Annotated in this window: 54 protein-coding genes and 1 riboswitch (2 of these 55 running past the window's edge); of the genes, 21 read left to right on the top strand and 33 right to left on the bottom strand. The window is 63.2% G+C overall.

Annotated features, from left to right (window positions below):
* On the bottom strand, nt 1-1,140 hold the 5' portion of the coding sequence (locus O7A60_RS00805) for an aromatic ring-hydroxylating oxygenase subunit alpha (protein ID WP_337104583.1). The gene continues 108 nt to the left of window position 1, outside the view; only the first 1,140 of its 1,248 coding nucleotides appear in the window; the start codon lies at nt 1,138-1,140; its stop codon lies off the left edge, out of view.
* Between the two features lie 115 nt (nt 1,141-1,255).
* Nucleotides 1,256-1,457: riboswitch (cobalamin riboswitch) on the bottom strand.
* A gap of 491 nt (nt 1,458-1,948) precedes the next feature.
* Here O7A60_RS00805 and O7A60_RS00800 point away from each other — a divergent pair.
* The 3 genes from O7A60_RS00800 to O7A60_RS00790 all read left to right on the top strand — a co-directional run bounded on the left by O7A60_RS00800 (nt 1,949) and on the right by O7A60_RS00790 (nt 2,737).
* Nucleotides 1,949-2,155 carry a DUF680 domain-containing protein gene (locus tag O7A60_RS00800; protein ID WP_337104582.1) on the top strand — a complete coding sequence of 69 codons (207 nt, stop codon included), beginning with the start codon at nt 1,949-1,951 and terminating at the stop codon, nt 2,153-2,155.
* Nucleotides 2,156-2,227: 72 nt separating this feature from the next.
* Nucleotides 2,228-2,431 (top strand): DUF680 domain-containing protein, encoded by a 204-nt coding sequence (locus O7A60_RS00795; protein WP_140716316.1) that lies wholly within the window; start codon nt 2,228-2,230, stop codon nt 2,429-2,431.
* Between the two features lie 66 nt (nt 2,432-2,497).
* Nucleotides 2,498-2,737: a DUF680 domain-containing protein gene (locus O7A60_RS00790; RefSeq protein WP_337104580.1), complete on the top strand. Its 240-nt coding sequence runs from the start codon at nt 2,498-2,500 to the stop codon at nt 2,735-2,737.
* 79 nt (nt 2,738-2,816) lie between these two features.
* Here the strand turns inward: O7A60_RS00790 and O7A60_RS00785 are convergent, their stop codons facing one another.
* The 5 genes from O7A60_RS00785 to O7A60_RS00765 all read right to left on the bottom strand — a co-directional run bounded on the left by O7A60_RS00785 (nt 2,817) and on the right by O7A60_RS00765 (nt 9,326).
* Nucleotides 2,817-3,929, bottom strand: coding sequence for an ABC transporter ATP-binding protein (locus O7A60_RS00785; RefSeq protein WP_337104579.1), 1,113 nt, complete (start codon nt 3,927-3,929; stop codon nt 2,817-2,819).
* Nucleotides 3,930-3,958: 29 nt separating this feature from the next.
* Nucleotides 3,959-5,623 (bottom strand): beta-galactosidase BglA, encoded by a 1,665-nt coding sequence (gene bglA / locus O7A60_RS00780; RefSeq protein ID WP_337104577.1) that lies wholly within the window; start codon nt 5,621-5,623, stop codon nt 3,959-3,961.
* Between the two features lie 4 nt (nt 5,624-5,627).
* Nucleotides 5,628-6,782, bottom strand: coding sequence for a carbohydrate ABC transporter permease (locus tag O7A60_RS00775; RefSeq protein ID WP_337104575.1), 1,155 nt, complete (start codon nt 6,780-6,782; stop codon nt 5,628-5,630).
* 1 nt (nt 6,783) lies between these two features.
* Nucleotides 6,784-7,797 carry a carbohydrate ABC transporter permease gene (locus tag O7A60_RS00770; RefSeq protein ID WP_337104574.1) on the bottom strand — a complete coding sequence of 338 codons (1,014 nt, stop codon included), beginning with the start codon at nt 7,795-7,797 and terminating at the stop codon, nt 6,784-6,786.
* A gap of 173 nt (nt 7,798-7,970) precedes the next feature.
* Nucleotides 7,971-9,326, bottom strand: coding sequence for an ABC transporter substrate-binding protein (locus O7A60_RS00765; protein WP_140506805.1), 1,356 nt, complete (start codon nt 9,324-9,326; stop codon nt 7,971-7,973).
* 361 nt (nt 9,327-9,687) lie between these two features.
* Here O7A60_RS00765 and O7A60_RS00760 point away from each other — a divergent pair, with 361 nt between their 5' ends.
* Nucleotides 9,688-10,710 (top strand): LacI family DNA-binding transcriptional regulator, encoded by a 1,023-nt coding sequence (locus tag O7A60_RS00760; protein WP_337104573.1) that lies wholly within the window; start codon nt 9,688-9,690, stop codon nt 10,708-10,710.
* 56 nt (nt 10,711-10,766) lie between these two features.
* A complete protein-coding gene (locus tag O7A60_RS00755) occupies nt 10,767-11,309 on the top strand; it encodes a hypothetical protein (RefSeq protein ID WP_337104572.1) in 543 nt (180 codons plus the stop codon).
* A gap of 142 nt (nt 11,310-11,451) precedes the next feature.
* Here the strand turns inward: O7A60_RS00755 and O7A60_RS00750 are convergent, their stop codons facing one another.
* The 13 genes from O7A60_RS00750 to puuE form a co-directional block, all read right to left on the bottom strand.
* Complete coding sequence (locus O7A60_RS00750; protein ID WP_337104571.1) at nt 11,452-12,888, bottom strand: S8 family serine peptidase; 1,437 nt, start codon at nt 12,886-12,888, stop codon at nt 11,452-11,454.
* A complete protein-coding gene (locus O7A60_RS00745) occupies nt 12,878-13,546 on the bottom strand; it encodes an anti-sigma factor (RefSeq protein WP_337104570.1) in 669 nt (222 codons plus the stop codon). The genes O7A60_RS00750 and O7A60_RS00745 overlap by 11 nt, the downstream gene beginning before the upstream one ends.
* Nucleotides 13,543-14,109 (bottom strand): sigma-70 family RNA polymerase sigma factor, encoded by a 567-nt coding sequence (locus O7A60_RS00740; RefSeq protein ID WP_337104569.1) that lies wholly within the window; start codon nt 14,107-14,109, stop codon nt 13,543-13,545. The genes O7A60_RS00745 and O7A60_RS00740 overlap by 4 nt, the downstream gene beginning before the upstream one ends.
* 181 nt (nt 14,110-14,290) lie before the next feature.
* Complete coding sequence (locus O7A60_RS00735; protein WP_337104568.1) at nt 14,291-15,130, bottom strand: alkaline phosphatase family protein; 840 nt, start codon at nt 15,128-15,130, stop codon at nt 14,291-14,293.
* A gap of 120 nt (nt 15,131-15,250) precedes the next feature.
* Nucleotides 15,251-16,906: an ABC transporter ATP-binding protein gene (locus O7A60_RS00730; RefSeq protein WP_337104567.1), complete on the bottom strand. Its 1,656-nt coding sequence runs from the start codon at nt 16,904-16,906 to the stop codon at nt 15,251-15,253.
* Nucleotides 16,906-17,730: an ABC transporter permease gene (locus O7A60_RS00725; RefSeq protein WP_027142770.1), complete on the bottom strand. Its 825-nt coding sequence runs from the start codon at nt 17,728-17,730 to the stop codon at nt 16,906-16,908. The genes O7A60_RS00730 and O7A60_RS00725 overlap by 1 nt, the downstream gene beginning before the upstream one ends.
* A gap of 9 nt (nt 17,731-17,739) precedes the next feature.
* Complete coding sequence (locus O7A60_RS00720) at nt 17,740-18,699, bottom strand: ABC transporter permease (RefSeq protein WP_027142771.1); 960 nt, start codon at nt 18,697-18,699, stop codon at nt 17,740-17,742.
* Between the two features lie 16 nt (nt 18,700-18,715).
* On the bottom strand, nt 18,716-20,302 hold the full coding sequence (locus tag O7A60_RS00715; RefSeq protein WP_337104566.1) for an ABC transporter substrate-binding protein: 1,587 nt from the start codon (nt 20,300-20,302) through the stop codon (nt 18,716-18,718).
* Nucleotides 20,303-20,456: 154 nt separating this feature from the next.
* Nucleotides 20,457-22,442, bottom strand: a complete 1,986-nt coding sequence (locus O7A60_RS00710) for a CocE/NonD family hydrolase (RefSeq protein WP_337104565.1) — start codon at nt 22,440-22,442, stop codon at nt 20,457-20,459.
* Between the two features lie 96 nt (nt 22,443-22,538).
* On the bottom strand, nt 22,539-23,132 hold the full coding sequence (locus O7A60_RS00705; protein WP_337104564.1) for a nucleoside deaminase: 594 nt from the start codon (nt 23,130-23,132) through the stop codon (nt 22,539-22,541).
* The gene (locus O7A60_RS00700) at nt 23,132-23,635 is read right to left on the bottom strand and encodes an ureidoglycolate lyase (protein ID WP_337104563.1); all 504 of its coding nucleotides are present in this window, start codon (nt 23,633-23,635) and stop codon (nt 23,132-23,134) included. The genes O7A60_RS00705 and O7A60_RS00700 overlap by 1 nt, the downstream gene beginning before the upstream one ends.
* Entirely contained in the window at nt 23,632-24,495 is an 864-nt protein-coding gene (locus O7A60_RS00695; protein ID WP_337104562.1) for a bifunctional allantoicase/(S)-ureidoglycine aminohydrolase, read from the bottom strand. Before O7A60_RS00695 ends, O7A60_RS00700 begins: the two co-directional genes overlap by 4 nt.
* 9 nt (nt 24,496-24,504) lie before the next feature.
* Nucleotides 24,505-25,923, bottom strand: coding sequence for an allantoinase PuuE (puuE, locus tag O7A60_RS00690; RefSeq protein ID WP_337104561.1), 1,419 nt, complete (start codon nt 25,921-25,923; stop codon nt 24,505-24,507).
* 204 nt (nt 25,924-26,127) lie between these two features.
* On the opposite strand from puuE, the gene uraH reads away from it, so the two are divergent.
* The 4 genes from uraH to xdhC all read left to right on the top strand — a co-directional run bounded on the left by uraH (nt 26,128) and on the right by xdhC (nt 31,326).
* Nucleotides 26,128-26,502 (top strand): hydroxyisourate hydrolase, encoded by a 375-nt coding sequence (uraH, locus tag O7A60_RS00685; protein ID WP_140716344.1) that lies wholly within the window; start codon nt 26,128-26,130, stop codon nt 26,500-26,502.
* Between the two features lie 3 nt (nt 26,503-26,505).
* The gene (gene xdhA, locus O7A60_RS00680) at nt 26,506-27,987 is read left to right on the top strand and encodes a xanthine dehydrogenase small subunit (RefSeq protein WP_337104560.1); all 1,482 of its coding nucleotides are present in this window, start codon (nt 26,506-26,508) and stop codon (nt 27,985-27,987) included.
* Nucleotides 27,987-30,350 carry a xanthine dehydrogenase molybdopterin binding subunit gene (gene xdhB, locus O7A60_RS00675; protein WP_337104559.1) on the top strand — a complete coding sequence of 788 codons (2,364 nt, stop codon included), beginning with the start codon at nt 27,987-27,989 and terminating at the stop codon, nt 30,348-30,350. The genes xdhA and xdhB overlap by 1 nt, the downstream gene beginning before the upstream one ends.
* Before the next feature lie 64 nt (nt 30,351-30,414).
* Nucleotides 30,415-31,326, top strand: coding sequence for a xanthine dehydrogenase accessory protein XdhC (gene xdhC, locus O7A60_RS00670; RefSeq protein ID WP_337104558.1), 912 nt, complete (start codon nt 30,415-30,417; stop codon nt 31,324-31,326).
* A gap of 74 nt (nt 31,327-31,400) precedes the next feature.
* On the opposite strand, the gene O7A60_RS00665 is transcribed toward xdhC, so the two are convergent.
* Nucleotides 31,401-32,321 (bottom strand): LysR family transcriptional regulator, encoded by a 921-nt coding sequence (locus O7A60_RS00665; protein WP_027142784.1) that lies wholly within the window; start codon nt 32,319-32,321, stop codon nt 31,401-31,403.
* A gap of 132 nt (nt 32,322-32,453) precedes the next feature.
* Here O7A60_RS00665 and O7A60_RS00660 point away from each other — a divergent pair, with 132 nt between their 5' ends.
* From O7A60_RS00660 to O7A60_RS00645, 4 genes are all read left to right on the top strand, one after another.
* Entirely contained in the window at nt 32,454-33,671 is a 1,218-nt protein-coding gene (locus tag O7A60_RS00660; protein ID WP_337104557.1) for a urate hydroxylase PuuD, read from the top strand.
* Nucleotides 33,672-33,673: 2 nt separating this feature from the next.
* Nucleotides 33,674-34,990 (top strand): guanine deaminase, encoded by a 1,317-nt coding sequence (gene guaD / locus O7A60_RS00655; RefSeq protein ID WP_337104556.1) that lies wholly within the window; start codon nt 33,674-33,676, stop codon nt 34,988-34,990.
* A gap of 215 nt (nt 34,991-35,205) precedes the next feature.
* Entirely contained in the window at nt 35,206-35,709 is a 504-nt protein-coding gene (locus O7A60_RS00650; RefSeq protein ID WP_337104555.1) for a heme-degrading domain-containing protein, read from the top strand.
* Complete coding sequence (locus O7A60_RS00645) at nt 35,706-36,971, top strand: glycerate kinase type-2 family protein (protein WP_337104554.1); 1,266 nt, start codon at nt 35,706-35,708, stop codon at nt 36,969-36,971. Before O7A60_RS00650 ends, O7A60_RS00645 begins: the two co-directional genes overlap by 4 nt.
* A 217-nt stretch (nt 36,972-37,188) precedes the next feature.
* On the opposite strand, the gene O7A60_RS00640 is transcribed toward O7A60_RS00645, so the two are convergent.
* The 3 genes from O7A60_RS00640 to O7A60_RS00630 all read right to left on the bottom strand — a co-directional run bounded on the left by O7A60_RS00640 (nt 37,189) and on the right by O7A60_RS00630 (nt 40,826).
* A complete protein-coding gene (locus O7A60_RS00640; protein ID WP_280940096.1) occupies nt 37,189-37,914 on the bottom strand; it encodes a UdgX family uracil-DNA binding protein in 726 nt (241 codons plus the stop codon).
* 117 nt (nt 37,915-38,031) lie between these two features.
* A complete protein-coding gene (locus O7A60_RS00635; protein WP_337104552.1) occupies nt 38,032-39,417 on the bottom strand; it encodes a glutamine synthetase family protein in 1,386 nt (461 codons plus the stop codon).
* Between the two features lie 32 nt (nt 39,418-39,449).
* The gene (locus tag O7A60_RS00630) at nt 39,450-40,826 is read right to left on the bottom strand and encodes an aspartate aminotransferase family protein (RefSeq protein WP_337104551.1); all 1,377 of its coding nucleotides are present in this window, start codon (nt 40,824-40,826) and stop codon (nt 39,450-39,452) included.
* Between the two features lie 153 nt (nt 40,827-40,979).
* On the opposite strand from O7A60_RS00630, the gene O7A60_RS00625 reads away from it, so the two are divergent.
* On the top strand, nt 40,980-41,432 hold the full coding sequence (locus O7A60_RS00625; RefSeq protein WP_337104550.1) for a hypothetical protein: 453 nt from the start codon (nt 40,980-40,982) through the stop codon (nt 41,430-41,432).
* 15 nt (nt 41,433-41,447) lie between these two features.
* Here the strand turns inward: O7A60_RS00625 and O7A60_RS00620 are convergent, their stop codons facing one another.
* The 4 genes from O7A60_RS00620 to O7A60_RS00605 all read right to left on the bottom strand — a co-directional run bounded on the left by O7A60_RS00620 (nt 41,448) and on the right by O7A60_RS00605 (nt 44,431).
* Entirely contained in the window at nt 41,448-42,422 is a 975-nt protein-coding gene (locus O7A60_RS00620; RefSeq protein ID WP_140506748.1) for a WD40 repeat domain-containing protein, read from the bottom strand.
* Nucleotides 42,423-42,516: 94 nt separating this feature from the next.
* Nucleotides 42,517-43,044: a GNAT family N-acetyltransferase gene (locus O7A60_RS00615; RefSeq protein WP_337104549.1), complete on the bottom strand. Its 528-nt coding sequence runs from the start codon at nt 43,042-43,044 to the stop codon at nt 42,517-42,519.
* Nucleotides 43,041-43,319 carry a type II toxin-antitoxin system TacA family antitoxin gene (locus O7A60_RS00610; protein ID WP_027142795.1) on the bottom strand — a complete coding sequence of 93 codons (279 nt, stop codon included), beginning with the start codon at nt 43,317-43,319 and terminating at the stop codon, nt 43,041-43,043. The genes O7A60_RS00615 and O7A60_RS00610 overlap by 4 nt, the downstream gene beginning before the upstream one ends.
* 80 nt (nt 43,320-43,399) lie before the next feature.
* On the bottom strand, nt 43,400-44,431 hold the full coding sequence (locus O7A60_RS00605; protein WP_337104548.1) for a CobW family GTP-binding protein: 1,032 nt from the start codon (nt 44,429-44,431) through the stop codon (nt 43,400-43,402).
* A 421-nt stretch (nt 44,432-44,852) separates the two neighbouring features.
* On the opposite strand from O7A60_RS00605, the gene O7A60_RS00600 reads away from it, so the two are divergent.
* Entirely contained in the window at nt 44,853-45,323 is a 471-nt protein-coding gene (locus O7A60_RS00600; protein ID WP_337104547.1) for a MarR family winged helix-turn-helix transcriptional regulator, read from the top strand.
* 12 nt (nt 45,324-45,335) lie between these two features.
* Here the strand turns inward: O7A60_RS00600 and O7A60_RS00595 are convergent, their stop codons facing one another.
* Nucleotides 45,336-46,205, bottom strand: a complete 870-nt coding sequence (locus O7A60_RS00595; protein WP_337104545.1) for an AraC family transcriptional regulator — start codon at nt 46,203-46,205, stop codon at nt 45,336-45,338.
* A gap of 53 nt (nt 46,206-46,258) precedes the next feature.
* Between O7A60_RS00595 and O7A60_RS00590 the strand changes: the two genes are divergently transcribed.
* The gene (locus O7A60_RS00590) at nt 46,259-46,666 is read left to right on the top strand and encodes a DUF2000 family protein (protein ID WP_337104544.1); all 408 of its coding nucleotides are present in this window, start codon (nt 46,259-46,261) and stop codon (nt 46,664-46,666) included.
* A 15-nt stretch (nt 46,667-46,681) separates the two neighbouring features.
* Here O7A60_RS00590 and O7A60_RS00585 read toward each other — a convergent pair whose 3' ends face one another.
* Nucleotides 46,682-46,903: a hypothetical protein gene (locus tag O7A60_RS00585; protein WP_337104543.1), complete on the bottom strand. Its 222-nt coding sequence runs from the start codon at nt 46,901-46,903 to the stop codon at nt 46,682-46,684.
* A gap of 265 nt (nt 46,904-47,168) precedes the next feature.
* Here O7A60_RS00585 and O7A60_RS00580 point away from each other — a divergent pair, with 265 nt between their 5' ends.
* The 4 genes from O7A60_RS00580 to O7A60_RS00565 all read left to right on the top strand — a co-directional run bounded on the left by O7A60_RS00580 (nt 47,169) and on the right by O7A60_RS00565 (nt 50,599).
* Nucleotides 47,169-48,053 carry a DMT family transporter gene (locus O7A60_RS00580; protein WP_032935110.1) on the top strand — a complete coding sequence of 295 codons (885 nt, stop codon included), beginning with the start codon at nt 47,169-47,171 and terminating at the stop codon, nt 48,051-48,053.
* Nucleotides 48,054-48,118: 65 nt separating this feature from the next.
* Nucleotides 48,119-49,141 carry a LacI family DNA-binding transcriptional regulator gene (locus O7A60_RS00575; protein WP_337104875.1) on the top strand — a complete coding sequence of 341 codons (1,023 nt, stop codon included), beginning with the start codon at nt 48,119-48,121 and terminating at the stop codon, nt 49,139-49,141.
* Nucleotides 49,138-50,121 carry a 2-hydroxyacid dehydrogenase gene (locus O7A60_RS00570; protein WP_337104542.1) on the top strand — a complete coding sequence of 328 codons (984 nt, stop codon included), beginning with the start codon at nt 49,138-49,140 and terminating at the stop codon, nt 50,119-50,121. Before O7A60_RS00575 ends, O7A60_RS00570 begins: the two co-directional genes overlap by 4 nt.
* A gap of 85 nt (nt 50,122-50,206) precedes the next feature.
* On the top strand, nt 50,207-50,599 hold the full coding sequence (locus O7A60_RS00565) for a hypothetical protein (protein WP_337104541.1): 393 nt from the start codon (nt 50,207-50,209) through the stop codon (nt 50,597-50,599).
* Here the strand turns inward: O7A60_RS00565 and O7A60_RS00560 are convergent, their stop codons facing one another.
* Nucleotides 50,600-51,373 (bottom strand): gamma-glutamyl-gamma-aminobutyrate hydrolase family protein, encoded by a 774-nt coding sequence (locus O7A60_RS00560; protein ID WP_140506725.1) that lies wholly within the window; start codon nt 51,371-51,373, stop codon nt 50,600-50,602.
* A 263-nt stretch (nt 51,374-51,636) separates the two neighbouring features.
* On the opposite strand from O7A60_RS00560, the gene O7A60_RS00555 reads away from it, so the two are divergent.
* Nucleotides 51,637-52,746: a TRAP transporter substrate-binding protein gene (locus O7A60_RS00555; RefSeq protein ID WP_027142806.1), complete on the top strand. Its 1,110-nt coding sequence runs from the start codon at nt 51,637-51,639 to the stop codon at nt 52,744-52,746.
* Between the two features lie 102 nt (nt 52,747-52,848).
* On the opposite strand, the gene O7A60_RS00550 is transcribed toward O7A60_RS00555, so the two are convergent.
* The 3 genes in view from O7A60_RS00550 to O7A60_RS00540 are tightly spaced (at most 19 nt apart) and all read right to left on the bottom strand, a layout consistent with a single transcriptional unit that may run on beyond the window.
* On the bottom strand, nt 52,849-53,877 hold the full coding sequence (locus O7A60_RS00550; protein WP_337104539.1) for a zinc-dependent alcohol dehydrogenase family protein: 1,029 nt from the start codon (nt 53,875-53,877) through the stop codon (nt 52,849-52,851).
* A gap of 19 nt (nt 53,878-53,896) precedes the next feature.
* Complete coding sequence (locus O7A60_RS00545; protein WP_337104874.1) at nt 53,897-55,684, bottom strand: TRAP transporter large permease; 1,788 nt, start codon at nt 55,682-55,684, stop codon at nt 53,897-53,899.
* On the bottom strand, nt 55,684-55,830 hold the final stretch of the coding sequence (locus tag O7A60_RS00540) for a TRAP transporter small permease subunit (RefSeq protein WP_027142809.1). The gene runs 459 nt beyond the window's last position; the window shows 147 of its 606 coding nt (coding positions 460-606); its start codon lies off the right edge, out of view — the gene reads right to left on this strand; it ends in the stop codon at nt 55,684-55,686. Before O7A60_RS00540 ends, O7A60_RS00545 begins: the two co-directional genes overlap by 1 nt.

The raw sequence follows: 55,830 nt of genomic DNA, 5'->3' as shown, positions 1-55,830 counted from the left end.
ATAGGGGCCTGGCTCGTAGGCCGGCGACAGGATGCCGAAGGCGTTTTCCTCGACGATGCGGCGATCCTGGTCGTTGGTCTCGGTCCAGACATGGGTGAGTTCTGCGAGATCGTAATCGACGCCCTCGACCGCATCCTTATGCACCAGCCATTTGGTGGTCACCGCCGTTTCCGTGGCGCTGATCGGCAGCACCCGGAAGGTGACGGCGTGGTCGCCCAGGATGTGGTTCCAGGTCGTCGGATAGTGGTAAAGCAGCAACGAACCGATGCGGTCGGTTGAAACGCTGTCGGAAAGATTCCTCTCGACCGCGCGCTTTCCCGTCATCGTGTAGCTGACGGCATCGCGCAGCAGCGGCGCGCGGGTGGCGCGATACTGGCCGGCCGGATCGATGCGGAACTTGCTCGGCAGGCCGGCCGCTTCGCATTTCGCCCAGTGCGCCAGCATCTCCGGATCGCTGTCGGCGCCTTGCACGCCGGTCACCGTCGGTGCTTCCGGGAAGGTCTTGCAGAGTTCGGGATGGTTGCCGGCGCAATGATAGCATTCGCGGTTGTTTTCCCAGACCAGCTTCCAGTTGCCCTTCTCGATGATGGTGCTCTCGAAAGCGACTTTTGCCTCACGCAGCCGGTGCGGCAAAAGGTAAGGCTCGATCATCGCCCGCATCGGCGCGAAATCGGCGGGCTCGCTGGCCAGACAGATGAAGATGTAACCGCCAACGCTTTCGCAGGCGACGGGCTTCAGGCCGTACTGGCTCTTGTCGAACCCATCGACCATCTGGCGGGCGAACAGCAGCCGGCCGTCGAGCTCGTAGGTCCATTGGTGATAGGGACAGACCAGTTTGGTGGCCGTGCCCTTGTCACTGTTGCAGACGCGGCTGCCGCGATGGCGGCAGGAATTGTGGAAGGCGTTGATCTTGCCCTGCTGATCGCGCACCAGCACGACCGGATAATCGCCGATCTGCACGGTGATGAAGCTGCCCGGCTTGGGCAATTCGCAATCATGGCCGATGAACAGCCAGTCGCGATACCAGATCAACTCCATGTCCAGCTTGAAGTAGTCCGGGTCGGTGTAAAAAGGCTGTTCCAGCGAAAAGCCTTGTCTGCGGCTGTTCAATAGCCTCAGCATGTCGTTGCGCGCGTCCATGTCCTGTCCTTAGTTTCAAGGACTGAACTGGTGGTGATTGAGGAAGGACTGGGCGCAGATCGGCGAAAAGCCGGACAGACACCATCCGCCTCTTGACCGCCCACCGCGATCAGTCGAGTTCTAGCGATCTCGGGCTGGTTTCCGGGCTCTGGAGTTGTCCTTGCGGACCATCGCGACACCTTCCCAGGCTTTAGCCCAGTGGTCTCCCGTTGCGACTTGAACTCCACCACCGTTGCGGGGGCAGCGCCGGAATCTGACCGGCTTCCCAATTCTCCGCTCCGTCCTCACGCAGCGGCACCTGAGATGCCTGATCTAATCACGACAGGCTTTGCGACATCGGCACGAAAGCGACATCGCATCCATGCGGCGCGACACGCACGTTGGATCGTCATGACAGGCTTGTAGCAGTTGGAATCGCCTTCTGTCGCCAAGCCGCGCCGGCACCGCCTTTGCTCCCTGCAGGGAGCAACTAGGTTAACAGTTTCAAAAAGTGACTATTAGCGGAGTCTAAAATCGAACCGAACGGTTCGTTTCTGTTGACGGTGCGTGCAAGAGCTGTGAACGCCGAGCCTCCGACACAGTTGGTGATCGAAGTGCTGTTTTAAGTTAACCAATTGATATCACAAGATAAAATAAGAGATGCGGAAGGCGCTGGTACAATTTCAAGTGGTGGAGTCATGGTCCACGCTGAACAACTTCGTGATTGGAAACGGCAAGGGTGCTCTCCCACATCGGGGCTGTCCGAACGACGCGATTTAATCCCAAGACACGCCGCTAGACGGACGGAAAAATACTGGAGTACCAAAAAATGAAAAAGATCATTCTCACTGCCGCCGCCCTTCTGGCTGTTTCCGGCAGCGCCTTCGCTGGTAGCGACAATTACGGTTCGAACGGCGCCAACCAGCCTGCTGCCGCGGTGGACAGTTCGTACACCGCTTCCACCTCCACCAAGACGTCGGAGCCTGTTGCTCAGACGCCTGCTCAGGGCAGCGATCGCAACCTCTTCGGCCGCTAACGGCCTGTCCCCACGGATTGGCGGGCTTGCCCGCCGATCCGGCGGAATTCAAGAAATTCAGGAGTACCTAAAATGAACAAGATCCTTATTGCCGCCGCCGCCGTTCTGGCCATTTCCGGCAGCGCTTTTGCCAGCGACAACTATGGCTCCAACGGTGCCAACCAGCCTGCCGCCGCGGTGGACAACTCGTACACCGCGTCGGTCGACAAGTCGGCTCCTGCCAGCCAGGAGCCCGTCCAGCACGGCGCCGATCGCAACCTGTTCGGCAACAACTAACATCTCTTCAAGCAAGGACGGCGCGCTCAGCCCGCCCCTTGAATTCGAAAAAATCGGAGTACCAAAATGAAAAAGATTGTTCTTACCGCCGCCGCTCTTCTGATTGCCGCTGGTAGCGCCTATGCCGGCAACGACAACGTTGGCGACACCGACATCAACAAGCTGGCGACCGTCAACGTCGACACCTCGCATACGGGCTCGACCCGCAAGAGCGCATCGCCCGTCTACAAGCTGCTCAATTCGTCGGGCGACGTACAGAAGTCCGCCCCTCAGGGCGCAGACCGCAACCTCTTCGGCAACAACTAACCAGCCGTGGTGATATACAAAAGAGAGCGGCGGGCTTACCCGCCGCTCTCTTTTTGCATTGTCGAGACAGCTTGTGGTCTCAGGCGGCTTTGGCTTCCGCTTCGTGCAGGGCGAACGACCGTCCATCCGCATCGAAGATATGAAGATCTCCGGCATTGGCGGTCAGCCGCAGCGTCGAGCCGCGCTTGACCTCGACATTGCCCGGCAACTTGGTCACCAGCGGCAGGTCGGCACGGCCGATGTCGATATAGACCAGCTGAACCTCACCGAGCTGCTCGAGATAATCGACCGTCCCCTCGAACAGATAATCGCTACCACTGGCGATCGCGAGATCTTCCGGCCGCACGCCGAAGCTGACCGCCGCTCCTTTTGCCGAAGCAGGCGTCGCGATCGGTACCGTCGCCTTGCGGCCGCCGACATGACTGACGATGGTCGGATTGCCCGTCTTGTCGACCGCCGCCGGCAGGATATTCATGGCCGGTGAGCCGATGAACTGGGCGACGAAGAGGTTGCCGGGGTTCTTGTAGAGCTCCATCGGCGTGCCGACCTGCTCGATGTGGCCATCCTTCAGCACGACGATGCGGTCGGCCAGCGTCATCGCCTCGACCTGGTCGTGCGTGACATAGATCATGGTCGTGTTGGGCATCGATTCCTTGAGCTTGGCGATCTCGATGCGCGTGGCGACGCGCAGCGCCGCGTCAAGGTTCGACAGCGGTTCGTCGAACAGGAACACTTTCGGATTGCGCACGATGGCGCGGCCGATGGCGACACGCTGGCGCTGGCCGCCCGACATCGCCTTGGGCAGGCGGTCGAGATATTTGGTCAACTGCAGGATCTCGGCCGCCTGCCGTACCCGCTTGTCGATCTCGGCCTTGCTTTCCTTGCCGATCTTCATCGAGAAGGCCATGTTGTCGTAGACGGTCATGTGCGGATAGAGCGCATAGGACTGGAACACCATGGCGATGCCGCGCTTCGACGGCGGCACGTCGTTGACCACCTGGCCGTCGATCCTGAGTTCACCCGAGGTGATTTCCTCAAGCCCGGCGATCGAGCGCAGCAAGGTCGACTTGCCGCAGCCCGACGGGCCGACGAAGACGATGAATTCGCCCGATTTGATGTCGAGGTCGATGCCGTGGAGAATGTTGAGATTGCCGTAGGACTTCTTCACTTGTCTCAAATTGACATCGGCCATTGATTTCCTCCAGTGGTTCCTCAGATGTTTCAGCCTATGCGTCCGAACCAGGCGTCGTAACCGCCGAGTTCGACCGAACCGGTGCTCGCCTGCCCGGAAAACCCGTGTCCCGCCAAACGTTGCAGGGTTCGGTTGCCGAGGTCAATCTTCGCCGGCCTGGCGCCTAGATTGAAAACGCAGACGACCTCCTCATTGCCCGCCCGGCGGGTGAAGGCGACGGTGTCGCCCTCGCTTTCGATGAAGGTGAGGTCGCCCTTTGCCAGCGCCGGATGGGCGCGGCGGAAGGCGAGAAAGCGCCGGTAATGCTCAAGCAGGGAGGTCTCGTCGCCTTGCTGCACGTTGACCGCCTGTGACAGATGCTTGGCCGGCACCGGCAGCCAGGGTTTTGCCGGGGAGAAGCCGCCATTCCTGGCGCCGCCATCCCACACCATGGGCGTGCGGCAGCCGTCGCGGCCCTTGAATTCCGGCCAGAAGCGGATGCCGTAGGGGTCCTGCAGGTCTTCGAAGCGCAGGTCGGCCTCGCCGAGCCCGAGTTCTTCGCCCTGGTAGATGCAGACCGAGCCGCGCAGCGACATCAGCAATGCCGAGATGACCTTGAGATAGGCGGACGGGTCGGCTTCATCGGCGGCCCAGCGCGAGGCCGGGCGCATCACGTCATGGTTGGAAAACGCCCAGCACGACCAGCCGTCGCTGGCCACCCTGCCAAAGGCTTCCAGCACCGAGCGCACTTTGGCGGCGCTGATCTTTTCCGGCGCCAGGAAGTCGAAGGAATAGCACATATGCACGCGCTTGCCGCCGGCGGTATAGGCGGCGACCACGTCCAGCCCGCGCTGCGAATCGCCGACTTCGCCGACCGCGGCGGTCGCCGGATACTCGTCGAGCAGCGCCCTGAAGCGCTCGAGGAAAGCGAGGTTCTCCGGCCGGCTCTTGTCGTAGATATGATCCTGGTAGTTGTAGGGGTTGACCGCCGGCGCGGTCTGGTCGTTGCGCTCGTCCGGGGGCAGCGGCGGATTGTTTTCCAGCCCCTGGCTGTGGAAGTAGAAATTGATGGTGTCGAGACGGAAGCCGTCGACGCCGCGTTCCAGCCAGAAGCGGGTGACGTCGAGCAGCGCGTCCTGGACTTGGCGGCTATGGAAGTTGAGGTCGGGCTGCTCGGCCAGGAAATTGTGCAGGTAATATTGCTGGCGGCTGGTGTCCCATTGCCACGCCGAGCCGCCGAAGATCGACAGCCAGTTGTTGGGCGGCGTGCCATCGGGCCTTGCGTCGGCCCAGACATACCAGTCGGCCTTCGGATTGGTGCGGCTCGAGCGACTTTCCATGAACCAGGGATGGATATCGGCGGTATGCGACAGCACCTCGTCGATCATCACCTTGAGACCCAGCCGGTGCGCCTCCGCCGTCAGCGCGTCGAAGTCGGCCAGCGTGCCGAACATCGGGTCGACGTCACAATAATCCGAGACGTCGTAGCCGAAATCCTTCATTGGCGATTTGAAGAAAGGCGAAATCCAGATGGCATCCGCGCCAAGGGCGGCAATGTAGGGCAGCCTGCCGATGATGCCCTTGAGGTCACCGATGCCGTCGCCGTTGGAGTCCTGATAGCTGCGCGGATAGATCTGGTAGATCACCGCGCCCCGCCACCAGTCGCGGTCGATGGCGGGGTCTGGGTTCGAAGTCGCCTTCAAAGCCGAGTGCATTGTCTCAACCTCCTTTCACCGAGCCGGCCAGCAGCCCGCGGACGAAATAACGCTGCAGCGAGAAGAAGACGATCAGCGGCACGATGATGGTGATGAAGGCCGATGTCGTCAGGATCTCCCAGTTGCCGCCACGCGAGCCGAGCAGCGCATTGAGCTTGGCCGTCAGCACGATCTGGTCGGGCGCCGTTCCGAGGAAAACCATTGCCACCAGGAGATCGTTCCATACCCACAGGAATTGGAAGATGGCGAAGGAGGCAAGCACCGGGAAAGACAGCGGCAGCACGATCTTGACGAAGATCTCGAAATCGCTGGCGCCGTCGATGCGCGCCGATTCCATGATCTCGCGCGGCAGGCCGGCAATGTAGCTTCGAAGCAGATAGATGGCGAAGGGCAGGCCGAAACCGGTATGCGCCAGCCAGATGCCGAGATAGGTCTTGGACGGCACGCCGAAGAACGTCCCGACGCCGTTGTAGAGCTTCAGGAGCGGGATGAGCGACATCTGCAGCGGCACCACCAGCAGGCCGATGACGACAGCGATCAAGAGCGCGCGGCCTGGAAAGCGCATCCAGGCCAGCGCATAGGCGGCAAACGCCGCGATCAGGATCGGGATGACGGTCGCCGGGATGGTGACCGTCAGTGAATTCATGAAGGAGCGGCCGATGCCTTCGGAGAACAGCACGGTCTGATAGTTTTCGGGGGTGAATTTCGGCGGCGCCGACGAAGCGTAGTAGATGCGCTGGCCCCGGTCGCCCTCGAATGCCTTGGGCGAGGCCATGACGAAGCTGCCGTCGGCGTTGAGTTGCAGGGTGACGCCGTCGCCGAGATCGGCTGATGTGCCGGCAGGATACTGCGTCGGTGCCGCCGCCTTGACGCCGAAGGCACTGATGCCGCGCTTGGCACCATCGCCGAAGATGTTGCCCTGGAGAACGAACTTGCCGTCCTTCTCGACTTGTGTGGAGGCGGCCGGCAGGCGGCCGGCTTCGGTCTGGCTGGAACTTGCGAACGAATTCCACCAGCCCGAGGCGATGATCTGATCCTTGTCGCGTATCGACGAGACGAGGATGCCGAGCGTGGGGATGGTCCAGATCACCACGAAAAAGAGCACCGCGATATGGACGCCGAAACGGCTTGCGAAGGAATTTCCGGTCGCGACGGCCATCTCAATGCCCTCCCGTCTCTTTGTTGGCCTGGCGGATGTTCCAGATCATGATCGGAATGACGGCGATCATGATGATGATGGCAATGGTCGCGCCGCGGCCGAAATCGCCGCCGCCCCGGAACATCCAGTCGAACATCAGATTGGCCAGCACCTGGCTGTTCCATTGACCGTTGGTCATGGTCAGGACGATGTCGAACACCTTCAGCACCAGGATGGTGATGGTGGTCCATACCACCGCGATGGTGCCCCAGATCTGCGGCACCATGATCTTCCAGAAGATCTGGAAAGGGTTGGCGCCGTCTATGACCGCCGCTTCCAGTGTTTCTTCGGGGATGCCGCGCAGCGCCGAGGACAGGATGACCATGGCGAAGCCGGTCTGGATCCAGATCAGGATGATCATCAGGAAGAAATTGTTCCAGAGCGGCAGTGATATCCAGACCTGCGGCTGGCCGCCGAAATACTGGACGATGGCGTTGAGCAGTCCGATCTGGATCTGGCCCTCGCCACGATATTCGTAGATGAACTTCCAGATCACGCTGGCGCCGACGAAGGAGATCGCCAGCGGCAGGAAGATCAGGCTCTTGGCAATCGTGCCCCACCATATCTTGTCGGTGAGCACGGCGATGATCAGGCCGAGGAAGGTGCAGGCCGCCGGCACCACCGCCAGCCACAGGATGTTGTTCCGGATGGCGTTTCGCAGATCCGGATCGCGCAGCGCCCACTCGTAGTTGGCGGACCCCACGAAACTCGTGCCGCCGCGGTCGAAGAAAGACAGCCACAGCGTCGCGATCACCGGATAAATCAGGTAGATGGTCAGGATGATCAGCGCCGGACCCACGAACAACCAGGGCCGCACCAATCCCTGCCGGCGCAGATTGTTGACGGCGGCCGTCCCGGACACCCCACGCGAGGGGAAGATCAGGTCGAGCAGTTTGTTGGCGCCCCAGAAATAGGCGACACAGCCGCCGACGCCGATGATGATGACGAATATTGCCGAGAAAATCTGAGTCGCCATGGGTCCCTCTCCCTGCGCATGACCGGCCAGGCGATGCTGGCGACTGGATACGCCGACTTTCAGTTGTTCGGAACAATCGAAACGCGAAGGCTTCCGGCATGCACCGGTCGGATCCGGGCCGTAGCCCGGATCCAGTAGGAGGATCAGGAAGGATTAGGTCTCGCCGCAGCGGCCTACTTGATTGCGTCCCAGCTCTTCTGGATGTCGGTTGCGACGTCCTGAGCGGACTTGCCGCCGACCAGGTCGATCATGCCGGTCCAGAAGGAGCCGGCGCCCACCTTGCCGGGCATCAGGTCGGAGCCGTCGAAGCGCACCGTCGTGGCGCCGACCAGGATCTCGCCCTGCTTCTTCAACGCATCGCTGCCATAGGCGTCCTTGTTGGCGCCTTTGAAGGGCGTGACGAAGCTCTTCTGCGCCATCCACAATTCATGCGCGAGCGGCATCTGCAGGAACTTGATGAATTCGCGCGACGCCTTGGAATCCTTGGTGATCATCACCAGCGTTCCGGCCACTTCCAGCGGCGTCCCGAGTTCCGGCTTGGAGGCGTAGGGCGGGTAGGGGAAGAAGTCCGCATCCTGGCCAAGCTTCACGCCCTCCGGGAAGAAGGAAGGGATGAACGACGCCTGATGGTGCATGTAGCACTTCGGCGGCACGGTGAAGAGGCCCTTCGGGCTGTCGCGGAAGTCGGTCGCCGCGACCGCCTTGGCGCCGCCGTCGACCATCTTGTCGTCGGTGGCGATCTTGCCGAAGATGTCGATGGCGTTGACCACTGCCGGATCGGTGAACGGGATCTCGTTCTTCACCCACTTGTCGTAGACTTCAGGCGGCTGCGTCCTGAGCATGATATCCTCGACCCAGTCGGTCGCCGGCCAGCCGGTCGCGCCGCCCGAGCCAAGGCCGATGCACCAGGGCTTGCCGCCATCGGCGATGATCTTCTTTTCGAGCTCGGCCAGTTCTTCCTGCGTCTTCGGCACCTTGTAGCCGGCTTCCTCGAAATTGTCGGGCGAGTACCAGACAAGCCCCTTCACGTCGATCTTGTAGGGAAAGGCATAGAAGCCCGGCTTGCCGTCCTTGCCCGTATAGGTGCCGAGCTTGGCCCAGGAGTCGCCGGCGGCGTAATTCTCCTTGACCCAGGCCGCGACGTCGTCGCCGAGCGGGGTCAGCACGCCCTTGGAAGCAAGGTCCTGGATGAGGCCCGGCTGCGGCAGGACGGCGATGTTGGGCGGGCTGCCGGCCTGGGTGTCTATGACGATCTGCTGCTCGTAATTCTCGGACGAGGAATATTTGACCTCTGCGCCGGTGGCCTCGGAGAAATAATCGAGTACCGACCGGACAAGCGCCTCGTCCTCGCCACGCCATGGGCCGAAGATTGACAAGGTCTCACCCTTGAGGTCGACTTTCTTGAGGTCTTCATAATTCGCCCAGTGAAAGTGCTGATCTTCGCCGGGTTTGAACTTCAGTTCGGCCTGCGCGGGCGCGCTCAGGGCGAACGCGGCAGACGCAACGCCCAGCAAAAGCAACTTCTTCATCGGTATTCCTCCCAGTGGGTCACACATACAGGACGGAACCTCCATTCCGCCCGCCGACGCCGCAGGACTGTGACTCACTCGCAAGGGAACCGCAACCTTTCGAAGAGTCTTCCAAAGCGCTTTGGCTTTGCCGATCTCGCCATTGAATCAATCAGGAGTCAAGAGTGCTCGCGAACTAATCGATTTAATTGCCAGCAGCCCGCGCCCGAAGTGTGCGTCGCAACATGCTTTTTTGGCGGTGCAACAGCAATTTCTGTTTCAAAGCGGGGCCCGGCACGCATATGGTCTCCGATATGGCCGCATCTCGGGTAGTGTTTGGGGCGATTCAATCTGAAAGCGCTTTGAGGCAGGGAGGCCTCTCGTGAACCTCAAGCAACTCGCGCATATGCTGGCGCTTTCGCAGACAACGGTAAGCCGGGCGTTGAACGGCTATCCCGAAGTCAACGAGGAAACCCGCAGGCGCGTCATGGACGCCGCCAAGCGCCACGGCTATCGCCCCAATCCGAGCGCGCGTCGGCTGGCCACGGGCAAGTCCGGAATGATCGGCTATGTGCTGCCGACGGGTGCCGCGGTCGACATCGACCCCCACTTTGTCGAATTCCTGTCCGGCCTCGGCGACTATGCCCGCTCGCACGAACTCGACCTTGTCCTGTCCCCGACCGACGCCGACGATCAGGAGACGACCTACCGGCGCGTCGTCGCCAACCGGCAGGTCGATGCCGTCTACATCTCTTCGCCCAGGCCCGCCGACCGGCGCGTGGCGCTGGTCAATACGCTCGGCATTCCCTTCATCGTCCATGGCCGCAGCGAGGGCTTGGACTTCGACTATCCCTTTCTCGACATCGACAATGAAGGCGCTTTCCACGAGGCTGCCCGGCTGCTCGTCCAGCTCGGCCACCGGCGGCTGGCGCTGATCAATGGCAATGACGGGGAAACCTTCGCCATTCATCGCGAGCGCGGCCTGCGCCGGGCACTGGCAGCAAGCGGCCTGACATTGGACGATCGCCATGTCTGCTCCGTCGTCATGACCGAGGAGAACGGCTATCGCGCCGCCCGGCGCCTGCTTGAACAGGACGGCGCGCCGACGGCAATCGCCTGCTCCAGCCTGATCATGGCGCTCGGCGTCGTGCGCGCGGTGCGCGACCTTGGCCTCAGCATCCCCGGCGACATCTCGCTGATCGCCCATGACGACGTCTTTCCCTGGCTGAAGCCGGAGAATTTTTCCGTGCCGCTGTCGACGACGCGCTCGTCGATCCGGCTGGCCGGCGCGCGCATCGCCGAGCGGCTGGCGGCGCGGATATCGGGACTGGAGGAGGGCGCGCGCGGCGAGGTCTGGCCGGTCGACCTGGTTGTCAGGGGATCGGTGGCGGGAGCGCCGGCCTAGGGTCGCCAGAGTGCCCTCTTAACCCCGCATTAGCGCGCTTAGCCCAACATGGCCGGATGAAAATCGATCAGCCAAATGCGGTTTTCGGCCAACGCGGGCGCGAAGCCAGCGCACCGGCTGGCCGCACGGTCGAACCGACGCGCACCATAGGCCATCTTGTGCGTCTGCTTGGCTTAGTTGCGTTCCTGCTCACCGTGGCCGGCGCTGTCTTCTGGACGTTGCCTGGCATCGAAAAAATGAATCTGGAAGCCGGGCGAGCAGAGCGGAGAGTGGTCGAGATCGTCAACCAGCCGATTACGCATCTGCCCCGCTCCGGACCGGTCTCGGTATTCGCGCCAGGCTGGTTTCACCCGGGCGCCACAACCCCGGACTTCAACAATGTTGATGTCCGTTCCACACAGGAACTCACCTATGAAGGCCATGTCACGTCAGACCTGAACCCCACCGAAATGTTCATCGGAAGTGAACTCGAATTCAACGCTATGACCAAATATTTCTATACCGATCGAACGCTGCCCAAGAAGCGGTTGTCCAACTCGGAAATGATCGAGATCAACGGCCTTTACCGGGTTATGGCAGCGATGAGCAGGCGGTACTAATGCGATGGCTGGCAATAATCGGTTTGGCTGTCGTCGGGCTTTGTCTTGGAGTCGCGTTGCTTCTGCTATTCCGTCGAATCCGGCAACTGGCGACAGGTTGATCGGCCGCAAATCGACGAAATCGACGCCTGAAGCGAAAAACCTACTCCCTCACGGCCTCGGCCGCCTTAAGATCCAGCAGCCCGTAACCGAAATCATTGTCGCGCCCCTTGGGCCCGAGATCTCTCGCCGTCGCTGCAAGTGCCTTCTCGATGTCGTTGGCCGAGCGGTCGGGCGTGGCGTGGATGAGGTTGGCGATGGCGCCGCTGACGATCGCCGCGGCAAACGAGGTGCCCGTCACTACGTCCGAGCCGGCGCCGCTCGGTGCCACCATCTCGACGCCCGGCGCCGAGATGAAGACATAAGCGCCGCGATTGGCCTGCGGCATCAGTCCGTCACTGGCGTCGGTGGCCGTCACCGCGATGACACCGTCAAAGGCCGCCGGATAGCCATAGGGCGCCTTCGGGCCGTTGTTGCCGGCGGCGGCGACCAGCACCATGCCGAGCGCCCGTGCATTACGGCAGGCGGTGCCGAGCAGGTCGTTCTTCGGGCCGACGAAGCTCATATTGATGATGCTGACATTCTGGTCCGCCGCCCAGTCGAGCGCCGACAGGATGACGTCCATGGTCGACTTGCCGCCCTCGAAGGCACGCGCGTGGTAGATTTTCGCGCCCGGCGCCATGCCTTCCAGCGGGCCGACGCCGGCAATCAGACCATCGATCGAAGTGCCGTGGTCGCGCTTTTCGATCGGCACGTTCGGCATCGCGTCGAACTGCGCGGCGATGACCCCGGCCAGAGCCGGATTGGTATCGTCGATGCCGGTATCGATGACGGCGATACGCACGTTCTCGCCACTGGCCTGTTTGGCGTCGAGCGCGATGCGGTCGAAGGCATAGTTGACGATGCCGGCCGCCTGCTGCAGCGAATAGATATGGTTGGGCTCGCGGCGCTGCGTGCGGCCGTCGGCGGCAAGCTGCGCCAGCACGACGCCGACGGGGCGGCCATCGGGAATGCCGAAACGCACCAGCGTGGTGCCGAGCAGCCGGGACTGGCGCTGCGAGCGCACTTCAAGGCCGAAGGAAGCGGCGATCTGCTGCATGGCTCCGGCATCGCCATCGACGGTCACCAACACCTCGTCGGGTACGAAGTCGCCGGTCACGGCGCGTCGCGACTGAACGGCGATGAGATCGGTCGGCGAGATGATCGGGCCACCGGACGGCGGGCCTGCCTGGTTCGCGGCGGGGGCTGTCGCGGGCTCCGGGCGTGGTGTCGGAACCGGTGCAGGAAGGGCGACCGGGTTGGGGAAGAGGTCGACGATCAAGGCGGGCAGAAAAACGGCGCCGGCTTGGGCCGCACCCGACCCACCCTTATCGCCGCCGCCCCTGATGCAGTCGGCCGCGATCGCATTGGCCTCGGTGCTGCAATCGATTTTCGTCCGGTCGGGAGTGGCATCGTTGCTCTGCGCCGACGCAGGCACGGCGGCGATTGTCATCGCCCCCGCCAGGATAGCCGCAAATCGAATGACCGCCTCAACCGCCATCAACAGGTTTCCTTCCCTCGATCACAGCCTCCGCGAAAGGCTGCGCGGCAATAAGGCCCCGCAGTTTCTCGTAGTCGGCGGCTGTCGTCGCCGGAATGGCGAGCCTGAAGACGCCGTCGGCGGTCGGTCCGCCGATGATCTTGAGCTTGTTGGCGTCGAGAAAGGCCGCAATATCGGCCATCCTGGCATCCGGCTTGAATTTGACCAGCGCGAACGGCAATTTGGCCAGATCGTCTTGTGAGCCGGCGATCTCGAAATTGCCGCCCTTGCCGCCAGGCTGCACCAGAGACTGGACCGCGATCAAGGCCAGCAGGACCGCTGCCGCCGCCCAGGCGACGCCGACCGGCACCGCCATGAAGCGGCCCCAGGCCTGCGCCAGCCAGGATGCGCTTGCGGGCGCTCGAACCGGCCCCGCCTCCGCGTCGAGCGCCTTGGCGAAGCGGCTGAGCGCATCGGCCGGCGGGCGGATCGCCTCGTTGGCTGCCGCCGTGCCGGAGAACTCGGCTTCCGCCTCGCCGAGCGCGACAAGTGCCGCAGGATCGGTGGCCAGCCATTCTTCGATGGCTTCCAGATCCGAACCTTCGAGCGAACCGTTCAGGTAGAACGGCAGCAGCGTTTCCATTTCGTCGCGGCGGGACATCTTTTCAGCGGCGCTCATGGCCACCCCCTGTCGTAACCGGCGGCCTTCAAGGCTTCGCCGAGTTTCTTGCGGGCGTAGAACATACGGGTCTTGACGGTCGCGACCGGGATGTCGAGCACCTGTGCGATCTCGGTCACCGATTGCCCTTGATAATAGGCGAGGTCGATCACCGTGCGGTGCTCCTCGGGCAAGGCGTCGATGAGGCGACGCAAGGCGGCGGCCTTGTCCTCCTTCATGGTGACGACCTCAGGCGTGTCGGCGCTGTCGGGAACCGCGGCGGCGGCCTCGTCGTCGATCCAGTCTTCCTTCTTCTTGCGCAGCAGCGAGAGCGCCTTGAAGCGGGCGATGCCGAGCAGCCATGTCGAGACTTCGGACCGCCCTTCGAAGCTCGGCGCCTGGCGCCACAGTTCGAGGAACACTTCGTTCGCGATATCGTCAGCCATCATTTCCGATCCAGTCTGGCGCGCCACGAAGCGGTAGACCCGCGCGTGATGACGCATGAACAGGAGCCGCACGGCAGCCCGGTCGCCCTTCGCGACCCGGTCGACAAGCGCGCGATCGGTTTCCGTCGCCGCCGTCATGGCCGGTCGAGCCGCCTGGCTCCTGTCTGCTCTGTCGCCGATCGATCCAAAAAGGTTCATCCTCCGCCAAGGAATTCTGGGAGGCTAACCGAAGAGCGGGACGGTTGCCAGAGCATCCCTTCTCGCCGTTTACGGGGAGAAGGTGCCGGCAGGCGGATGAGGGGCGGCGCCAGCCACTCAATCAGGAGAGAAAAGCCTTCGCCTTCATCGTCGCCGGCACCGGCACGCCAAGCCGGCTCAGAACCGTTGGCGCCAGTTGCAACTGGTCGAGCAGCGTATCGACTTCCGGCCCTTCGCCCTGTCCGAAATAATACAACGCGAAATCCTGCATCTCGTCGTCATGGCCGCCATGGTGGCCGCGGTCGGTCTGGCCGTGGTCGGCGGTGACCATGACCTCGTAGCCGGCCTCGATCCAGCCCGGCAGGAAGGCCGCCAGCATGCCGTCCATGGCGTAGCAGGCATGGTCCATCTCGTGGCAGTCATGGCCGAAACGGTGGCCCATCGAGTCCAGCGTGCAGGTGTGCAGGACACCATAGTCGATGCCGTGGCGCCGGGTGAGCATGGTCAGCGTCGCGAACAGGTCGACATCGCTCGGCGTCATCTGGTTCTTGAGATTGTAGCCGGTCATGGTGTGGAAGCGGCCATGCGTGATCGGGCCGTCCGGCTCGTCATATTCCATGTCCGCGACGAGGTCGAACGGGTAGGAGCGGAAGAATTCGGACCAGTAGGAATGGGTGACCGCGCCGGTCTTGCCGCCGGCCTTGCTGACTTCCGAGAAGATGTCGGGCTGCACGACGCGAAAGCGGTTCTCGTTGGACAGGATGCCGTGCACCTGCGGCGACACGCCGGTGTGGATCGAGGCATAGCAGCAGGCCGAGGTCGACGGCAGCACCGAGCGCATCTTCCACACCCGTGCCCCGCCCGACTGCACCCAGCCTTCGAGATTGCCCATCAGCCGGCGCCAGTTCCGGTAGGGAACGCCATCTAGGATGATCAGCAGAAGCTTGGATTGGATCGCCACGGGCTGCTCCATGCGATTGTCTGTCGGTGGCGTCGATGAGCCGGTTGAAGAAGGGCACGATCAACCCGCCTCCATCGCGCATCAGCACGGCCGTGTCGTGATAGATCACTTTGCGCTTTGCTAGTTCCCCGCGCTGGCCATGCGCCGCCCCTTGATCGCCTTTTCCAGCCAGCCGATCTCCATTTCCGGAACGGACGACAACAACAGGTCGGTATAGGCATCGAAGGGCGGTGTGAGCACCTTGCTCTTGGAACCGTAGCGCACCACTTCGCCGCGATACATCACCGCGATCGAATCGGCGATCGACTTCACCGTTGCGAGGTCGTGGGTGATGAACAGATAGGCTACATTTTCCTCCTTCTGCAGTTCGAGCAGCAGCTTGAGGATGCCGTTGGCCACCAGCGGATCAAGCGCTGATGTCACTTCGTCGCAGATGATCAGCTTGGGCTTGGCGGCGAGCGAGCGGGCGATGCAGACACGCTGCTTCTGGCCGCCGGAAAGCTCGGCCGGGTAGCGGTCGACAAAGCCCTTGCCCATTTCGATCTTGTCGAGCAGTTCGGCGACGCGGGCATCGCGCTGCCTGCCGCGCATGCCGAAATAGAATTCGAGCGGCCGGCCGATGATGGTCCCGACGGTCTGGCGCGGGTTCATCGCCACGTCGGCCATCTGATAGATCATCTGCAGCTGGCGCAGGTCTTCCTTCGGCCGGTCGGCAAGCCGGTTGGCCAAGGGGCGCCCGTCGAATGTAACGGTGCCTTGCTCGGGCGGCAAAAGTCCGGTTATGGCGCGCGCCAGCGTCGACTTTCCGGAGCCGGATTCGCCAACCACGGCCAACGTCTGGCCGGGGTAGATGTCGACCGAGACGTTCTTCAGCACCTTGACGTGGCCGCCGCCATAGGCGGCGGTCACGTTCTTGACCGACAGGAACGGCGTGGTGCCGGGTCTTTGCTCGGCATGTTCGATCTCGTGCACCGAAACCAGCGCGTTGGTGTATTCCTGCCGCGGCTCCTTGATGATCTGGCGGGTGCCGCCCCATTCGACCAGCCGGCCGTGACGCAGCACCATGATCTCGTCCGAAACCTGGGCGACGACGGCCAGGTCGTGCGTGATGTAGAGCGCCGCCACATGGGTGTCGCGGATAGCATCCTTGATCGCCGCCAGCACGTCGATCTGCGTCGTCACATCGAGCGCCGTGGTCGGCTCGTCGAAGACGATCAGGTCAGGCTCCGAGCACAGCGCCATCGCCGTCATCACACGCTGCAGCTGGCCGCCTGAAACCTGGTGCGGAAAGCGTTCGCCGATGGCTTCCGGGTTGGGCAGGCTGAGCTTCTTGAACAATGCGACAGCGCGCTTCTCGGCCTCCGCTCGTGTCGCCGTTCCGTGCAGCAGCGTGGCTTCCACCACCTGGTCCATCAGCCTGTGCGCGGGATTGAAAGCGGCCGCCGCCGACTGCGCGACATAGCAGACCTCGCGACCGCGCAGCTTGCGAAAGTCCTCCTTACCGCCCTTGAGGATGTCGCGGCCGTTGAGGAGCACCTCGCCGCCGGTGATGCGCACGCCACCACGGCCATAGCCCATCGATGACAGGCCGATGGTCGACTTGCCGGCACCGGATTCGCCGATCAGGCCGAGCACCTTGCCCTTCTCCAGTGTCAGCGAGACATCGTGCACCAGCGTGATGGTCTTCGGCGCCTCACCGGGCGGATAGACCGTCGCCTCGATGCGCAAATTGCGGATGTCGAGCAGAGGGGTGGACTTTGCCTTGCCGTCAGCCATCACCCGCGTCCTCCCTTCAGGCTTGTCGTGCGGTTCAGCACCCAGTCGGCGACAAGATTGACCGAGATCGCCAGCGCCGCGATCGCGGCCGCGGGAATGAGCGCTGCGCCTATGCCGAACACGATGCCGTCCTTGTTCTCCTTCACCATGCCGCCCCAGTCGGCATCCGGCGGCTGCACGCCAAGGCCGAGAAAGGAAAGCGTCGACAGGAACAGCACTGCGTATATGAAGCGCAGGCCGAGCTCGGAGATCAGCGGCGACAACGCGTTGGGCAGGATTTCACGGAAGATGATCCAGACGCTGCCCTCGCCGCGCAGCTTAGCGGCTTCGACATAGTCCATGACGTTGATGTCGACGGCGACAGCGCGCGACAAACGGTAGACGCGCGTCGAGTCGAGAATGCCCATCACCAGGATCAGCGTCACCAGGTTGGTTGGCAGCACCGAGAGCACCACCAGGCCCATGATCAGTGTCGGGATCGACATCAGGAGGTCGACGAGGCGCGACAGGATCGTGTCGAACCAGCCGCCGAACACCGCGGCCGAAAAGCCAAGTATGGCGCCGAGCGAGAACGACAGCGCGGTGGCCAGCACCGCGATAAACAAGGTGATGCGGGCGCCATAGATCATCCGGGACAGCAAATCGCGGCCGAGATTGTCGGTGCCCAGCCAATGCGCCGCCGACATCGGCTCCCAGACATCGCCGACAATTTCGGCGTTGTCATGCGGCGAAATCCACGGCGCGAAGATCGCCGCCAGCACGAATAGTGCCGTCAGGATAATGCCGATCAGCGCGGGGATGGGGATGCGTTTGATATCGAGCATGCCCGCCCCCTATTTCGGATGTCGCAGACGCGGATTGGCGACGATCGCCGCTATGTCCGCGATGATGTTGAGACTGATGTAAACGGCGGCGAAGATCAGGCCGACGGCCTGTACCACCGGCACGTCACGCTTGGTCACGTGATCGACGAGATATTGTCCCATGCCGGGATAGACGAAAATCACCTCGACCACGACGACGCCGACGATGAGATAAGCGAGGTTGAGCATGACGACGTTGATGATCGGCGCGATGGCATTGGGGAAGGCGTGCTTGCGGATGACGTTGAACGCTGACAGGCCTTTCAGTTCCGCCGTCTCGACATAGGCCGACTGCATGACATTGAGGATCGCAGCTCGCGTCATGCGCATCATGTGGGCGAGCACCACCAGCGTCAGCGCCGTCGCCGGCAGCGCGATCGCCTGCATCCGCTCACCGAATGGCATGCCTTCATAGACGGTCGAAATGCCGGGAAAGATCTGCCACTTCACGGCGAAGAAATAGACCAGCACATAGCCGATGAAGAATTCCGGGAAGGAGGTCGAGGCGAGCGCCAAGCCGGAGATCAGCTTGTCGACCCAGCCATTGCGGTAGCGCACGGCGATCAGGCCAAGCGTGATCGCCAGCGGAATGGCCACGATCGCCGCCCAAAAGGCGAGGAACAGTGTGTTCCACAAGCGCGACTTGATCGAGGTCGCGATATCCTGCCCGCTCGACATCGCAGTGCCGAGGTCGCCGGTCAAGACGCCGCCGAGCCAATGGAAATACCTGACATAGGCCGGGTCATTCAGCCCAAGCTGCTCGCGCAAATTGGCCAGCGACTCCGGTGTCGCCGATTGTCCCAAAATGGCTTGCGCGACGTCGCCGGGCAGGATCTGCGTGCCGGCGAAGATCAGGACCGAGATGGCCAACAGAAGCAGGATGCCCAGCGCAATGCGCTGGGCAATTAGTTTCAGGATGGGTGAAGACATCTCTGCAAAGCCGGACTCAGGCCTGCAGCCAGCACTTCGCCAGGGCGTAGCCGTTCATCAGCTCCTGATGCGGGTCGTCCACCCAGCCATCGACCTTGGCGCCGGTGGCGTCGATGAACTGATTGAACATCGGCAGGATCAGGCCGCCTTCGTCGCGCACCATGACAGCCATGTCGTGGTACATCTGCTTGCGCTTGGCCTCATCGAGTTCGGCACGAGCCGCCAGCACCATCTTGTCGAAGTCCGGGCGCTTGAAACGCGTGTCGTTCCAGTCGGCGGTCGACAGATAGGCGGTCGAGTACATCTGGTCCTGCGTCGAGCGGCCGCCCCAATAAGAAGCGCAGAAGGGCTGCTTGTTCCAGACTTCGTTCCAGTAGCCGTCGCCGGGCTCGCGCTTGAGCTCGATCTTGATGCCGGCCTTGGCCGCGCTCTGCTGGAAGAGCTGGGACGCATCGACAGCGCCCGGGAAGGCCACGTCCGAGGTTCTCAGCAGCACGGTGCCGTCATGACCTGATTTCTTGTAGTGGAACTTGGCCTTGTCTGGATCATACTTGCGCTGCTCGATCTCGCTGAACAACGGATAGGACGCGTTGATCGGGAAGTCGTTGCCGAGCGAGCCGTAGCCGCGCAGCACCTTGGTCAGCATCTCCTCGCGGTCGATCGCCAGCTTCAGCGCCATCCTGAGGTCGTTATTGTCGAACGGCGCCGTGTTGCAATGCATGATGAACACGTAGTGGCCGGGGCCAGCGTGGTTGCGGATGGTGACGCCCGGCACGCGCTTGATCAGGTCGACGATCTTCGGCTCCACGCGGTTGATCATGTTGACCTGGCCGCCCTGCAGTGCTGCCGTGCGCGCCGTCGCGTCGTTGATGACGATGACTTCGATCTGGTCGGCATGGCCCATCTTGTCGCCCTGCCAGTAATTGGCGAAGCGCTCGCCGCCATGGCGCACGCCCGGCTCGTTGGTCTTGACCACGTATGGACCGGCCGAGATGCCGGCGTCGGGCTTGTCCTTGCCGCCATTGGGCTGCACGATTAGGTGATAGTCGCTGAGCAAATAGGGAAGGTCTGCGTTGGCTTCCTTCAGCGTCAGCACCACTTCCTTGCCGCTGGCCTTGATGGTCTCGATACCCTTCATATAGCCGAGCGCGCCGGATTTCGACTTCTCGTCCGAATGGCGCTCGAGCGTGGCGGCGACGTCTTCGGCGGTCACCGTCTTGCCATTGTGGAATTCGACGCCGTCGCGGATCTTCAACGTCCAGGTCTTCGCATCGTCCGAGGAGTCGATCTCTTCAGCGATGCGGTTCTCGAGCTTGCCGTCCGGCGACAGCTCGACGATCAATTCGCCCCAGCACTTGCCGAAAGCGAACGGCACCTGCGTCATCATCAGCGCCGGATCGAGGCTGTTGGTGGATTCACCGCCGACCAGGCCGGCCTTCAGCGTACCGCCCTTGACCGGACCCGCCGCGCGCGCAGCGCTTGAAAGCAGCGCGTTGGCGAAGGGTGCGGCGATGCCGAGCGCGGCCGCCCGGCCGAGAAAATCACGACGGCTCAGTTTGCCCGACGCAACCCGCCGGCTAAGGAATTCCAGTTCATTTGACATTTGAGTTCCTCACTCTGTTGGTTCGACTCTGCGGTCGATTTTCTTGCTTGTTGTTAAAGGGAATAATGACCGCAAGGGAAAGCGGTAAGCAAGACCGAATGCGACATGCCGTGGCGTAAATCGCACGTCGCATTTGGACCAACGATTTCAGTACTCAAACCAGCGCGCGCGGGACCTTTTCGTCGAAATCGCGCTCGAAGACGAGGTTTTCACCTTCGTAGGCCTCGATTCTGGCGCTGACGATGAAGTTTTGTGCGTCCGACCGCATCTGGGCCCATGTTTCGGTGCGGACCGACCATCCATTTCGCGACAGGGTCTGCGTCCAGTGTGTTTTCCCAGAGGCTGATAGAGGATCGTCGGGATGGATGGTCCAGGTTTCGCGGGCGATGCTGCCGTTGACCAGGCCGTGGTCGAGATCGCGCACCTCGCCGAAATCATCGGCAATGGAAAGCGTGACGATTCCCGTCTTTTCGTCGCGGTCGACATGGCGTTCGGAATTGGCGGGACGGATCGTCTCGGTCGCCCAGGGCGCGGCCCCTTCCGGCTCGGCGAAAACGGCTTCGTCGCCTGTTGCCAGCAGGCGCAACGGCACCGATAGCGTGGCCTCCGACAAGGTCAGTCGTGCCGGTTCCGGCGAAGGCCAGATCATTGGCCAGTAGGCGGTCGAAACGGCGACGCGCAGACGGTGGCCGGCCGGCACGCGGTAGGCGCATTGGTCGAGCACGACACGCGCCGAAACCGTCTCCCCGGGGACCAGTGCTTCGGGGAATTCATGCGAGTTGCGGTGCGTCAGATTGAGCACGCCATAGGAGATAAGTTCCGAGGCGCCGTCGGGATGCACGTCGCAAAGCCGGACCGCGATGTTGGCCTGGGGCCGATCGGAGGCAAGCAGGACCTCAAGCTCCGGCGCGCCGACGATCTCGATCGGCTTGGTGAGCTCAGGCTGGTCGAAACACGCCGACAGCCCATCGTCAGGGCGCTGATCACCCGGCAATTCCGGCCCGAAGGTGAACGGAAAGTATTCGCCGCCGGCAAGCCCGCAGGTCTGCGGCGAAGCGACGGTTGAAGGCCCTGCATCAGGGGAAATGAGTTCGATCGCTTCAACCGCTATGCTGGACGACGGCCACTCCTGCTCGGCTATCCAGCGGCCGGGCCGCTCCGGATGCCAGCGGGCGGGACGTACGCTGTCCATCACATAGGCGCGGTAGTCGGGATCGGCCTCGACGCCGGTCTCGGCGCCCTTCAGCCAGTGGTCCCACCAGCGCAGCGCTTCCTGCAGGAAGCCGATGGCGGGCTTGGGTTCGGCATAGTGCGGGTATTTGTGGATCCACGGGCCGACGATGCCCTTGACCGGGGCCTCGATGTTGCTGACGAGGTGCGAGATCGTGTTGCGGTAGCCGTCGTGCCAGCCGCCGATCGAAAGCACCGCGGCATGAACAGCGGAAAAATCCTCGCAGATCGAACCGCGCTTCCAATAGGCGTCGCGATGCTGGTGGCTGAGCCACAGCGGCAAAAGGAACGACTGGTTCTCCAGCCGTTTCAGCCACAGATCGCGCCATTTGTCGTCGCCGGCAATCAGCGGATCCGGTGGCCGCGACGAATAGGACAGCATGGTCGAGGCCCAGCCGAAATTCTCGAGCAGCAGGCAGCCGCCCTTGTAGTGGATGTCATCGGCATAGCGGTCGACGGTCGAGCACAGGCTGATCACTGCCTTGAGCGCCGGCGGCTGTTTGGCCGCCACCTGCAGGCAATTGAAGCCGCCCCAGGAAATACCCATCATGCCGACATTGCCGTTGCACCAGGGCTGCGCCGCCGCCCAGGCAATGACATCGCAGGCGTCCTGCAGTTCCTGCTCGGAATATTCGTCGTCCATCAGCCCTTCGGAATCACCATTGCCGCGCATGTCGACGCGGACCGAGGCGTAGCCGTGGCCGGCGAAATAGGGATGGGTAAGCTGATCGCGAAAGATCGTCCCGTCGCGCTTGCGGTAAGGCAGGTGCTCAAGGATGACAGGTACTGGATCGTCGTCCGCATCCTCCGGCATCCACACCCGCGCCGACAGCCGGCAGCCATCGGGCATGACGATGCCCATGTCGGGAAATTCGACGACCTTGCGGGGAAATTCGGTGATGGTTTTCATGGCAGGCATAACGCTCCGCGGCACGAGAACTTTCAATCGTCATTCGCGACTGGAGCAGCGAAATATGCGACCTGTGCCGCTACCTGTTTCATACCGTCAATTTAGCGGAATGTCGTTTTCGGCCTTGTTCGCCTGATAGACGCCGGACAGCTCGTCATAGCGTCCGGAAATCCTGCCGATCCGCTCCTCCAGCCGCTGGCGCTCGACCTCGGGCAGCGCTCTTACCAGCCTGCGGATGGAAAAACTTTTCCAATAGGCGTTCTCGGCGTTGTAGCCGCCGGGATCAAGGGTGAAGACCTCTTTCAGGATTTTGAGATCATGCGGAATGGCGAAACTGTCGCGCGAATCCTCGTGGCTGAACAAATGGTAGAAATTGTCGAAGCCGGTCCAGGTGATCGCCGACAGGCAGAGCGAACAGGGTTCATGCGTGGCAATGAAGATGGCATCTTTCGTGTCGACACGTTCGGCCTTGGGCATTTCGTAAAAGCGCTTCAGGCAATGCACCTCGCCATGCCAGAGCGGGTTTTCCATCTCGTTGTTGGTCTCGGCCAGCACCAGCGACCGGTCGCCCTTGCGCAGGATCGCCGCGCCGAACAGCTTGTTGCCGTGCGCGACACCTTCTGCCGTCTTCGGCACGATGTCGTGCTCGATCACGTCGAGCAGGCGGTCGATCAGCGAAATGTCGGTCATCACAAGCTCTCGTCGGGGATATGGATCTCGTAGGCATGCGAGAAATGGAATTCCTCGAGATTGGCGCCGTCGCCGCCACGGTCGACGATCAAAAAGTCCTGAGGCTCTCCGATGGGCGTCAGCACGCCGTGCCAGAGATTGCGGCAATAGTTGATGCCTTGCCCCGGCGCGGTGATGAAGGCATGTGGTTCGCCCGGCCCCTCCTTGCCTTCATGGCAGACGACGACCAGGAACGGACGCGGCGACAGCGGGATGAAAGCCTGACTGCCGAGCGGATGACGCTCGACCATGGTCAGCTTCAGCGGCATCTCGTAGGGCGTGCCGCGTACCATGGAAATCAGCACGCGGGCGTTATGTCCTGCCGCTTCAGCGGTGGCGAGAGCGTGGTAGCGCTCGGCCTTGCCGCCATTGATCGGATAGTGATTGTCGCCGCCCATGTCGATGACGTCGCCGAATTCGGCAAAGGCCTCACGGGTCAGCGGCCGCGCGACGATGCGGGTCATGACGTCCGCTTCGCGATGCCAGCCCCACCGAGCTTGGCGTGGCGGTTGACATCCTTGTAGAGCAGATAGCGGAATTTGCCGGGGCCGCCGGCATAGCAGGCCTGCGGGCAGAAGGCGCGCAGCCACATATAGTCGCCGGCCTCGACCTCCACCCAGTCCTGGTTGAGCCGGTAGACCGCCTTGCCTTCGAGCACATAGAGCCCGTGTTCCATGACATGTGTCTCGGCGAAAGGGATGACCGCGCCGGGCTCGAGCGTGACGATGGTCATGTGCATGTCGTGGCGCAGGTCGCCGGGATCGACGAACCGCGTCGTTGCCCAGCGGCCCTCGGTGCCCGGCATCGGGGTCGGCGCGATCTCCTGTTCGTTGGCGAAGAAGGCCTTGGGAATCCCGAGGCCGTCGACCGCCTCATATGCCTTGCGTATCCAGTGGAAGCGGACAGCCGCCTTGCTTTCGTTGCGGACCGTCCAGCCGCTGGCAGGCGGCAGGAAAGCATAGCCGCCGGGGCTCAAGCTATGCTTCTTGCCGTCGAGCAGAACCGCCAGTTCGCCCTCGACCACGAACAGGGCGCCCTCGGCGCCGGCATCGGGCTCGGGCCGGTCGCTGCCGCCGCCGGGCGCGACCTCGACGATGTATTGCGAAAATGTCTCGGCAAAGCCGGACAGCGGCCGCGACAGGATCCAGACGCGGGTCTTGTCCCAGAACGGCAGGGCGCTGGTGACGATGTCCTGCATCACGCCCTTGGGAATGACGGCATAGGCCTCGGTGAAGACGGCGCGTCCGGTCAGAAGTTCGTTCTGGCCGGAATGGCCGCCCTGTGGGGCATAATAGGTGCGCTCGGGCATCCTGATCGTATCCATGGTTCAAACCTATTGTGGAAGCATGTCCTTGAGGCGGAGCAGCGCGATGCGCTCGACCTGCTTGCAGGCGGTTTCGAATTCGACGCCGCGGCCGTTGCCGATGCGGGCTTCGAATTCGGCGAGGATTTCCTCCTTTGTCTTGCCTTTCACCGCGATGATGAAGGGGAAGCCGAAGGTGGTGACGTAGGCGGCGTTGAGCTTGGAGAACAATTCACGCTCCTTGTCGGTCAGCGCGTCGAGACCGGCGGAAGCCTGTTCCCTGGTCGATTCCGCCGTCAGCCGCCTGGCTTTGGCCAGCTTGCCGGCGAGGTCGGGATGGGCGTTGAGCACGCCGAGCCGCTCGGTTTCGCTGGCGGAACGGAAGATACGGCAGAGCGCATTGTGCACGCCGCCGGCCGTGTCGTGCGCCGGGCCGAGCTCCAGCTCGTAGGCACGTTCGGCAATCCAGGGCGAATGCTCGAACACCCCGCCGAAGCTGTGAACGAACGTCTCGAATTCCATTTTCGACGGGCGCAGAGCGGCCGGCTTATAGGGATGGTTCTCTTGCCAGTGCTTGGCGATGTCGATGCGCCGTGCCAGCCAGACCTTGTCGTGCGATTTGACATAATCGACGAAGCGTTTCAGCGCCGCCACCCGGCCCGGCCGCCCGACGAGGCGGCAGTGCAGACCGATGTTCATCATGCGCGGCCTGCCTGCCTTGCCCTCGGCATAGAGCGTATCGAAACTATCCCTGAGGTAGGCAAAGAACTGGTCGCCCGAGTTGAAACCCTGCGGCGTGGCAAAGCGCATGTCGTTGGCGTCGAGCGTGTAGGGGATGATGAGCTGCGTGCCGTCCGCATGCTCGAACCAGTAAGGCAGTTCGTCGTCATAGGTGTCCGAGACGTAATCGAAGCCGCCTTCTTCGGCCACCAGCCGCACCGTGTTGACCGATGTGCGGCCCGTGTACCAGCCGGTCGGGCGCTGGCCGGTCACCTCGTAATGCAGCTTGATCGCCGCTTCGAGGTCGCGGCGCTCGTCCTCGGCGTCGTGGTCGCGGTAATCGATCCACTTCAGCCCGTGCGAGGCGATTTCCCAGCCGGCTTCCTGCATGGCCGTGACCTGGTCGGGTGAGCGCGCAAGCGCCGTGGCGACGCCATAGCAGGTCACAGGCACTTGCTCTTCGCTGAACAGGCGCAACAGCCGCCAGAAGCCGGCCCGCGCCCCATATTCGTAGATTGATTCCATGTTCCAGTGGCGCTGGCCCACCCAGGGCGCCGCACCGACGATTTCCGACAGGAAGGCTTCCGAAGCCTTGTCGCCGTGGAGCACGCAGTTCTCGCCGCCCTCTTCGTAGTTGACGACGAACTGCACGGCGACATGCGCGCCGCCAGGCCATTTCGGATCCGGCGGATTGGCTCCGTAGCCACGCATGTCCCTGGTGTAACGCATCGTCCCTCCGCGCCCGGCATCACCGGAAGTATGATCAGGATATCGAAAGGGTGCTTCTCGCATTCCCCTCAAAATTTTTGAAAGTGTTTTTGTCGCACTCCGCTCGACCGGGACTTATGCATCGCCTTTAATTGGCGCACAATTCATCGTTAGTGCTCGATTGTACCGACCAATTTATTCGTATTGGAAAATGGGAGGCGGCCAATGGCAGAAACGTCGAAAGCCGATGGCGGGCGTCTGACGACCCATGTCCTGGATACCGCGACCGGCAGGCCGGCGGCGGGATTGTCGATCGCGCTCTACCGTCTCGACGGTGCCGATCGCACGCTTCTGAAGGAGGTCGTCACCAACGCCGACGGCCGCTGCGACGCGCCGCTGCTGGCGGGTGCCGACTTCCGCACCGGAGAATACGAACTGGTGTTCGCGGCTGGCGACTATCTGCGCGGCCAGGGCACGAAGCTGCCCGCGCCTGCCTTCCTCGACAGCGTGCCGATCCGCTTCGGCATGGCGGAGGCGGTGCATTATCATGTACCATTGCTGATCTCGCCGTACGGCTATTCCACCTACAGGGGGAGCTGAGGCATGGCCAAGGTCAACATCCGCAACGAAATCCGCTTCATTCTCAATGGCAGGGATATCGCGCTGTCATCCGTGGCGCCCGATGCGACCTTGCTCGACTGGCTGCGGCTCGACCGTTCGCTGCGCGGCACCAAGGAAGGCTGTGCCGAGGGCGATTGCGGCGCCTGCACCGTGCTCATCGGCAAGCTTTCGGCCGCCGGACTGACCTATGAAAGCGTCAATGCCTGCATCCGCTTCCTCGGCTCGCTCGACGGCACCCATGTCGTGACGGTCGAGCATCTGCGTGGCGAAGCTGGCCAGTTGCATCCTGTGCAGCAGGCGATGGTCGATTTCCACGGCTCGCAATGCGGCTTCTGCACGCCGGGTTTTGTCATGTCGCTCTATGGCCTGTGGATGAAGTGGCCGGACCCTTCGAACGCGGCCATCGAAAAAGCCTTGCAAGGCAATCTCTGCCGTTGCACCGGTTACGAGGCGATCATGCGTGCCGCGCACGCCATCTCGAGCTATGGCAAGGCGGCGAAGGATCCGCTGGCGGCGGAGCGCCGGGACATCACGACGCGGCTGCAGGCGTTGCGCGACGGCGCCAGGATCGAGATGGGCTCCGGCAAGACACGGCTGGTCGTGCCGGCCGATGCCGACGATTTCGCGACCATCTTCGAAAAGGAACCCGCCGCCACCGTCGTCGCCGGTTCGACCGACGTTGGCCTGTGGGTGACCAAGCATATGCGCGACATCTCGCCGGCGATCTTCATCGGCAATCTGCCGGGGCTTTGCACCATCACGGAAGACAATAGTGTCATATCGATCGGCGCCGGTGTCACCTACACCGAAGCTTTTTCGACACTGTCGAAACGCATCCCGGCATTGGGGCCGTTGTTCGACCGCATCGGCGGCGAACAGGTTCGCAACATGGGCACGATCGGTGGCAACGTCGCCAACGGCTCGCCGATCGGCGACACGCCGCCACCGTTGATCGCGCTCGATGCGCGGCTGACGTTGCGCAAGGGCAAGACGCGGCGCACGATCCCATTGCAGGATTTCTTTATCGCCTATGGCAAGCAGGACCGCCAGCCAGGCGAGTTCGTCGAGGCCGTGCATGTGCCGGTGCCGGCAAAGGACGTGAAATTCGCCGTCTACAAGGTCACCAAGCGCCGCGACGAGGACATCACCGCGACCCTTGGGGCCTTCTGCCTGGCTCTGGCCACGGACGGCACGGTGGCCGATATCCGCATCGCCTATGGCGGCATGGCGGCAACGCCGAAGCGGGCTACGGCCGTTGAACAGGCTTTGATCGGCAAGGCCTGGAGCGAAGCGACGGTGGAGGCTGCGATGGCCGAATACGCCAAGGACTTCACGCCGCTCACCGACATGCGCGCGAGCGCCGAATATCGAGCGCTGGCAGCGAAAAACCTTTTGTTGCGCTTTTACGTGGAAACCACGGGCACCAAGGTGCCGGTGCAGGTATCGCGCAGCGAGGCGGCCTGATGAACAAGCACGCCACATCAAACCTCAAAGCCGAGAAGATCGTCGGCGGCATCGCTACCGACCAGCGGCATGATTCCGCCCACAAGCATGTCAGCGGCGGCGCCGTCTATATCGACGACATGTCGGAACCGGCCGGCACGCTGCATGCCGGCCTTGGCCTGTCCAAGGTGGCGCATGGCGTTCTGAAAAGCGTCGACCTCTCGGAGGTGCGCGCGGCCCCTGGTGTCGTCGACGTGCTCACCTATGCCGACGTACCGGGCGAAAACGATGTCTCGCCCAGCAATATGCATGACGATCCGGTGCTCGCCGAAGGCAAGGTGCAGTTCTTCGGCCAGCCGATCTTCGCGGTGATTGCCGAGACGCGCGAGGCAGCCCGGCGCGCCGCGCGCCTGGCCAGGATCGAGTATGACGAGCTTCCCGCCGTGATCGACATCTGGGACCTAGATCCAACGAGGGACAAGCAGGTGACCACGCCGCTGGTCCTGAAGCGCGGCGATGCGGCCGCGGCAATCCAGGCAGCGCCCCGCCGCATCAAGAGCCGCATGTGGCTTGGCGGCCAGGACCATTTCTACCTCGAAGGCCAGGTGTCGCTCGCCATCCCCGGCGAGGACGACGAGGTGACCGTCTACTGTTCGACCCAGGGGCCGAGCGAGACGCAGCATCTGGTCGCCCACACGCTCGGCGTGCCGAGTAACGCGGTGACGGTGGAGGTGCGCCGCATGGGCGGCGGCTTCGGCGGCAAGGAAACGCAGGCCAATCAGTGCGCCGCGATCGCCGCCATTGCCGCCAAGAGGCTGAAGCGCGCGGTCAAGATCCGGCTCGACCGCGACGAGGACATGACCGCCACCGGTAAGCGGCATGATTTCGCCATCGACTACGAGGTCGGCTTCGACGACGAGGGCAACATCCTTGGCGTCGACTTCACCTACGCTTTGCGCTGCGGCTTTTCAGCCGACCTGTCCGGCCCGGTCGGCGATCGTGCGCTGTTCCACTGCGACAACGCCTATTTCTATCCAGCGGTGCTGGCCAAATCGGCGCCGCTCTTTACCAATACCGTCTCCAACACCGCCTTTCGTGGCTTCGGCGGCCCGCAAGGCATGATCGGCGCCGAGCGCGTCATCGACGAGGTCGCCTTTTCGGTCGGCAAGGATTCGCTCGAGATCCGCAAGCTGAATTTCTACGATCCGATGGAGGCGATCGGCGGCCGCAACGTCACGCCCTATCACCAGAAGGTCGAGGACTGCATCATCCAGCGCATCGTGGCGGAACTGGAAGAGAGCGCCAGCTATGCACGCCGCCGTCGCGAGATTTCCGCGTTCAACGCCAACAGCCGCTTCATCAAGCGCGGCTTGGCACTGACGCCGGTCAAGTTTGGCATCTCCTTCACCAAGACCGAGTCCAACCAGGCCGGCGCGCTGGTGCATGTCTATGCCGACGGCTCGGTGCACATGAACCATGGCGGAACCGAAATGGGGCAGGGCCTGCACCTCAAGGTGGCGCAGGTCGTGGCCGAGGAATTCCAGATCGACCTCGACCGCGTGAAGATCACCGCCACCACCACCGCCAAGGTGCCCAATACCGCGCCGACGGCGGCGTCCTCGGGGGCCGACCTCAATGGCATGGCGGCGCAGAACGCGGCGCGCCAGATCCGCCAGCGGCTGACCGACTTTGCCGCCGAGAGATACCAGATCCCTGTCGACCAGGTGGTGTTCCTGCCAAACCGGGTGCGCGTCGGCAACCAGGAGGTCAGCTTCAACGATCTGGTCAAGCAGGCCTATATTGCGCGTGTGCAGCTCTCGGCCGCCGGCTTCTACAAGACGCCGAAAATCCACTGGGACCGCGGCAAGGGCCAGGGCCACGCCTTTTATTACTACGCCTATGGCGCGGCCTGCGCCGAAGTGTCGGTCGACACGCTAACCGGCGAATATGTCGTCGAGCGCGCCGATATCCTGCACGATTGCGGCCGTTCGTTGAACCGGGCCATCGACCTCGGCCAGGTCGAGGGCGGCTTCATCCAGGGCATGGGGTGGCTGACCACCGAGGAATTGTGGTGGGACGACAAGGGCCGGCTGCGCACGCATGCGCCGTCGACCTACAAGATCCCGCTGGCGTCGGACCGACCGAAGATCTTCAACGTGGCGCTGACTGACTGGTCGCAGGCCTATGAACCGACCATCCATCGCTCCAAGGCGGTCGGCGAACCGCCGCTGCCGCATGGCATGGCGGTGCTGCACGCCCTGTCGGACGCAGTGGCCAGCGTCGCCGACCACAAGATCTGCCCGCGCCTCGACGCCCCGGCAACGCCGGAACGCGTGCTGATGGCAATCGAGCGGCTGAAGAAAGCGGTCAAGGCTGGCGCCTGAATCGGGCAGAACGTGCAATTCGGACCGAAAAAGCCTATATTTCCCATTCGGGAACCGTGAAACCATGACCTCGAAAGTACAAAGCCTGAAAGCCTTTCTCGGCGGCGCCGGCCGTCTTGCCTTGGTCGAAGTGGCCGGCACCAAGGGCTCGACGCCGCGTGAGAAAGGCGCCTTCATGCTCGTCTCGCGAACGGCGATCTTTGGCACGATCGGCGGCGGTCAACTCGAATACATGGCCATCGACAAGGCGCGGCAGATGGTGGCGCCATCGGGTGGATCCAACCGCCTGCAGTCGACGTCCCGCGTCGCGGTCGACGAAGTCCGCACCACGCTTGACGTCCCGCTCGGCCCCGAAATCGGCCAGTGCTGTGGCGGGCGGGTCGAGGTGCTGATCCGGTTGGTCGATACCGCATTGGCCGCCGAACTGGTCGCGGTGGCGGAAGCCGAGGAAGCTCATATGCCGCATGTCTATATTTTCGGCGGCGGTCATGTCGGCCAGGCACTGGCGTCGACCATTGCGCTCCTTCCCGTGCGCGGCGTCGTGATCGAGACTCGCGCCGAGGCGCTGGAAGGCATGCCGGAAACCGTGGAGACACGGCTGACCCCCATGCCGGAGGCCGAGGTGCGCACCGCTCCGGCCGGCACCGCCTTCGCCATCCTCACCCATGACCATGCGCTCGATTTCCTGATCGTCGCCGAAGCGCTGAAACGCGACGACGCGGCCTATGTCGGCATGATCGGCTCGAAGACCAAGAAAGCCACATTCAGGAGCTGGTTCCTGAAGTCGGCGGACGGTACGGAGGCTGAATTCGCCCGCCTCGTCTCGCCGATCGGCGGCGATGCGGTCAAGGACAAGCGCCCGCCTATCATCGCCGCGCTGGCGGCCGCCGAGATCATGACGGCGCTCGTCAGCCACGTGACCCCGGATCATCGGGCCCTGCAGGGCAAGGTGATGGCCCCGGCTAGACCAGCCTAGGCTGGCTTTCACGCAAGGCAACCGGATCGGATAGGCCACGAGGCGATCACTTGCAGGCCAGTTCGCTCTTCCGCCTACTTGCCGGCCAGAAGATCCTTGATCAGCCGCTGGCAGCGCTCCGCCATGAAGTCGAGCAGCAGCCGCACCTTGGGGTCCTGCAGCTTCTTGTGCGGATAAACGGCCGCGAACTGCACCGGCGTCGGTGGCGTGTTGCTCAGGATCACCTTTAGCCGGCGGTCGCGGATGAACGGCTCGACCTCGAAGCGCGGCTTGTTGATGATGCCCCGCCCTGACAGCGCCCAACCGGTCAGCACGTCGCCATCGTCGGTGTCGTAGGGGCCGTGTACCTCGAACTTTTGTGGCCCGGTCGGCGTCTGCAAGGTCCAGACATATTCGCGCGCGCCGGAATAGCGCAGCATCAGGCAGTCATGTTTCCTGCCGATCAGCTCCTGCGGCTCCATCGGCTCGCCGCGCGCCTCCAGATATTTTGGTGCGGCGACCAGCACGCGCTCGCATTCCATGATGCCGCGCATCCGAAGACTGGAATCCTCGATGATGCCGAGCCGGAAGGCGACGTCGATGCCTTCCTTCATGATGTCGACATTGTGGTCCGAGAGCCTGAGCCGCACCTCGATGTCAGGGTACTTGTCATGGAAATCGGGAATGCCCGACGCCACCAGCCGTCGCCCGAGACCGAGCGGCGCGGTGACGCGGATGGTGCCGCGCGGCTGGCCGGACAGCGCCGAGACGGCAGCCTCCGCCTCGGTGATCGCTTCCAGCACCTGCTTGGCGCCGGAATAGAAAACGGTACCGTGTTCCGTTGGCATCAACTGCCGGGTGGTGCGGTTGAACAGCCGCACGCCGAGATGCTTCTCCAGTTCCTTGATGCGATTGGAGGCGACAGCCGGCGAAATGCGCATGTCGCGGCCGGCCGCCGACAGATTGCCGAGCTCGACGACGCGGACGAAGACGGCGATGTTGTCGAGATAGGCCATACGGAGCACCTTCGCCGGTTTGTGGCCATCAACCTAGTATTTTCCAATTTTTTTTGAAAGTCATCGTATACCTCGCCTCTTTTCGTTTGCGCACCACACCGTAAAGTCACCGGATCGGCAGGGACGACTTCAATGATGGATTTCGCGATTTTCTGGGACTGGCTGAGCTTCGCCGTGCGCTGGCTGCACGTCGTTACCGGCATCGCCTGGATCGGCTCGTCCTTCTACTTCGTCGCGCTCGATCTTGGCCTGCGCCAGCGCCCGGGCATGCCGGTCGGCGCCTTCGGCGAGGAATGGCAGGTGCATGGCGGCGGCTTCTACCACATCCAGAAATATCTGGTGGCGCCGGCCGAGATGCCGGAACACCTGACTTGGTTCAAATGGGAATCCTACGCCACCTGGCTGTCCGGCTTCGCGATGCTGTGCGTGGTTTATTACGCCGGCGCTGACCTGTTCCTGATTGATCCCAACGTGCTGCCGATGTCGGTGCCGGTCGGCATCCTGCTGTCAATGGCGACGATCGGCGTCGGCTGGGTGGTCTATGATCTCTTGTGCCGCTCGCCGCTCGGAAAAAGCGACACCGGCCTGATGCTGGTCCTCTACGGCGTGCTGGTGTTCATCGCCTGGGGGCTGACGCATCTGTTCACCGGCCGCGCCGCCTTCCTGCATCTGGGCGCGATCACCGCGACGATCATGTCGGCCAATGTCTTCATGGTCATCATTCCCAACCAGAAGATCGTCGTCGCCGACCTCATCGCCGGCCGCAAGCCGGACCCGAAATACGGCAAGATCGCCAAGCAGCGTTCGCTCCACAACAACTATCTGACGTTGCCGGTGCTGTTCCTGATGCTGTCGAACCACTATCCGCTGGCATTCGGCACTGAGTTCAATTGGGTCATCGCCTCGCTGGTGTTCATCATCGGCGTCCTGATCCGGCATTATTTCAACACCGTGCACAAGCGCGCCGGCAATCCGCACTGGACGTGGCTGGGCGCCCTTGTCCTGTTTCTCATCATCATCTGGCTGTCGACGGTGCCGAAGGTGCTGACCGGCGAACCCAAGGCCTCCGCCGCGACTGAGGTCTATATCGCTTCGGCGCATTTCCCGGCGGTGCGCGACACCGTGCTCGGCCGCTGCTCGATGTGCCATGCGCAGGAGCCGGTCTATGAAGGCATCTATCACGCACCCAAGGGGGTGATGCTGGATACCGACGCCGGCATCGCCGAGCATGCCCGCGAAATCTATCTGCAGGCCGGCCGCAGCCACGCCATGCCGCCAGCCAATGTCTCGCAGATATCAGACAAGGAACGGGCGTTGCTGGTGGCGTGGTTCGAAGGCGCGGGGAAATAAGCATGACCTCGACACTTCTGCGTGGCCGCACGCTGTCCTTCGTGCGCTGGCCGCAAACCATCGACGACCACTCCGCCTGGCGCTACGAGGAGGATGGCGGGCTGCTGATAAGCGACGGCAGGATCGTTGCAGCAGGCGCCTATGCCGATGTCGAGAAACAGGCCGGTGAGACGGCGAAAAAAATCGACCACCGGCCGCATCTGCTGCTGCCGGGCTTCATCGATGCCCATGTGCATTTCCCGCAGATGCAGGTCATCGCGTCCTATGGCGCCGAACTGCTCGATTGGCTGAACACCTACACCTTTCCCGAGGAAACAAAATTCGCCAACGCCCAGCATGGCCGCCGCATCGCGCGCCTGTTCCTTGATGAGACGGTGCGCCATGGCACCACCACGGTTGCCGCCTACTGCTCGGTGCACAAGGCGTCGGCGGAAGCCTTCTTCGCCGAGTCGCATGCGCGCGACATGCTCAACGTCGCCGGCAAGGTGATGATGGACCGCAACGCGCCCGAAGGCGTGCTCGATACGCCGCAATCGGGCTATGACGACACCAAGGCGCTGATCGCCGAATGGCACGGCAAGGGCCGCCAACGTTATGCCATCACGCCACGTTTCGCCATCACCTCGTCACCGGAGCAGATGGAGATGGCCGGCGCGTTGTGCCGCGAACATCCCGACCTGCACATGCAGACGCATCTGTCGGAAAACCACGCCGAGATCGCCTTCACCGGGGAACTCTACCCCTGGTCGCGCGACTACACCGATGTTTACGAGCATTATGGGCTGCTGGGCAAAAAGAGCCTGTTCGGCCACTGCATCCATTTGTCGGAGCGCGAGGCGGACGCGCTGTCGGACAGCGGTTCGGTGGCTGTGTTCTGCCCGACCTCGAACCTGTTCCTCGGTTCCGGCCTGTTCGACTATCAGCGCTTTCGTCGCCGCGACAAGCCGTTGCGCATAGGGGCCGCCACCGATGTCGGCGGCGGCACAAACTATTCGATGCTGCGCACCATGGACGAGGGCTACAAGGTCATCGCGCTCAATGGCGAGAAGCTGAACCCGTTCCAGTCCTTCTGGCAGATCACGCGCGGCAACGCAGAGGCGCTGTCGGTGGCGGACAAGATCGGCACTCTGGAGGAAGGCACCGATGCAGACATCGTCGTGCTCGATGCCAGGGCGACGCCCGCCATGCGGCTCAGGATGGAAACGGTCGAGACGCTGGCGCAGGAATTGTTTCTGCTGCAGACGCTTGGCGACGACCGCGCCGTGCGCGAGGTCTATGTGGCGGGGCGCGCGGCCAAGAGCGACATGATCGCGGGGTGAACCCCGTCTTGCCAACCGAATTGCGAAGGGCAATTCGGGGCGATCCGGCCTCTCCCCAAGGAGAGAGGAGGCCGCCGGCGCTGGCGCCAGGCTCTTCTCCCAACCGGGAGAACGCGGCCGCGCAGCGGCCGGATGAGGGGCGCGCCGCGATGCAAGCTTGACCCGGCCGATGTTGTCGTACAAACGACACGTCACGATTTTCGGAGAAAAGAGACATGGCCGTTGCTGACGACATCGCTCTGATCAAGAGACAGGAAGAGACACTTGTCTTCGCAGCCTTCGACGAGGCGATCGCCTTCGAGATCGGCGCAGCCATCCGTCGTCGCGCAATGGCCGAGAACCTGCCGGTCATCGTCGACATCAGGCTATGGGACCGGCCGCTTTTCTATGCCGCCATGCCGGGTTCGAACGCTTCCAACCCCGACTGGGCGCGGCGCAAGATCAATGTCGTGAAGCGCTATCTCAGAAGCACTTACCGTCTGGTGCTTGAACAGCAACGTCCTGACCGCACCTTCAAGATCGGCGAGGGGCTGGATATTGCTGACTACGTGCTGGCCGGCGGCGGCTTCCCGGTCACGGTCAAGGGCGCCGGTGTCATCGGTGTGATCGCGGTGTCCGGCCTGCCGGAGCGCCAGGATCATGGCGTGGTGGTCGATGCGCTGTGCGATCACCTGGGCATGGACAGGCGCGAGCTGGCGCTGTCCCCGGACCCCGAATGACCGTGCCCGATCCCAAGGTTTTTCTTACCTCGATCTTCAATGCCGCCGTCGCCGCCGCCGATCCGGAGCGTACCATCCGCGACCATTTGCCGGCCAAGCCAAGGGGCCGCACCATCGTCATCGGCGCCGGCAAGGGCTCGGCGCAGATGGCCGCGGCCTTCGAAAAGGTCTGGGATGGCCCGATCGAAGGGCTGGTCGTCACCCGCTACGGCTATGGCGCCAAATGCGAGCGCATCGAGATCATCGAGGCGGCGCATCCTGTGCCGGACGCCGCCGGGCTCGAGGCCTCGCGGCGGCTGCTGGAGAAGGTGCAAGGGCTGACGGCGGACGATCTGGTCATGGCGCTGATTTCCGGCGGCGGTTCGGCGTTGCTGCCGTCTCCCGCCGCCGGCCTGACGCTCGCGGACGAGATCGCCGTCAACGAGGCGCTGCTCGCCTCCGGCGCGCCGATCGCGGCGATGAACACCATCCGCAAGCACCTCTCCACCATCAAGGGCGGCCGGCTGGCTGCCGCCGCATGGCCGGCCAAGGTGGTGTCGCTGGTGGTCTCCGACATCCCCGGCGACAATCCGGCCCTTGTCGCGTCCGGCCCAACCGTTCCCGATACCGGCAGCCGTGAAGATGCCCTGGCTTCGATATCAGCCTATGGCATGAAACTGCCGGACGCGGTCATGGCGCACATCCAGTCGCCTGCGGCCGACGCGCCAGATCCCGACGACGAGCGCTTTGCGCGCAACGAGGTGCACTTGATCGCCTCCGCCGGTGTGTCGCTGGAAGCGGCGGCAGTGGAAGCGAGGCGGCAAGGCATAGAAGCTGTCATCCTCTCCGATGCCGTTGAAGGCGAAGCGCGCGAGGTCGGCGGCGTCCACGCGGCAATCGCGCGCGAAGTGGCGACGCGCAACCGGCCCTTCCAAAAGCCGGTTCTGATCCTGTCGGGCGGTGAGACCACCGTGACCTTGCGGGCCAAAGGCAAGGGTGGCCGCAATTCGGAATTCCTGCTCGCCTTCGCCATCGGCATCAATCGCGTGGAGGGTATTCATGCCTTGGCGGCCGACACCGACGGCATCGACGGTTCGGAAAACAACGCCGGCGCCTTCGCCGACGGCTCGACTGTCTCGCGCATGCGCGCGGCGGGCGTGGATGCCAAGGCGATGCTCGCCGGCAACAACGCCTGGACGGCCTTCAATGCCGTCGGCGATCTCTTCGTGCCCGGCCCGACCGGCACGAACGTCAACGATCTCAGGGCAATTCTCGTCCGCTAATGCATGTCGCCCAAGTGACCTCGGTTTTGGGGGAACGACATGCATATGCATCAACACAAAGACCTAAAGCGCGTCGCATGAGGCCGTTTCGACGCGACGCGCGCTAAAGCAATTCCAGGAAAAGTGCGTAGCGGTTTTCCGCCTGGAATTGCGTGAAAACAAAGAGTTAGAGCGGTTCGGCGATTCCAACAAACACTGAACCGCTCTAGACCGGCAATCAAGCGGCCATAAGCCGCTTCACCTGCTTCATATCCTGCAAAAACCGCTCGCGTTCGGCCTCTTTGTCGGCGTGATCACGAATGCGCAGGATGAAGGAGGGATGAATGGTGATGAAGACCCGCAAGCCATCCTCGCGTTCGATCACCTGGCCGCGCATCTTGGTCACCGGTATCGCCTTGCCAAGCAAGGACAGCGCCGCCGTGGCGCCGAGCGCCACGGCGACGTTCGGCTTGATCAGGTCAAACTCCTGGTCGAGCCACCAGCGGCAGGCTTGAACCTCGCCGACATTCGGCTTGGAATGGATGCGCCGCTTGCCGCGCGGCTCGAATTTGAAGTGCTTGACCGCGTTGGTGACGTAGACCTTCAGGCGATCGACCCCGGCATCGTCCAATATGGCATCGAACACCTTGCCCGCCGGGCCGACGAATGGCTGGCCGGCGAGGTCTTCCTGGTCGCCCGGCTGTTCGCCGACAAAAATCACCTTGGCATTGTCAGGCCCTTCACCGAATACCGTCTGCGTCGCATCGCGCCAAAGCGGACAGCGGCGGCATCCCTTCGCGACCTCTCGCAATTCGGAAACCGTGTCCGCGGCATCGTCATCAGGTGTTTCGGCTGGCTGCTGCTTCGGCCAGTGCCTCGCCTGCACCTTGGCGTGGTGCGGCGCCGGCGTTGTCGGCATCTTCGCAATCATATCCCTGGCGGCCTTGTCCGCTCTCGCGATCAAGTCAGGAATGAGCGAGCCCTCGGGAAGGTTCCGCCAATATTTCTATGGGAAGGCTGATCCGCCACCTCATTTTGATGACGACGGCGAAAAAGTGATCGTCGCCGGGTCACCCAGCCATCAGACTTCGTGCAGGTAGAGATGATAGTCCAGTTCGCTGACCGTGCGCGCCACGCGCAGGTATTCGGACTGCTTGATCGCCACGAAGGTGCGGTGCAGGTCCTCGCCGAGCGCGCCTTTCAGGAAGCTGGACGCCTTGGCTGCTTCGATGGCGGCGCGCCAATCGGCCGGCATCGTTGTACGGGTGACGGACGCCTCATAGCCATTGCCGGTCGTTTCGGGGCCTGGATCAAGCCCTTCATCGAGGCCTTTGACGATGCCGGCGAGCACCGTCGCCGCAATCAGATAGGGGTTGGCGTCGACGCCTGACGGTCGATGTTCGATGCGCCGGTTCTTTGCGTCGCCCGCCGGCACGCGCAACGCCACCGAGCGGTTGTTGACGCCCCAGGTCGGCGCGACCGGTGCATAGGATTGCGAGACGAAGCGGCGCCAGGAATTGGCGTGCGGCGCAAACACCAGCATCGATTCCGCCATGGTCTGGATCAGCCCGCCGAGGCCACGCAGCAGCGGCAACGACCAGTTCTCGCCGGCCGCTTCCGAAAAGACGTTTCGGCCGTCCTTGTCCTGCAGCGAGACATGGAAATGCATGCCGGAGCCGGCATATTTCTCGATCGGCTTGGCCATGAAGCAGGCGGTGACGCCGTGGCGGCGCGCCTGCGCCCGCACCAGCCGCTTCAGCATGACCAGATCGTCCGCCGCCCGGATCACGTCCTTGCGGTAGTTCAGCGTCAATTCGTACTGGCCAGGCGCATATTCCGAGATCACCGTTTCGGCCGGAATGCCTTGCGCCTTGGCGGCGGCGTAGATGTCGGAGAACAACGGCTCCATGCCGTGCAGATGGTCGACGGAATAGACTTCCGTCTTGCCCGAGACGCGGCCATCGAGCACCGCGCGCGCCGGCTGCACCTTGCCCTCGGCATCGCGCTCATTGGCCAGCAGAAAAAACTCCAGCTCGAAGGCGCCAGCCGGATGGAGGCCCTTAGCCGCCAGTACGTCGACCTGCCGGGCAAGCGCCAGCCGCGGGTCCGACGACATTGGCTGGCCGTCGAGATGGTGCATCGCCATCAGCACCTGGCCGCGGGGCGGGTTCGTGCCGTAAAGCGGCACCAGCGTGCCCGGAATCGGCCAGGCCCTGAGATCGCCGTCGCCGCTGTCCCAGATCAGCCCGGTTTCGTGCACATCCTCGCCGGTGATGTCGAGGCCGAGGATCGAGATCGGCATATGCCGGCCGCCTTCGAAAATGCTTTTCAGCTCATGCCGGCGCACGATCTTGCCGCGCCCGACGCCGTTGGCGTCGGTCAGCACGATATCGAAGGCCTCGACCTCGGGATGGGCGTCGAGGAAGGCTTGCGCCTCGGTGGGCGTCGAGCCCGAAGGTGAAGTCATGATGGAACTCGGGTTTGGCTTGGTGGCTTGTCTCATGCCGCAAGCTTTGCCGCAACCGAGCCAAAAGCGGTGATCAGCCGGTTGACCTGGGCGCCTGACGTTGCCGGCGAGATCAGCATCATGTTGTGGAAGGGTGCGATCAGCACGCCGCGATTGACCAGCGCGACATGGATGGCGGCCTCCAGTTCCGGTGCATGTGCACCCTCGGCCTCGGCGCCATTGCGCAGCGGGCCGGGCGCGCAGATGAACTCGACGCGGGCCCCGACACGGGAGACATGCCAGGGCAGACGATAGCGATCGATCACGCCGGTCAGCCCGGCATCGAGCCGCCGCGCCAGATGATCCATGCGGTCGTAATTCTCCTGCGTCATCACCTCCTCGAGTGTGGCGCGCATCGCCGCGAACTGCAGCGGGTTGGCCGACAGTGTCGTGCCCATGCCGGAATAGCCAGGCTCTTTCGTCCTGTTGTAGTCGGCATAGCGCGACGCGACCTCCTCGCTCATACCCCAGACGCTCGCCGGCACGCCGCCGGCAATCGGCTTGCCCAGCACGAACAAGTCCGGCTCCAGCCCATATTTCCTGGTGTAGCCGCCCGGGCCGGTCGAGATCGTGTGCGTCTCGTCGATCAAAAGCAGCGTGCCCGCTTCGCGCGTCAACTTTCGCAACGCCTCATGGTAGCCGGCATCGGCAAGCACCATGCAGGAATTGGTCAGCACCGGCTCGGCGATGACGCAAGCGACATCCCTGGCCTTCAGCGCCGCCTCGAGAGCGGCGACATCGTTGAATTCGATGACCTTGGCAGTTCGGGTCAGGTCGCGGAATTCGCCCGCCAGTCCGGGCCGGTTGATTGGCTTGCCGTCGATCAGCCGCACCATCGTCTCGTCCACCGAGCCGTGATAGCAGCCGTTGAAGACCAGGATTTTTTCTCTCCCAGTGATGGCGCGGGCGACGCGTAGCGCGAACCGGTTGGCGTCGGTCGCCGTCGTCGCGATCTGCCAGAACCGCAGGCCGAAGCGCTGCTGCAGCAGCGGCCCGATGGCGAGCGCGTCTTCCGAAGGCAGCATGTAGGTCAGGCCGCGCCCAGCCTGGCGGCGAATGGCGCGTGCCACCGGCGGCGGCGAATGGCCGAACATCGAACCGGTGTCGCCGAGGCAGAAATCGTCGAGCTTGTTGCCGTCAATGTCGGTGATCGTGGCGCCGCGGGCACTGTCGACCAGGATCGGAAACGGCGTCGGCCAGTCGTTCATCCAGTGCATCGGCACGCCGCCGAAGAAGCCGGGCAAGCCGTTGCCGACCTTGGCCTGCGATTTCGGCCGCGCCTTGCGGAATACGGCACCTTCCGTCTCGCGCAATTGCGCGATGCGGTCGCGGCTGATGCCGCCGATGGTTTTTGAATTGTCGCTGTGCATGAAAACCCCTCTGGCACGTTCCTCTTAGCCAATCCACCTCCGCAACGGCAATTGGCCGCGCGGCCGTTCTGCATTGGCTCAGCCCTAGCTGGCGGCGCTTGACGCTCTGCGCGAAGTCGGCGCCAATGGGAACGGCAATAGGGGGCAAGGGAAATGCGGACGATCATCGGCGTGACGGCACTGTTCCTGTCGGCCGGTACGGCCTGTGCGACCGGCGGCATCTGGTGCTCCGTCGATGATCCACAGGTGAAATTCCAGGTCGATGCCGGCGTCACCACCGGCATGGGCGGCCCGACCTTCAATTTTCGCGGCGACCTCGAAATCAAGGCAAGGCCCGCCGGCGATCAGCTGCGCAGGACCACTTTCGAGAACTCCAACCTCACCCAATACGGGCTCGACAACAAGGAGCTGCGGCTGAACATCTACCACGAGCAGGAGGTGGCCCAGACCTACGGTTCGGTCGAACTGACGATCCTGACCAGGGCCAGCGACGAGGGCGTCTATGATGGAGATTACAAACTCGCCGTCTATGACAGCACGGGCGACAAGGACAGCGATGGCAAGCCGGTCGATCTGACCGGCAAGATTTCCTGCGGCGCCGAGTAATCCGCTGTTTCGAAACTACGCAGTGATGTCGATGACGCCGCAGTCGCCGGCGGCACTGCCGAAGGCGACGCGGCGTTCTTCCTTGTCCCACATCATCGCGGTGATGGCGCCTTTGCCCGGGCGCCGCAAAAGCACTTCCTTGGCGTCGGAAAAGCGCACCGCCATGACCATGCCGTCGTCATAGCCGACGGCGACGACATCCTGGCTCGGGTGGCAAGCGACCGCCGTCACCATGGCGTTGCCGCGCGTGCCGAGTTCCAGCGGCGCCTTGCCCATCGGCCCGTCCTTGGCCGAAAACGGCCAGACGATCGCCGCCGGCGCGCCGGAACTGGCCAGCCACTTGCCTTTCACGCTCCACGACAGGCTTTTAACCTTGCCGGGATAGCCGCTCATGCGCATGTGCTTGCCGTCGGCGAGTTTCCAGCCATGCAGGGCGTTTTCCTGCATGGTGGTAACCAGAAAGGCGCCATCCGGCGAGAAGGTGATGCCGGTGTGGGCGCCCGCCCATTCGAGTTCCACCGGCTTGCCTTCGGCGGCCGGGAAATGCAGCGTCGCGCCATTGTAGCGGGCAACGCCGAAGCGCATGCCCTTGGGCGAGAACGCCAGCCCCTCGACCGAGCGCGGATGGGCAAATTCCCGGGTCTTGCCATCGGCGAAGCGCACGAAGGCGGTCTTGCCCGTGGCATAGGCAATGGCCCCTTGCGGCCCGGCGGCAACGCTGGTGATCCATTTCTTGCCGGCGCTCGCCACCTCCTGGGTCTCACCGCCGGCTTTGACGGCAAACACCTTGCCGTCCTCACCGCCGGTGATCAGCCGGTCGTTGGCCGCGTCATGAAAGGCCGCGAGCAGCCCATCATTGGCCTGCACAGTCTTGTGGCCATTGTCGAGCCGATGGATAGCGCCATCGGCCAGCGCGAAATGCGGCACATCGCCAAGGAAGACGGCGGTAACGCAATGGCCTTCGAGATCAAGCGGGGCGACTGTGGGCATGATTGTCTTTGTTCAACTGAATGAGATTACAGAGGCGGCTTACTCGACGTTTGCGGTTCCGGCAACCGGCAGATCAGATGGCGAGAGGCTGTCATCAAAGCAGGCCCTTCGCCCGCAGATCGGTTGCGAACGTCGCCAATGGCATCACCAAGGTCAGATCCGATCCATCGAGACGCTCGGCCCCGTAGCTGGCATACCATCTTGCGGCCCGCTCGCTCTTGGCATCGATGATGAGCAGGATGCCGCCGCCTTCGCCAGCAAGTCGCAAGCAGCGCAACGCGGCGGCGGCAAGCAGTTGACCTCCGAGCCCTTGCCTGGCGACGCTGCGGTCGGTCGCCAGCCGGGCAAGCTTGAAGCCGGAAACCTCGTGCCGCGCCAAGCCTCTCGTCATCGTCTCCGGCACGGCTTCATGAGCAATGGCTGACGGCGCGACCGTATAGAAGCCAAAGATCCGCTCCAAAGCAGTATCGTCGATCGCACAGAAAGTCTTGGCGGCATTTTGTTCGTGGCTTTGCCGCGCGAACCGCCGCAGAAAATCGTTCATCTGCGCATCGCCGCAATCGAACGAGGCCCGATCATGGCGTTTCGCAATCGGCTCCTCATGCCAGGCGGGAAGCGTCACAGAGTATCCGGCAAGGCTGCGATCGCTGCTCGGAGCTTGGCATTGGGTTTCGGCGGGTTCTCCAGCAGATCGAGTATCCGTGTGAAATCGCGGTCGGACACTTTCGCAACCTCGGCTGCTTCGATTACGGCCTGTGCTTCCGGAACCACCTTGTTGAGAATGAAGTCGGTGACGTCCTGATGAGATAGCGCGGCGGCGCGCGCGATCATCGCCTTCTGCGCAGGCGCGATGCGGATTTGATAGCGCTCGGTTTTGTTGTCGGCCGACCTGGGCATCGGAAATCTCCTCGGGTCCATGTACACATGATATGTGTACATGGACCCATAGTCAATCTCGAGAGCCCTTCAATACAGCCCTACGAGGCTTGGCAGGCCTCGAAGCTCTTCCTCAGCCGCTCGGCGTCGAGTTCGCGGCCGATGAACACCAGCCGGCTTTCGTGCTTCTCGCCGTCCTTCCAGGCGCGCTGGTGGTCGCCTTCGATGATCATGTGCACGCCCTGGACGACATAGCGCTCATCATCGCCCCTGAGCGCGATGATGCCTTTCAGTCGCAGGATGTTGGGGCCTTCCATCTGGGTGATCTTCTCGATCCAAGGGAAGAATTTCTTCGGGTCCATCTCGCCGCCGCGCAGCGACACCGACTGCACCGTCACGTCATGGATGTCGGAAGGATGTGCGTGATGGTGGTGGTCGTGCCCATCGTGGTGATGATGGTCGTGGTCATGGTCGTCATGCGCCTCGAGGAAATGCGGATCGTTTTCCAATGCCCGGGACAGGTCGAAGGCGCCGCGGTCGAGCACTTCCGACAGGTCGACACCGGCGCGGGTCGTACGATGGATCCTGGCCGCCGGATTGATGGCGCGGATCGTCGCCTCGACCTTGGCGAGCTCTTCCGGGGTCACAAGGTCGGTCTTGTTGAGCACCACGACGTCGGCGAAGGCGATCTGGTCCTCGGCTTCCTTGGAATCCTTGAGCCGCAGCGGCAAATGCTTGGCGTCGACCAGCGCCACCACGGCATCGAGCTTGGTCTTGGAGCGCACGTCGTCGTCCATGAAGAAGGTCTGCGCCACCGGCACCGGATCGGCGAGCCCGGTGGTCTCGACGACGATGGCGTCGAAGCGGCCGGGCCGGCGCATCAGGCCCTCGACGACGCGGATCAGGTCCCCGCGCACCGTGCAGCAGACGCAGCCATTGTTCATCTCGTAGATTTCCTCGTCGGATTCCACGATCAACTCGTTGTCGATGCCGATCTCGCCGAATTCGTTGACGATGACGGCGTAGCGCTTGCCGTGGGTCTCCGACAGGATGCGGTTGAGCAGCGTCGTCTTGCCGGCGCCGAGATAGCCGGTAAGAACGGTTACGGGGATCTGCGTCTGTGCGTCACTCATGGCTTGCCTCGAAATGACTGGGCCCTGAAATCCAGGCCGCGAAAGGGATTGTCGGTTCCATATAGGATGTGCGCCGGGCTTTTGCACGGGGCAAACCATGGGCCAAATTTTACCGCTGGGATTCGTTCTGACATCGTGGCCGCGAAAAGCGGTCGCCGCCGCGCGATGGAATGATCAGGGGGTCGCCTTGCCCGGCCTGCCGGGTGTCGGACCGCATTCACGCAGCGGTTGGTCCGAATTTCCTGCACGCGAAACTCGTTTGTCATCTAACTGAAATAAACATCTGGCATCACCACGGCGGACACCGCAAATGCTTGCCGGCAAAGCTGTTTCGGATGCCGGAATCTTTTTCGATCGTCGATTGCCAACCGGCCGGCTGCGTCTATGCTGTGCGCACCGGTACGGCCGAAGAGGGATGACCATGGCCAAGGCGGACAAGACTGCAACGATGAGCCGGCTGCATTCGGCGGCAAGGCTGGCAAGGACCGCGCTGGCGGCACGGCTTCTGGCGCACGGCTTCTACGCCGGCCAGGATCAGATCATGCTGTCGCTGGACCGCGAGGACGGCCAGACACCGAGCAATCTTGCCGGGCGTCTCGGCGTGCGTCCGCCGACCATCACCAAGACCATCAACCGGCTGCAGGCGCAGGGCTTTCTGGAAAAACGCGCATCGGAATCCGATGCCCGCCAGGCCCATATCTTCCTCACCGATACCGGCCGTGAAACCATCCGCGCCATCGAGAAGTCGGTGAAGAAGACCGAAAAGCAGGCGCTGAAGGGCCTCGACAAGAAAGACCAGAAGGCGCTGTTCAAGCTGCTCGCCCGTATCGAGGCCAACCTCTCCAACGAGGAACTGGTGCTGATCGACGACGACGCCGAGGCGGACGAATGATCTCTTCGGCTATCAAGCCGCCGCGGCAGCTCCGTGGATCAAGGACGACCAGCGTCCCGGTGTCATGCCGAACGCTTTCTTGAATTGCCTGTTGAAATGGCTCTGGTCGCTGAAGCCGGCCTCGACCGCGATCTGTGCCAAGGGCTCGCCGGCGGCGATCATCCTGCGCGCGCTCTGAAGCCGGCGCATCACCAGGAAACGATGCGGACTGGTCGAGAAGGCCGCGCGGAAATGTCTCGACAGGGCATAGCGGTCGAGACCCGTGATGGCTTCCAACTCGTCCGAACGCACGGGCCGGTCGAGATTTTCCGTGAGATATTCACGCGCCAGGGTCGCCGCCCGCCACGCCGTCCCGGCTAGTGCCTTTGCCGGCTGACCGGCATGCCGGGCGAGGCTTTGCATCAGTTGAGCCAGGAAGTCGTCGATGAACAGCTCATCGAGTTCCCGCTCCAATGGCCCAAGCGCCGAAAGCAGCGTCGCGCAAAAGGCATCGTCGCTCACCACGCCGTCGCTGACGAACGGCAACGCTGTGCCGCCGAGACAGTCGAGCATCAGTGACGGCTCGAGATAGAGCATTCTGTAGCGCAGGCCTTCCTCGGTGCCCGCGCCGCCATCGTGCAATTCGTCCGGATGCAGCACGATGACCTGGCCGGGCAAGCTGTGCTGCGCGGCACCACGATAGCGAAAGGTCTGCACGCCGCGCAGCGTCACCCCGATCGCATAGGTGTCGTGGCGATGCGGATCGAAGGCGCTGCCGTGAAACCGCGCCTCGATGCGCTCCATCCCCGCAGGGTCGGGAGCGGAGATGATGCAGCTTTCAGCGGCATCGGCGCACAAACGTCCAAGACCCTCGAAGGCCTGGCGGTCTAGTTCGAACGACATCGTCTCCTTCAGCCTCGCAATACGGGGCCTAACCTCGAATGGCGCATTTTCTCATGTTTGATACGAAATTTGCAATCGTACTGCGGGAAGACCTGCCCGTCTGGCAGAAACTCAACGTCACCGCCTTCCTGACCAGCGGCGTCGTCGCGCAATTCCCCGACATCATCGGCGAGCCCTATCGCGACCGCGCCGACAATCTCTACAATCCCCTATCGATCCAGCCGGTCATCGTGCTCTCGGCCGACCATGCGGCGCTTGGTGCGATCCACCGGCGTGCGCTGGAACGCGGCGTCACCACCTCGCTCTATGTCGAGGAGATGTTTTCGACCGGCTTCGACGCCGCCAATCGCGCCGTCTTTGCCGAATTCGCGCCCGAAGACGCCAAGGTGGTCGGCATCGCGCTGCGCGCAGGGAAGAAGGTCGTCGACAAGATCACCAAGGGTGCCCGCATGCATGCATAGAGGCAACTCACAAACTCAATCGACTGGCTGCCGCCGATCGAGAAGAGCGGCATACAGTGCCGCCAGCAATGCGAATGCCGCCGACACCAGCATCATGGACAAAAGCGCGGGAGCTGAATCTGCAAGAAACAGGCCGGCGATGAAGGCGATGAGTGCCCCGCCGCCGATCCTCATTGCGGCGGCCAGTCCTGCGGCGGTGCCAACCAGATCCGGCCGCGGAAAGGTGCATGTCGTCAAGTCGGCATGCTTTCGACGTCGATCAACAAAAAAAGACCATGGAGCCTGTACTCAGACTTGACCTGAGCTGGTGGCGGTTTGGGCCGTGACATGCCGGACGAGGCTAAGCCTGTCCAGGCGTCTTGTTGTGCCAGACGTTTTTGGCTTGCCGGCAAGCGACAATTCCCGCAAAGGTGGGCTCCAGCCCAGCTTTTCCCCCGGCCTGCACGTGAATCCTTCCCAAAGAGATGCAGAAAGCGCGACGCCGCCGGTGGCGATCCTGTGCATGCTGACGACCTATGTCTTCTTCACCTTCCTCGACACCAGCAGCAAATATCTCGTCCTTGCAGGCGTCTCCGTCCTGATCGTCGCCTGGGTGCGCTTTGCCGTGCATGTCGTGCTGGTCGGGGCGCTGCTGCGCGGCTGGCGCGAGCCGGTGCGGTTTCGCCCGGTCAACTTGCCCGCGCATGTGATACGCGGCGCCTTCCTGTTCGGCTCGACCATGTTCAACGTCCTGGCGCTGCGCTCCCTGCAACTGGCCGAGACGACATCGATCTATTTCTTCGGGCCGATGGTGATCACCGCGCTTGCCGGCCCGCTGCTGGGCGAATGGGCCGGCTGGCGGCGTTGGCTGGCGATCCTGGCCGCTTTCGCCGGGGTCTTGATCATCACGAGGCCGGGTGTCGGTGTTTTCGGCGTCGGACATCTCTTCGCGCTCGGCTCGATGCTGTCGAACTGCTTCTATGTCATCATGACGCGCCGCATGTCGGCGACCGAAACGTCGGAAAGCCTGATCCTGTTCTCGGCGCTGGCGCCGGCGGTGCTGCTTTTACCCATGCTGCCGTTCTCCTTCTCCTTGCCGCACGATGGCTGGCACTGGTTCATCCTGCTCATGCTTGGTGTGTTCGGTGGCGTCGGCCATTGGCTGCTGGTGCAGGCCTATCGGCTGGCGACGACCACGGCGCTGGCGCCCTATCCCTATTCGCAGATGGTGTGGATGATCATTTCCGGCTGGCTTGTCTTCAAGCAGTTCCCCGACCGCTGGACGCTGGTCGGCGCCGCCATCATCGTCGCCAGCGGCCTCTACATCGTCCATCGCGAACACCGGCTCAGGCTCCGCAGCCGCGCGGCCTCGGATGTCGAGGCCGAAGCGCTGGCAAAAAAACTTTGATTTGGCTCCGATCGATGGCATAAGGCCGCCCTTAAACAGTTTAAAAAACGACGGGGAGCGAAAGCCTGGCACAGAAGATCAAGCTGTCGACGATCGCGGATGCGCTCGGCGTGTCCACGGCCACGGTTTCGCTGGCGCTGCGCGACAGTCCGCTGGTCGCCGGCTCGACGCGCGACCGCATCAAGGAACACGCCCGCGCCATCGGCTATATCTACAACCGCCGCGCCGCCAGTCTGCGCACCTCGCGCTCGGGCATTGTCGGTGTCGTCGTGCACGACATCATGAACCCGTTCTTCGCCGAGATACTGCGCTCGATCGAGAGCGAGCTCGACCGCAGCCGGCAAACCTTCATCCTGTCCAATCATTATGATCAGCTCGAAAAGCAGCGCACCTTCATCGATACGCTGCTGCAGCTCGGCGCCGACGGCGTCATCATGTCGCCGGCCATCGGCACGCCCGCATCAGATATCGTCATGGCCGAGGAGAACGGCTTGCCGGCGGTGCTGATCGCACGCACCGTGGAGGGCGCCGACGTGCCGGTGTTTCGCGGTGACGATGCCTATGGCACGGGCCTCGCCACCAACCACCTGATCTCGCTCGGCCACAAGCGCATCGCCATGATTGGCGGCACCGACCAGACCTCGACCGGGCGTGATCGCTACCAGGGCTATGTCAACGCCATGGAGGCGGCGGGGCTTGAAGTCAGATCGTCCTGGCGCATCGCCGGCCCGCGCACCAAGCAAGCCGGCTTCGAAGCGGCCGGGCAGTTCCTGGCGCTGAAGGACAGACCGACCGCCGCCTGCTGCTGGAACGACCTCGTCGCCATCGGCCTGATGAACGGCATAGCGCGCGCCGGCCTGGTGCCGGGCATCGACATCTCCGTTACCGGCTATGACGATCTCGAGGAGGCGGCGATCGCCACGCCGGCGCTGACCACCGTCTGGAACGGGCAGCGCGAGGTCGGTCGCCGCGCCGCCAGCGCGCTGCTCGACAAGCTCAACGGGCAGACGGTGCGGCCCTCGCAGGAATTGATCAAGCCGGAACTGCATGTGCGCCAGTCGACCGGCAAGCCGGTGGAGCGTGCATGACCAGGGCCAAGGATCTGCAAGCCGTTGCCATTTTGGTGCCGGCGGATTTCAGCGATCACGCCGTCGGGCGTATCGAACGGACCTTCAGGCGCGTCGGCATCGAGCGCGCCGATCCGGCGCTGGTCACCGAGGAGATGCGCCGCACCGTGCGTGGCATCGCATCCTTTGCCGGCATCAGTGCGGCGATGATGGATGCGTTGCCCAATCTCGAACTCATCGCCTCCTTCGGCGTCGGCTATGATTCGGTCGACGTCCACCATGCGGCGGCGAAGAACATCATGGTCACCAACACGCCCGACGTCCTGACCGAGGAGGTCGCCGACACCGCGATCGGCCTGCTGATCAACACAATCCGCGGCCTGCCGCGCGCCGAGACCTGGCTGCGTGACGGCAGCTGGGTGCGCAAGGGCAACTATCCGCTGAGCCGGCTGACCTTGCGCGCGCGCCGTGTCGGCATTTTCGGCATGGGCCGCATCGGCCAGGCCATTGCACGGCGGCTGGAGGCGTTCGGACTGCCGGTCGCCTATCACAATCGGCGTCGTGTCGAAGGTCTTGCCTACCAGTATCACGCGACGCTGAAGGGCTTGGCCGAGGCGGTCGACACGCTGATTTCGGTGGCGCCCGGCGGTGCTTCGACACAGAAAGCGGTCAATGCCGAGATCCTGTCGGCGCTCGGCGCGAACGGCGTCTTCGTCAACATCGGCCGCGGCAGCACCGTCGACGAGGCGGCCCTGGCGGCCGCTCTCGCCGGCGGCACCATCGCCGCAGCCGGGCTCGATGTCTTCGCCGACGAGCCGAATGTCCCCAAGGCGTTGCTCGACTTGCCAAACACCTCTCTGTTGCCGCATGTCGGCTCGGCTTCGGAGCATACGCGCCGCGCCATGGCCGATCTGTGCGTCGACAATCTGATGTCGTGGTTTAGCGAGCGCCGACCGCTGACACCGGTGCCCGAGACGGCGCATGTGCGGGCGCACAGCTGAGCGCCCGGCTTCGCCATATTTATTAACGTCTGCTTAACCCTTTGAAATCATTCTTCATCCTGTGTACGCGTGGGTGAAGATCAGGATGAAGACGCTTTCCACATTGATCGGGGCCTCTGCCTTGTTCGGCGGCGTTCAGCTGTTTCATGCCGGCGGTGTTGAAAGCGTCGGCGAAGAGGCCACGCCGTCCAGCACCTACAGGCTGGTCGCCAATGGCGACGAGGGGGCCTGCGCGGTCACGCGCGGCGCCTCGGTCTCGGATGGCTTGTCGCTGTTGACCGTGGCTCCGAATTGCCGACGGCTCCTGCCGGGCCTCGATCAGGCGAAATTCTGGCGCGAGCAAAACGACGGAACGGTCGCCTTCAGCGCCAACGGCATCGATCCGATCGTCACCTTCGCCGTGGCTGACGGCAACGGCTACGAATCCTACGCCCCGGCGCTGCCGTTGCTGGCATCGGACGTGAAGCGCGGAGACTGACTACTCAGCCGCGGCCCGTGCGCCGGCTTTCGCCGCCGCGTGCAAACGCACCGCATCACCGAAAGCCCGAAAAATCTTGGCGGAATTGCTGTCCGATTTGACCCAGTATTCGGGATGCCATTGGACGCCGACGGCGAAGGCGCGCGCGCCCTTGACCGAAACCGCTTCGACCGTGCCGTCAGCGGCGACAGCCTCGATCTCGAGCTTCGAGCCCAACCGGTCGATCGCCTGGCGATGCAAGGAATTGACCTTGATGTCGCCCGCGCCGAACACGCCGGCGAGGCAACTGCCTGGCTTGATCGAAATGGTCTGGTGAATGGCGAAGCGCTCATCCTGTTTGTCGCTCACCGCCGCGCGGTGGTCCAGCGACCCCTCGCGCTCCTGGATCTCGGTGCCCAGCGTGCCGCCAAGCGCAACGTTCAACTCCTGGATGCCGCGGCAGATGGCAAGCAGCGGCACGCCGCGCTCGATCGCCTTGCGGATCAGCGGCAGCGTCGTGGAGTCGCGCGCGGTGTCATAGGGGCCATTGGCTTCGCTGGCATCACCGCCATAGAGCGAGGGATCGACATTGGATTTCGAGCCGGTCAGCATGACGCCGTCGACCGACGACAGGAGTTCGTCGAAGTCCAGCCGGTCGCCGAACGAGGGCACCAGCAGGGGGAAAACGCCGGCACCTACGATTGCTGCTTCCAGATATTGTTGAGGCGCGGCATGCCAGGTGTAGTTGTCGAATTGACGGACGTCGGTCGATATGGCGACGAGCGGCTGCTGCATTTTGGGTCTGTTTTCCATCTGGCAAGGGATGTCCTGCCTTTAAAATAAGCGATCCTCGGGCATTTTTCCAGCCAAGTTTCAGCGTGTCGCATGGGCCAGGAAACCGCCTGTTAGACTATAGTTGCAGGGTCGCACGGCTTCGCCACCAAATCCGGCCGCGGTGCTGGACTCGACTCCTTGCCCGTGTATTGTTTCGTGCGAACCGATGCGGGTGCCGAGGATTTCCCGAACGTCGGTCTGTTGATCCAAAAGGGAGGAACTGCATGGATCGTCGTTCATTCATCCGCAAGGCCGGCGTCACCGGCGTCGGCGCAGCCGCGGCAGCGGCCACGCTCGCCGCACCGGCAATAGCCCAGTCCAATCCCAAGGTGACATGGCGGCTGGCGTCCTCCTTCCCGAAGTCGCTCGACACCATCTATGGCGGGGCCGAAGTGTTCTCCAAGATGCTGTCTGAAGCCACCGACGGCAATTTCCAGATCCAGGTCTTTGCCGCCGGCGAACTCGTTCCCGGCCTGCAGGCCGCCGACGCCACCACTGCCGGCACGGTCGAGGCCTGCCACACGGTGGCATATTATTACTGGGGCAAGGATCCGACATGGGCGCTGGGTGCGGCGGTGCCCTTCTCGCTCAACGCGCGCGGCATGAATGCGTGGCACTACCACGGCGGCGGCATCGACCTGTTCAATGAGTTCCTCGCCACGCAAGGTCTGTTCGGCCTGCCGGGCGGCAACACCGGCGTGCAGATGGGTGGCTGGTTCCGCAAGGAGATCAACACCGTCGCCGACCTCTCCGGCCTCAAGATGCGCATCGGCGGCTTTGCCGGCAAAGTGGTGCAGAAGCTCGGCGTCGTGCCGCAGCAGATCGCCGGCGGCGACATCTATCCGGCGCTGGAAAAGGGCACCATCGACGCCGCTGAATGGGTCGGCCCCTATGACGACGAGAAGCTCGGCTTCTACAAGGTCGCCCCCTATTACTACTATCCGGGCTGGTGGGAGGGCGGCCCGACCGTCCACCTGATGTTCAACAAGGCGAAATACGACGAGCTTTCGCCGACCTACAAATCGCTGCTGCGCACGTGCGCCCAGGCCGCCGATGCCAACATGCTGCAGAAATACGACTACGTGAACCCTCCGGCGGTGAAGCGGCTGGTGGCCGGCGGGGCGAAACTGCGTCCGTTCAGCCAGGAGATCATGGCCGCGTGCTTCGAGAAGGCCAACGAGGTCTATGCCGAAATGGAAGCCTCGAACGCGCCGTTCAAGAAGATCTGGGAATCGATCAAGGGCTTCCGCAAGGAGCACTATCTCTGGGCGCAGGTGGCCGAATACAACTACGACACCTTCATGATGGTCCAGCAGCGCAACGGCAAGCTGTAGGCGATCGCACTTTGTTTGTTCGAAAGCCCCGGGGCTCTTCTGTCCCGGGGCTTTTCCTTGCTCAACGGCGACGGCAATTGCCAGACGCCCGAAGCCCGCGCCTCAGCCCAAACCCGGCACCACCAGCACCTTCACTTCGCCTGCAGCCTGCGCGTTGGCGATCACCGCCGGCGCCTCTTCAAGCGTGACTTGCCTGGAGATCAGCCGGTCGATCTCGATGGCGCCCGACGCGATGAGCGCGGCGGCGCGGCGGTGTGTGTAGGGGTTGAGGAACGAGCCCAGCACCTTCAGCTCCCGGAACAACAGGTCGAAGGGCTCGAATTCCGCCTTCATGCCTTGCGGCGTCACGCCGACGATGACGACGGTGCCGCCGGCCCTTGCCAGCCGCATCGATTGCTCGACGGTCTCGCGCACACCGGCGCATTCGAACACCACGTCGACGCCATCAGGCATCAGGCCGGTCGGACCGGCGATGGCGTCGATCACATCGGCGGCGGTGGGATCGACCGTCGCCGTCGCACCGAGTTCCCGGGCAAGCGCGCGCCGCGAGGCTTGCCTTGTCGACAGGATGATGGTGGTGGCCCCGGCAAGCCGCGCCAGTTGAACGGTGAGCAGGCCGATGACACCGCCGCCGAGCACGACAACCGAACTGCCCGGCTTGATCTCGGCAAGGTCGACGCCGTGCAGGCAGCAGCCGAGCGGCTCGCAGAAAGCGCCATGTGTCGGCTTCAGATCCGCGGGAAGGACAAAAGCCTGTTTCTGCGGCATCACCACATAATCGGCAAAGCCGCCGTCGCGGTGAATGCCGATGGCGGTGAGATTGCTGCACAGGTTGACCCGGCCGGCATGGCAGTGGCCGCAGCGTCCGCAGGCAATGTTGGGGTCGCCAGTGACCCGGTCACCGACGGCAAAGCCGGAGACGGCGGTGCCGACCGCCTCGATGATGCCGGAGAATTCGTGCCCGGGCGTCACTGGAGGCCTGCAGGGGAACTCGCCGTGGAAAAGATGCCGGTCGGTGCCGCAGACACCGCAGGCCTCGATCCGCACCAGAAGCTCGTCCGGACCGGGGACCGGCTTGGGAATTTCGCGTAGCGCGATGCTGCCCACTCTCTCCAGCCGCACGGCTTTCATGGCGTCTTCCCCTCCGAGCTCAGTTGAAATTCGGCGGCTGCGACAGGTCCGGCGTCGGTGCCGCCGGCTTGGCTGGTGGCGTATCGCCGAAATTCGGCGGTTGCGACAGGTCGGGCGTGCCGGGCGCCGCCGGTGCGCCACCGCCATTGGCAGGCGCGCCGCCACCTTCCGGCGTGCCAAGCGGCGACAGGCTGGGCATTTCCGGCACCTTGTAGTCGATCGTGCCGGAATCGACGGCCGCGCCCTTGTAGCGCATCACCATTTGCGGGAAGGCGATGGTCAGGCCGATCATGATCACCTGGATGCAGACGAACGGCACCGCGCCCCAATAGATCTGGCCCGTCGTCACCGGCGCGATCTGCTTGCCGGTCAGGCGGTCGAGGTAGGGCACGCGCGAGGCGACCGAGCGCAGATAGAACAGCGCGAAACCGAACGGCGGATGCATGAAGCTTGTCTGCATGTTGACGCCCAGAAGCACGCCGAACCAGATCAGATCGATGCCGAGCTTGTCGGCGGCCGGCGCCAGCAGCGGCACGATGATGAAGGCCAGTTCGAAGAAATCGAGGAAAAAGGCGAGGAAGAAGACGAGCATGTTGACGCCGATCAGGAAGCCGACTTCGCCGCCCGGCAGCGAGGTCAAGAGATGCTCGACCCAGATCTGGCCGTTGACGCCGTAGAAGGTCAGCGAGAACACCCGCGCGCCGATCAGGATGAACAGCACGAAGGACGACAGCCGCGTCGTCGAGGCCAACGCCTGCTTGATCACGTCCATCGACAGCCGACCCTTCATCGCCGCCATCGCCAGCGCGCCGACCGCGCCCATGGCGCCGCCCTCGGTTGGGGTGGCGATGCCGAGGAAGATGGTGCCGAGCACCAGGAAGATCAGCGCCAGCGGCGGGATCAGCACGATCACGACCTGCTGCGCCAGCCGCGACATCATGTTGATGTTCAGGCCGCGGTCGAGAATCGCGACGACGTAGATGAAGATAACGCCGACCGTCGCGCCGAGAATGTCGGCATTGTCGCCATGAGCGGGCACCAGGTAATGGTAGGCCACATAGGCGATGGCCACGGCCGTTACCAGCGCGATCAGCAAGGACACCACGCCATGGCCGAGTGTCCGCGCCTCGAGCGGCAGGGCCGGCATAGATTTGGGCCGGACGATCGACATGATCACGATGTAGAGCGTGTATAGGCCGGTCAGCACCAGGCCGGGGATCAGGGCGCCGGCATACATGTCGCCCACCGAGCGGCCGAGCTGGTCGGCGAGAACGATCAGCACCAGCGATGGCGGAATGATCTGGGCGAGCGTGCCCGACGCCGCAATGACGCCCGATGCCACCCTGCGGTCATAACCATAGCGCAGCATGATCGGCAGCGAGATCAGCCCCATGGCAATGACGGATGCCGCCACCACGCCGGTGGTCGCCGCCAGCAGCGCGCCGACGAAGATCACCGCGTAGGCGAGGCCGCCGCGGATCGGTCCGAACAACTGGCCGATCGTGTCGAGCAGGTCCTCGGCCATGCCCGATCGCTCGAGCACGATGCCCATGAAGGTGAAGAACGGGATGGCCAGCAGCGTATCGTTCGACATCACCCGGCTGCCGTAGAAATTGTCCGGCAGCGCATAGAGCAGCGGCCAGGCGAGATTGATCGCGCCGCCCGAATAGGGCGTCAAAAGCACGCCGATGAAGAAGAACATCAGGCCGTTGGCGGCGAGCGAAAAGGCGACGGGATAGCCGATCAGCATGAACAGAATCAGCGAGGCGAACATGATCGGCGCCATGTTCTGGGCGATGAACTCCATCACGAACGCACCTCTTCAGCGAGCGCCTTGGCTTCTTCAGCGAGCGCCTTGGCTTCGAGTTCAGCCTGTTCGTGCACGGAAATGAACGGGTTGGGATCGTCAATGATGCCGCGCATGATGGCGATCTTCTTGATGATCTCGGAAAT

The sequence above is a fragment of the Mesorhizobium salmacidum (SeqCode) genome (genome assembly GCF_037179605.1).
Taxonomy (GTDB): Bacteria; Pseudomonadota; Alphaproteobacteria; order Rhizobiales; family Rhizobiaceae; genus Mesorhizobium; species Mesorhizobium salmacidum.
Note: the sequence above shows the minus strand (reverse complement) of the source record. Positions and strands in the feature narration are given on the sequence as shown.

Excerpts from the sequence above, each read along its gene's own strand:
- O7A60_RS00800 (WP_337104582.1), top strand. The coding sequence starts at position 1,949 with ATGAAAAAGATCATTCTCACTGCCGCCGCCCTTCTGGCTGTTTCCGGC.
- O7A60_RS00795 (WP_140716316.1), top strand. The coding sequence starts at position 2,228 with ATGAACAAGATCCTTATTGCCGCCGCCGCCGTTCTGGCCATTTCCGGC.
- O7A60_RS00790 (WP_337104580.1), top strand. The coding sequence starts at position 2,498 with ATGAAAAAGATTGTTCTTACCGCCGCCGCTCTTCTGATTGCCGCTGGT.
- O7A60_RS00785 (WP_337104579.1), bottom strand. The coding sequence starts at position 3,929 with ATGGCCGATGTCAATTTGAGACAAGTGAAGAAGTCCTACGGCAATCTC.
- bglA (WP_337104577.1), bottom strand. The coding sequence starts at position 5,623 with ATGCACTCGGCTTTGAAGGCGACTTCGAACCCAGACCCCGCCATCGAC.
- O7A60_RS00775 (WP_337104575.1), bottom strand. The coding sequence starts at position 6,782 with ATGGCCGTCGCGACCGGAAATTCCTTCGCAAGCCGTTTCGGCGTCCAT.
- O7A60_RS00770 (WP_337104574.1), bottom strand. The coding sequence starts at position 7,797 with ATGGCGACTCAGATTTTCTCGGCAATATTCGTCATCATCATCGGCGTC.
- O7A60_RS00765 (WP_140506805.1), bottom strand. The coding sequence starts at position 9,326 with ATGAAGAAGTTGCTTTTGCTGGGCGTTGCGTCTGCCGCGTTCGCCCTG.
- O7A60_RS00755 (WP_337104572.1), top strand. The coding sequence starts at position 10,767 with ATGAAAATCGATCAGCCAAATGCGGTTTTCGGCCAACGCGGGCGCGAA.
- O7A60_RS00750 (WP_337104571.1), bottom strand. The coding sequence starts at position 12,888 with ATGGCGGTTGAGGCGGTCATTCGATTTGCGGCTATCCTGGCGGGGGCG.
- O7A60_RS00745 (WP_337104570.1), bottom strand. The coding sequence starts at position 13,546 with ATGAGCGCCGCTGAAAAGATGTCCCGCCGCGACGAAATGGAAACGCTG.
- O7A60_RS00740 (WP_337104569.1), bottom strand. The coding sequence starts at position 14,109 with ATGACGGCGGCGACGGAAACCGATCGCGCGCTTGTCGACCGGGTCGCG.
- O7A60_RS00730 (WP_337104567.1), bottom strand. The coding sequence starts at position 16,906 with ATGGCTGACGGCAAGGCAAAGTCCACCCCTCTGCTCGACATCCGCAAT.
- O7A60_RS00725 (WP_027142770.1), bottom strand. The coding sequence starts at position 17,730 with ATGCTCGATATCAAACGCATCCCCATCCCCGCGCTGATCGGCATTATC.
- O7A60_RS00720 (WP_027142771.1), bottom strand. The coding sequence starts at position 18,699 with ATGTCTTCACCCATCCTGAAACTAATTGCCCAGCGCATTGCGCTGGGC.
- O7A60_RS00715 (WP_337104566.1), bottom strand. The coding sequence starts at position 20,302 with ATGTCAAATGAACTGGAATTCCTTAGCCGGCGGGTTGCGTCGGGCAAA.
- O7A60_RS00710 (WP_337104565.1), bottom strand. The coding sequence starts at position 22,442 with ATGAAAACCATCACCGAATTTCCCCGCAAGGTCGTCGAATTTCCCGAC.
- O7A60_RS00705 (WP_337104564.1), bottom strand. The coding sequence starts at position 23,132 with ATGACCGACATTTCGCTGATCGACCGCCTGCTCGACGTGATCGAGCAC.
- O7A60_RS00700 (WP_337104563.1), bottom strand. The coding sequence starts at position 23,635 with ATGACCCGCATCGTCGCGCGGCCGCTGACCCGTGAGGCCTTTGCCGAA.
- O7A60_RS00695 (WP_337104562.1), bottom strand. The coding sequence starts at position 24,495 with ATGGATACGATCAGGATGCCCGAGCGCACCTATTATGCCCCACAGGGC.
- puuE (WP_337104561.1), bottom strand. The coding sequence starts at position 25,923 with ATGCGTTACACCAGGGACATGCGTGGCTACGGAGCCAATCCGCCGGAT.
- uraH (WP_140716344.1), top strand. The coding sequence starts at position 26,128 with ATGGCAGAAACGTCGAAAGCCGATGGCGGGCGTCTGACGACCCATGTC.
- xdhA (WP_337104560.1), top strand. The coding sequence starts at position 26,506 with ATGGCCAAGGTCAACATCCGCAACGAAATCCGCTTCATTCTCAATGGC.
- xdhB (WP_337104559.1), top strand. The coding sequence starts at position 27,987 with ATGAACAAGCACGCCACATCAAACCTCAAAGCCGAGAAGATCGTCGGC.
- xdhC (WP_337104558.1), top strand. The coding sequence starts at position 30,415 with ATGACCTCGAAAGTACAAAGCCTGAAAGCCTTTCTCGGCGGCGCCGGC.
- O7A60_RS00665 (WP_027142784.1), bottom strand. The coding sequence starts at position 32,321 with ATGGCCTATCTCGACAACATCGCCGTCTTCGTCCGCGTCGTCGAGCTC.
- O7A60_RS00660 (WP_337104557.1), top strand. The coding sequence starts at position 32,454 with ATGATGGATTTCGCGATTTTCTGGGACTGGCTGAGCTTCGCCGTGCGC.
- guaD (WP_337104556.1), top strand. The coding sequence starts at position 33,674 with ATGACCTCGACACTTCTGCGTGGCCGCACGCTGTCCTTCGTGCGCTGG.
- O7A60_RS00650 (WP_337104555.1), top strand. The coding sequence starts at position 35,206 with ATGGCCGTTGCTGACGACATCGCTCTGATCAAGAGACAGGAAGAGACA.
- O7A60_RS00645 (WP_337104554.1), top strand. The coding sequence starts at position 35,706 with ATGACCGTGCCCGATCCCAAGGTTTTTCTTACCTCGATCTTCAATGCC.
- O7A60_RS00635 (WP_337104552.1), bottom strand. The coding sequence starts at position 39,417 with ATGACTTCACCTTCGGGCTCGACGCCCACCGAGGCGCAAGCCTTCCTC.
- O7A60_RS00630 (WP_337104551.1), bottom strand. The coding sequence starts at position 40,826 with ATGCACAGCGACAATTCAAAAACCATCGGCGGCATCAGCCGCGACCGC.
- O7A60_RS00625 (WP_337104550.1), top strand. The coding sequence starts at position 40,980 with ATGCGGACGATCATCGGCGTGACGGCACTGTTCCTGTCGGCCGGTACG.
- O7A60_RS00620 (WP_140506748.1), bottom strand. The coding sequence starts at position 42,422 with ATGCCCACAGTCGCCCCGCTTGATCTCGAAGGCCATTGCGTTACCGCC.
- O7A60_RS00610 (WP_027142795.1), bottom strand. The coding sequence starts at position 43,319 with ATGCCCAGGTCGGCCGACAACAAAACCGAGCGCTATCAAATCCGCATC.
- O7A60_RS00605 (WP_337104548.1), bottom strand. The coding sequence starts at position 44,431 with ATGAGTGACGCACAGACGCAGATCCCCGTAACCGTTCTTACCGGCTAT.
- O7A60_RS00600 (WP_337104547.1), top strand. The coding sequence starts at position 44,853 with ATGGCCAAGGCGGACAAGACTGCAACGATGAGCCGGCTGCATTCGGCG.
- O7A60_RS00595 (WP_337104545.1), bottom strand. The coding sequence starts at position 46,205 with ATGTCGTTCGAACTAGACCGCCAGGCCTTCGAGGGTCTTGGACGTTTG.
- O7A60_RS00590 (WP_337104544.1), top strand. The coding sequence starts at position 46,259 with ATGTTTGATACGAAATTTGCAATCGTACTGCGGGAAGACCTGCCCGTC.
- O7A60_RS00580 (WP_032935110.1), top strand. The coding sequence starts at position 47,169 with ATGCTGACGACCTATGTCTTCTTCACCTTCCTCGACACCAGCAGCAAA.
- O7A60_RS00570 (WP_337104542.1), top strand. The coding sequence starts at position 49,138 with ATGACCAGGGCCAAGGATCTGCAAGCCGTTGCCATTTTGGTGCCGGCG.
- O7A60_RS00565 (WP_337104541.1), top strand. The coding sequence starts at position 50,207 with ATGAAGACGCTTTCCACATTGATCGGGGCCTCTGCCTTGTTCGGCGGC.
- O7A60_RS00560 (WP_140506725.1), bottom strand. The coding sequence starts at position 51,373 with ATGCAGCAGCCGCTCGTCGCCATATCGACCGACGTCCGTCAATTCGAC.
- O7A60_RS00555 (WP_027142806.1), top strand. The coding sequence starts at position 51,637 with ATGGATCGTCGTTCATTCATCCGCAAGGCCGGCGTCACCGGCGTCGGC.
- O7A60_RS00550 (WP_337104539.1), bottom strand. The coding sequence starts at position 53,877 with ATGAAAGCCGTGCGGCTGGAGAGAGTGGGCAGCATCGCGCTACGCGAA.
- O7A60_RS00545 (WP_337104874.1), bottom strand. The coding sequence starts at position 55,684 with ATGGAGTTCATCGCCCAGAACATGGCGCCGATCATGTTCGCCTCGCTG.